The following is a 54742-nucleotide window of genomic DNA, read 5'->3' on the forward strand; positions in this document are numbered from 1 at the left end:
GACCCCCACCGAGACCGAGACTCCCGAGGAGACCCCCACCCGCAGGACGTCCACCGCGCTGCCGTGCGCGTCCTCGCGCTCGATCCTGCGGCAGGCCGCCGCGCTGAACGGCGGCAGCCTCCCGCAGGACGCCGTGGTCGCGCGCAAGCGGTGCGCCGGCTCCTGGGTCGCCGCCGAGCTCGCCTCCCCGAGCGTCGGCGGCATCGACCTGATCGCCCGGCGGAACGCGACGCGCTTCCTCGACGCCGAGATCGGCAGCAACTTCTGCTCCCAGCAGGACCGTCCCGCGCTGCTGGCGAGCGCCCCGGGCACGATCAAGTCCTTCCTGTGCCCCAACGGGTTCGGCTGACCCCCGGCCGCGCGGGCGAGCTCAGACGGCGCGCGTGCAGACGACGGCGGACGGGCCCCCGGTCCGGCGGCCCGGCGCCCGCTCGACGCACGCCCGGGCCGGCACGTCGGGCGCGTAGACCTGGTCGGAGTAGATGATCCCGGTGCCCTCGTCCCCGCCGGAGTACTGGGTGAGCCTCTTGTCCGCGCCGCTGCCGGCCCGGACGCCCTGCCTGCGTTCCACCCACACGTTGTAGGCCGAGCCCTGCCCCGCCTTGCTGAACCTGGCCCAGTTGACCTGGCAGGTCTGCCCGCGACCGGTCGCGCGGCCGGGGCCGTACCGCAGTTCGAGCCAGCCGTCGAAGGCCTGGATCCGGACGGGGACGTCCTCGTACGTGACGGTGTAGGAGCCGGCGGCGCAGCCGGTGAGCGCCGGGTCCTTGCCGTCGCAGGCCGTGCCGAAACAGCTCGGGGCCGCCTTGGCGTCCGGTGGTTCGGCGGCCGCGTTCGCCCCCGCGTACGGGAACAGGGCCAGAGCCACCACCGCCAGCACGGCCGCCGTCCGGTGCGATCGCATGACTGACACCTCCAGGGTGAGATCGGGTCGTCGGCACGATTGTGAACCCGGCGGCCCGGCCGGATCTGTCATGCGACCCGTGGTGCGTTGGAGGGACGTCATTCGCCGGACGGCAGCGGGATGCGCACCGACACCAGCGTCCCCTCGCCGGGGGCGGCCTCGACGTCGGCGCTGCCGCCCACCGCGCGGGCGCCGTCCCGGATGGAACGGGCGATGCCGAGCCCGGTCGTGGGCGCGTCCGGGTCGAAGCCGCTGCCGTGGTCGAGCACGCTCAGCGCCAGCGTGCCCGACCGGCACTCGGCCCGGACCACGGCGTGCCCCACGCCCGCGTGCTTGCGCACGTTCGTCAGCGCCTCGCGCAGGATGCCGCTCAGCGCCTCGACGACCTCGGCGGGCATGCCCTCGCGTTCCGGCGCCGAACGCAGCCGGCCCGCGTTGAACTCCACCCGCAGCCCGCTGCCGACGGCCTGCCGGACCACCTCCTCCAGGGCGGCGACGACGTCCTCGGCCGGGTCGCCGTCGTCGCCGCGCAGGAAGGCGCGCAGCCACTGCGACTCCTCCGCCACCCGCGCCCGTACCGAGGGGTCGGCGATCCAGCCGTCGCGGGTCAGCGCCTCCATGGTCTGCAGGATCCGGTCGTGCAGCACGCGGGCCGTCCTGCCGCGCTCGCGCTCCTGCGACAACTGCGCCGAGCGGCGCAGCTCCCCGGCCCTGGCCTGGTCCAGGTCACGGGCGGTCCTGAACAGGACACGCATGACGTACGCGGCCATCGTGGCGTTCGTCGTCAGCCCGGCGACGTGCGGCAGGGCGGCCCACCAGACCAGGTCCGACTGGACGTAGCCGAGGAGCAGCGCGCCGCCCAGCGCCGCCGTCCAGGCCAGCACGGCGGGGAAGGTGCGGAAGGAGATCCCGACCATGATGCCGACGAGCAGCACGTACGGCAGGATCGTGCCCGGCCAGCCGTCGGTGACGCGCGGGCCCGCGTACCGGCCGGCGGCGAGCACCACCACGACCACCAGGGCCAGGTCCGCCCAGAGCAGCGGGCGCGGCGGGAGCGCGGCGCGGGCGGCCGTGACCGCGCACACCAGCAGGCTCGCGCCGGCCATCGCCCCCAGCAGGTACGGCAGCGGCCCCAGCGCCAGCCACCGCCCGTCGCCCAGGACCTCCAGCGACCCGCACAACACCATCGCGCCGACCCGGACGACCACCATCGTGACGGCCCGGCTGCGCTCGATCCCGGCGACAGCCGTCCCAGCCGACGCCTGCGTCCCCGGTGGGCGCGGCGGGCGCTGGGGGCTCACGGGCGGTCGCGGCGTTCGAGCCGGTTGAGCGCCGCGCGCGTGAGCTCGGCCTTGTTGCCGACCTGGAGCTTGGCCCTGATCCGCTCGACGTAGGTGTCGACCGTGGCCTTGCTGACGCCCATCCGGCGGCCCACCTGGGCGTGGGTGAAGCCCTGGGCGATGTAGGAGAGGGTCTCCTCCTCCCGGGCCGACAGCTTGGGACGGACCTCGTCGTCGTCGTTCTCGCCGGCGGGCGGGCGGACGGTCTCGTCCAGTTCGCTCTGCAGGATGTCGGCCAGGCCCGCCGACAGGTAGAAGCCGCCCGAGGCCACCGTGCGCACGGCGGCGACGATGAGCTCGGACGGCGCGTCCTTGGTGACGTACCCGTTGGCGCCGCAGCGGATCGCCGCCAGCACGTCGGCGGGCCGTCCCGAGGCCGACACGATCAGGACCCGGGTGACGGCCGACAGCTCCTTGACCGCGGCCACGCACGGCCGGTCGTCGGCCAGGTAGAGGTCGAGGATGAGCACGTCGTACCCGGCGTCGAAGCCGCGCAGGTCCCCGACGGACGAGCCACGCAGCACCACCTTCAGGTCCTCGTGCCGATGAAGGAGGTACTCCAGCCCATGGCGGATCAGCTCGTGGTCGTCGATCACGGCGATCCGGATCACGTCGTGCTCCGCGGCAGGCTGCGAACGTGGTGACATGTCAACAACGGTGAGCAGAAGTGCACGAGACCATCAAGTCCCGAAAAAGCACTACAAGGCCGTATTGTAGATCATGAATCGTGTGGTGCACCGGCCTCCCGGCGGTACGCGTCCGTGGCCGTGACGAGCGCGTGCAGCGTGCCGGGCTCGGCGCCCCCGTGTCCGGCGTCCTCGACGATCCGCAGCTCGGCCTCCGGCCAGGCGCGGTGCAGCTCCCAGGCGGCGTCGGGCGGGGTCTTCATGTCGTAGCGGCCGTTCACGATGACGCAGGGGATGTGCCGGATCGCCGACACGTCGAGCAGCTCGCCCTCCTCCAGGAAGCAGCCCTGGGTGAAGTAGTGGGCCTCGATCCGGGCGAATCCCACCAGCTCCCGGTCCTCCAGGGACGGCGGATCGACGGGGAGCAGCGTGTTGGCCGACAACTCCCACGCCGCCCACGCCCGCGCCGCCGGCACGTGCACCGCCGGGTCCGGGTCGAACAGCCGGCGGTGGTAGGCGGCGAGCAGGTCGTCCCGTTCGGCCTCCGGGATCGCGTCGCGGAAGGCCGCCCACTCCGCCGGGAACAGCCGGGCCGCGCCGGACCCGGTAAACGCCCACGCCTCGTCGGCCGCGCTCGCCAGGTAGACGCCGCGCAGCACCAGCTCGGTCACCCGTCCGGGGTGCCGGCGCGCGTACGCCAGCGCCAGCGTCGTACCCCACGAGCCGCCGAACACCTGCCAGCGGTCGATCCCGAGCCGCCGCCTGAGCAGCTCCATGTCCTCGACCAGGTGCCAGGTCGTGTTGGCGGCCAGCGACACGCCGGGGTCGCCCGCGTGCGGGCGGCTGCGCCCGCAGTTGCGCTGGTCGAACAGGACGATCCGGTAGGCGTCGGGGTCGAAGAAGCGCCGTTGCACGGGCAGCAGGCCGCCGCCGGGACCGCCGTGCAGGAAGACGACCGGCTTCCCCTGAGGGTTGCCGCAGGTCTCCCAGTAGATCTCGGCGCCGTCGCCGACGTCGAGCAGGCCGCTCTCGTAGGGCTCGACGGGCGGGTAGAACGTCATCTGCGTCATGGCTACCAGACCTACTCGCCGGAGGCCGCGAGCGCGCACGATCTACGACGTCAAGGCGTCGGTGACGAGGCCGGTGAGTGTGCGGCGGATCAGGCGTCTGGCCAGCTCCGGTTTGAAGCCGTTGTCCCGCAGCGGGCGGGCCTGCGCGAGCGCCGCCCGCGCGGCCGACTCGAAGGCCGTCGCGCCGGGGGTCGCGCCCGTCAGCACGTCCTCCGCCTCGCGGGCGCGCCACGGCTTGTGCGCCACCCCGCCGAGCGCGAGGCGCGCGAGCACGATCCGCCCGTCCTCGACGTGCACCAGTACGGCCACGCTCACCAGCGCGAACGCGAACCCCGCCCGGTCCCGCATCTTGGCGTACGCCCCGCGGCCGGGCGGCGCGGGCGGCAGGTCCACGCTCGTGACCAGTTCCCCGTCCCGCAACACGGTCTCCACCTGCGGCGTGCGCCTGGGAAGCAGGTGGAAGCCGGTGAACGGCACGCTCCGCCCGCCCTCGGGACCGGTCACGTTGACGGTGGCGTCCAGGGCGGCCAGGGCCACGCACATGTCCGAGGGGTGGACGGCGACGCAGCTCGGGCTCGCGCCGAGGACGGCGTGCCCGCGGTTGACGCCCTCCAGCGCGTCGCATCCGGCGCCGGGCGTGCGCTTGTTGCAGGCGGCGGCGGTGTCGTAGAAGTAGTGGCAGCGCGTACGCTGCAGCAGGTTGCCGCCCACAGTCGCGCGGTTGCGCAACTGCGGCGAGGCCCCGGACAGGACGGCGCGGGCCAGCACCGGGTAACGCAGCCGCACCCGCGGGTCGGCCGCGACCTGCGTGTTCCCGGCCAGCGCGCCGAGCCGCAGCCCGCCGCCGGGCAGGTCCTCGACGGCCGACAGCGGCAGGCGCGAGATGTCCACGACCCGCTCGGGGCGTTCGACCTCCTCCCGCATGAGGTCGACGAGGTTCGTCCCGCCGGCGAGGTAGCGTGCCGGGGCGCCGCCGTCCGACGCCGTCGTGGAGGCCAGCGCGACGGCCTCCGCCACGGTCGCCGCCCGCAGGTAGACGAACTCCCTCACGTCCCGGCGACCTCCCTGATCGCGGCGGCGATGTGGTGGTACGCCCCGCACCTGCACAGATTGCCCGCCATGCGCTCGCCGAGCTCGGCGTCGGTGAGCCGGTCCAGGGGCGCGGTCAGGTCCGGCGTCGCGGCGCTCGGGACGCCGTCGCGCCACTCGGCCAGCAGGCCCACGACCGAGCAGATCTGTCCGGGCGTGCAGTATCCGCACTGCATGGCGTCGTACCGGACGAACGCATCCTGCACCCGCGCGCCCAGCTCGTCCTCGGCCAGGCCCTCGACGGTGACGATGTCCATCCCCTCGCACTGGACGGCGAGCAGAAGGCAGGCGTAGACCCGCTGCCCGTCGGCCAGGACCGTGCAGGTGCCGCAGGCGCCCTGGTCACAGGCGTTCTTGGTGCCGGTCAGGCGGAGATGGTCGCGCAGGAAGTCGAGCAGGGACACGCGGGGGTCGGCCGGCGGCTCGTACGCCCGGCCGTTGACGCGCAGCTGGCGGAGGACAGGGCCGTCCATGGCGATCACCGTAGCCCGCGCCCGGGCCGGAGGGCCGGGGGGACACGGTACGTGACCTCGCATTGGGACAAACGGTACCGAACATTGCCAGGATACAGATGGGGGGTATAGGTTGCGCGGGTTGAGATGTGCCTGATCGACCCAGAAGGTAGCAATGTCGGAATCAAGAAGCCACGGCCAGCACGACTCCGGTCACGATGACCACGCCGCCCACCCCGACCACCACGCCCACGGCGATCACGCACACCACCAGACCCCGGCCCACACCGGCCACGAGCACGCCGACCACGGTGAGCACGCCGCTCATGGCGAGCACGCCGGCCATCAGGACGGCGCCCACCACGGTCACGCGATGCAGGCGACCTGGAAGGTGGCCGCCTCGGCGACGCTGCACTGCCTGACCGGCTGCGCCATCGGCGAGGTGCTCGGCATGGTGATCGCCACCGCCCTGGGCTGGCACAACCTGCCCAGCGTGGTCCTGGCGATCGTCCTGGCGTTCTTCTTCGGATACGCGCTCACCCTGCGCGGACTGTTCAAGGCGGGGGTCGACTGGCGCAGCGCGCTGCGTCTCGCCCTGGCCGCCGACACGCTGTCCATCCTCGTCATGGAGATCGTCGACAACGGCGTCATGCTGATCATCCCGGGCGCGATGGACGCCGGCCTCGCCTCGATCCTGTTCTGGAGCGCGCTGGCGATCTCACTGGTGGTGGCGTTCCTCGTCACGACCCCGATCAACAAGTGGATCATCGGCCGCGGCAAGGGCCACGCCGTGGTCCACGCCTACCACCACTGACCGTACGCACGGCGCCGGGAAGCCGGAGCGCGACTCGGCGTCGCCGTCCATGACGTATGTCATGTCGTGGTCTCTGACGCCTGGCACTACTCCCGGCGCCACCCCTCCCAGCAGGCTGTTCCCATGATGAAAGTCGAGGACGGCAACTCCGCCCGGTCGCCGCGGCGGCCCCCGGGCGTTACCGTCGGGCCCTGTGACGGGTGAGGCGGCGGTGCGGGAGCTGGAGTTCGGCCGGGGCCGGGCGGCGGCGCGGGCCGGGGCGTGCGCCTGGCTTGTGCTGTCGGTGTGGCCGCTGTTGGCGTTCTTCTCCTCCCGGCCCGGCGCGCTCGCGGTGGTGTGGGTGGTCGCGGCGCTGGCGGTGTTCGCGGCGTGCTGGCTGCGGATCATGTGGCGGATGCTCGGCGCCCGGGGCGCGGCGGGGCTGAGGTGGCCGCTCGTGGGGCTGGTGGCCGCGGGGCTCGCGCTGCTGCCCGTGCTGCGGGACCCGTGGGCGTACGTCGGGTTCGTGTTCGTGGTCAGCGCCCTGACGGCCTGCCTCGGGCGCGTCGTGTACACAGCGGCGGGGGTAGCGGGGACGATCGTCGTGGTGGTGGCCGCGCTGACGGCGTACGGGCGGCCGTTCGAGCAGGTCTGGTGGGTGCCGCTGGTGATCGTGGTCGAGGCGGTGACGGTGGGGAGCATCAAGCACCTGGGCGAGCTGGTCGCCCGGCTCGACGCGGCCCGCGCCCACGTGGCCCGGCTCGCCGTGGACAACGAACGCCTGCGCTTCGCCCGCGACCTGCACGACACCCTCGGACACACGCTCACCTCGATCACCATCAGGAGCCAGCTGGCCGCCCGGCTGGCCCGTACCGACCCGGAACGGGCCGCCCGCGAGATGGCCGACGTCGAACGCGCCGCCCGCCAGGCGCTCGACGAGGTGCGCCACGCCGTCTCCGGTTACCGCGCGCCCTCCCTGTCGGGCGAGTTGCGCACGGCGGCCCACAGCCTCGGGCTGGCCGGGATCGGCCTGGAGGTCTCGCCCGCCGCCGGGCCCGTCCCGGCCGCCGCGGAGACGCTGCTGGCCTGGACCGTACGGGAGGCCGCCACGAACGTCGTGCGCCACAGCCGCGCCCGCCGCTGCCGCATCGACCTCGGCGTCGACGACACCGCCGCCACGGTCGAGATCCGCGACGACGGCCAGGGCCCCGGCACCCCCAGCGGCACCCCCACTGGCGGCCCCACCGGCGGTAACGGTCTGACCGGGCTGGCCGAGCGGATCGCCGCCGCCGGCGGCCGTCTGGAGGCGGGCCCGCTGCCCGGCGGCGGCTACCGGCTGCACGCCCGAGTGCCCTTGGAGAGCCCGTGATCCGCGTCCTCATCGCCGACGACCAGGACCTCGTACGCGGCGGACTGGCCGCGCTGCTCTCCCTGGAGGACGGCATCGAGGTGGTGGCCGAGGTCGGCCGGGGCGACCTGGTCGAGTCCGCCGTGGCCGAGCACCGCCCCGACGTGGTCCTGCTCGACATCGAGATGCCCGGCATGTCCGGCCTGGAGGTCGCCGAACGCCTGCGCGGCCACCGCGTGGTGATCGTCACCACGTTCGGCAGGCCCGGCTATCTCAGCCGCGCCCTCGACGCGGGCGTGTCCGGGTTCGTGGTCAAGGACGCGCCGGTGGCCGAGCTGACCGCGGCGGTACGCCGGGTGATGGCCGGTGAGACCGTGATCGATCCCAAGCTGGCGGTGTCCGCCCTGACCGTCGGGCCGAGCCCGCTCACCCAGCGCGAGGCCGAGGTGCTGCGGACCGCCGCCGGCGGCGTCACCGTGGCCGACATCGCCAGGACCCTGTTCCTGACCGAGGGTACGGTACGCAACTACCTGTCCTCCGCCATCGGCAAGACCGGCGCCCGCAACCGCGCCGAGGCCGTCCGCGTGGCCGAGTCGCTCGGCTGGCTCTGACCCTTTTCCTCCCCTCTCACCCCTCCGAGGAGCTTTGCCATGCCCTCTGATGATTTCCGCCCGCCCGGACCGGAGTTGTTCGACTACCCGCCGCTGTGGGACGGCGCGCCCTTCTGGCTCACCAAGCCGGTGTTGCTGGCCGTCGTCGGCGTGCTCGTCGTGTGCGCGCTGGCCTGGGGCGCCTTCTCCCGCCCCAAGCTGGTGCCGCGCGGCCTGCAGAACGCCGGGGAGTACGCCTACGTGTTCGTCCGCGACCAGATCGCCCGCCCCTGGCTGGGCAAGGACGCCGACCGCTGGATGCCGCTGCTGCTCACGTTCTTCCTGCTGATCCTGCTCTGGAACGTGATGGGGGTGATCCCGCTGCTCCAGTTCCCGGTCACCGCCCACGTCGCCTTCCCGTGGGTGCTGGCCGGCGTCGTCTACGTGCTCAAGCTCTACCTGGGCTTCCGGCACCAGGGCCTGGCCGGTTACCTCAGGAACGCGATGTTCCCCGAAGGCCTGCCCAAGGCCCTGGCGCTCACCGTGTACGCGCCGCTCGAACTGCTCTACATCTTCGTCACCGCGCCGTTCACCCATGCCGTGCGGCTGTTCGCGAACATGTTCGCCGGGCACACGCTGCTGGCCTTCTTCAGCGCCGTCGGCTACTGGTTCCTGGTGGAGCGGCCGACCGTGGGCGGGGTGGCGGTGGGCGTGCTGGGCGTGTTCATGACGTGCCTGCTGACCGCGTTCGAGATCTTCGTCATGTTCCTCCAGGCGTACCTGTTCACCATGCTCACCGCCATGTACCTCGGCCAGTCCCTGCACCCCGAGCACTGACCGGTCAGGACACCGCCGGGGCCAGGACGCGCCAGGCCGCCGGCCGCACGATCCAGGTACGGCCCTGCGCCACCTGCTCCAGCGTGCCGTCCACACTGGCCGGGACGGGACCGCCCGCGATCGTGATCCGCCTGCCTCTGAAGGTCCGTACGTCGGGGCGGGCGGGGTGCCGGCCGCGGCGCAACCCGGCGGCGTAGGCCAGCCGGGCCAGCGGGCCCGTGGCGTAGGACACGACCACCTCGGCGAGGCCGTCGTCGGGCCGGGCCGCCGGGGTCAGGGGCGTGCCGCCGCCGATCGTGGCGCCGTTCCCGACGCCGGCCATGAGCACGCGGCGGCCGGTGCACACCTGGGCGCCGACGCCGAGATGCACGGCGTTGACCACGACGCCGCCGTCGTCGTCGATCAGCAGGTCCATGGCCCGCTCGTGCCCCGCCAGCACGACACGGGCCGCCTCGGCCGGGTCGAGCGGGAGGCCCAGCGTACGGGCCAGGTCGTTGCCGGTGCCCATGGGGATCAGCCCGATCGGGGCGGCGTTCAGCCGTCCGCGTTCCAGCAGCGCGGCGACCAGCGCGTGCACGCTCCCGTCGCCGCCCAGCACGACCGGGACCCGGTCGTCGCCGGAGGTGCGCGCGGCCTCCGTACCGGTGTGGCAGACCCGGCGGATGGCCACTCTTCCCCGTGCGCCCGCGACAATGCCGCGCCGGCGCTTCTATGGCGTTTCTAAGGTTCCCCGACGGTGGGGTGAAGGTGGCCGCGGTTGAGTTGCCCGCAGCGCGCCGGGCCACTGGGGACCGGCCGTCAGAAAGGTGACCGACATGAACGCACGAAGGACGGCGCTGGTCGTCGGGACGGCGGTGGCGCTGACGCTGACCGGGTCCGGCGCGGTGTCGGCCGCGGCGCTGCGCGGCGCGGCGGCCGACCCCTGCGCCGACGTCCCGGCGACCTGCTCGCCCGCCGACGTCGCCAAGGCCCCGGCCCCCAAGGATCCCAAGGACCCCACCGGTAGGGACTACGGAGGCAAGGGCTTCGACGGCAAGAAGCCCGGCGACGGCAAGCCCGGCTGCGGTCCGGGTAAACCCGGCCCGGGCACACCGGGCCCGGACGACCCCGGAAAGCCCGGCAAGCACGACAAGAAGGACCACGGCATCTCGCAGGAGGCGTTCGCCAAGGCGCTGGCGGCCGAGCTGGGCGTCGGCTACGACCGCGCGCTCCGTGCCGCCAAGGCGCTGGACGCCCTCGCCCGGGACGGCCGCCTGGACCCGGACTCGGCCGGTTTCCGCGCCGTGGCCAGGCAACTCGGCGTGACACCCGAGCGGCTGCTCCAGGCGTTGCGCAACGTCAAGCGCGCCCTGTCGGAATCCGAGCCCGCTTAGACCCCGGGACCGATCTTCCTCACCCGGGGGTGCGGAGGGGAGAGTGGCACCATGCACGTCCTTGTTGCCGACGACGACGAGGCGGTCCGCCGCTCGCTGACCCACGCGCTCACCCGCGAGGGCTACGACGTCAGCGTCGCCGCCGACGGCCTGCGCGCGCTGGAGGCGGCGAGCGGCGGCCGTCAGGACGCGGTGGTGCTGGACATCATGATGCCCGGCCTGGACGGCCTGGAGGTGTGCCGCCGCCTGCGGGCCGGGGGCGACCGCACCCCGATCCTGATGCTCACCGCCCGCGACCTGGTCGGCGACCGGGTCGCGGGGCTGGACGCGGGCGCCGACGACTACCTGGTCAAGCCGTTCGCGCTGGAGGAGCTGCGGGCCAGGCTGCGCGCGCTGCTGCGCCGCAGCGCGCCCGCGCAGGGCCTGCTCCGCTACGCCGACCTGGAGCTCGACCCGGCCGCCTGCCGGGCCGCGCGCGGCGGCCGGTCGCTCGACCTGACCAGGACCGAGTACACGCTGCTGAAGGTGTTCCTGCGCAACCCGGGCCGGGTGCTCAGCCGCGAGGTGATCTTCAACTCGGTCTGGGGCTACGACTTCGGCCCCTCCTCGAACGCGCTGTGGGTCTACGTCAGCTACCTGCGCGCCAAGCTGGAGGCCGGGGGAGAGCCGCGGCTGATCCAGACCGTGCGCGGCCTGGGGTACGTGTTGCGGGAGGAGCCGTGAGGCTGCGCAGCAGGGTCGCGCTGACGGTCGCCGCCGTGGTCGCCGCCGCGCTGCTCACGGTCTCGCTGGTGGTCTACCCGGCGATCGCGGCGGGGCTGGCCGGGCAGCACGACGGCGAGCTGGTGCTGGCCGCCGGGCAGGCGCCGCGGCTGCTGGAGTCGCTCAAGGGCGCCGACTCGCCGCTGCCGACCACGCCGATCCCGGTGGGCAACACGGTGTTGCAGTTCTGCCCCGGCCCGTTCCGCGCGGGCCCGACCGACGGGTTCGTGCCGCTGGCCGAGCAGGACGAGGCGGTCGCGTTCGGCAAGCTGCCCCCCTACTACCGGGACGTGACGTACGGCGGCGTGCGCTACCGGCTCTACACCGCCCCGCTGAACCTGGGCAGGGGCACCCTGGTGCGCACGGCGTTCCCGCTGGACCGCGACGAGCAGACCCTGAACACGCTGAAACTGCTGCTGGCCGCGCTGACCGTGGGCGGCGCGCTGGTGGCCGCGGCGGGCGCGCGCTTCCTCGCCGGACGGGCACTGCGGCCCATCGCCCGCCTGACGGCGGTGGTCGAACGGATCACCGCCACCGGCACCCTGACCGCCGACGGCCTTGAGGGCATGGGCGCCGGACGGGACGAGGTGGCCCGCCTGGCGGGCTCGTTCACCGCGATGACGCGGGCGCTGCGCGAGTCGGTGCTGGCCCAGCGGCGCCTGGTCGCCGACGCCTCCCATGAGCTGCGTACGCCGCTGACCAGCCTCACCACGAACCTGGAGCTGCTGGAGGAGGGACGCGGCACGGCCGACCCGCAGGCCCCGGCCCTGGTGCACGAGGCCCGCGTGCAGGCCGGGGAGCTGCGGGTGCTGGTCAACGACCTGGTCGAGCTGGCCAGGCACGGCGACGTCCAGTTGCACCTGGAGGACGTGCGGCTCGACCTGGTGGCCGGTCGCGTGCTGGCCAGGGCGCAGGCCCGCGCCCCGCACGTACGGCTGCGCGGCGAGCTGGCCGAGTGTCTGGTGTGGGCCGACGCCGACGCGGTCGAGCGCGCGGTCTCCAACCTCGTGGACAACGCGATCAAGTGGAGCCCGCCCGGGGGCGAGGTGCTCGTACGGGTGGACGCGGCGGGCGCGCTGTCGGTCAGCGACCAGGGGCCGGGCATCGCGCCGCAGGACCTGCCGTTCGTGTTCGACCGCTTCTACCGCGCCGAGTCGGCCCGTTCGCTGCCGGGCTCCGGTCTCGGCCTGGCCATCGTGCGCCAGATCGCCGAGGCGCACGCCGGGTCGGTCCGGGCCGAGCCGCTGCGGCCCGGCGTACGGCTGGTGCTCGCGCTCACCCCGTCCGCCTGACCCGCAGGGCCACGCGGACGGTCCGGTGAGGGCGCGACCACGGAAGCGGACCCCCGCATCCGAGGCCGCGCCGGTCAGGGGGCCGGTCAGGGAGCCGGTCAGTGGGCGCCCGGTGCGGCCCCGGCGACGGGCACCGCAGCGGGGGCGGGCGCGGCGGGCCGGGGCATCGCCCGCGGCGGCAGCGCCATCAGCACCAGGCCGAGCGCCGCCCACAGGCCGAGCACCGTCAGCGGCGTGGCCAGGGCGGCGCCGTCGAAGTAGACCACGCTGCGCACCAGTTCGAGCGCCGACCGGGTGGGCAGCACGTAGCCGAGTGCCGCGTACCACGGCTCGATGAACGCCGCGCCGAACGGGCCGCCGCTGGCGGGCAGGCCGATGGGGATGAACAACACCGCCGCCGCGATCACGCCGCGCGGCCCGAAGCGGCGCATCAGCCCGTTCACCGCCACCGAGACCAGGAAGATCACCCCGCAGGAGACGCCCAGGAGCGCGAACGGGGCGCCGGTGAGCGCGCCGAGCAGGCCATCGACAACCCAGGTGAGCGCCAGGCCGCCGGTCACCGCGCCGAGCGCGAGCACGGCCAGCCGCAGCGCCCGGTTCATCATGGGCGCCATCCGCATGGTCAGCACGGTCGTCGCCAGCGCGGCCAGCAGCAGGCCCAGCACGTAGAACATGCCGGACACGCCGGAGGAGTCGCCCTCGGCCAGCGGCCGGACGTCCTCGACGGCGAGGTCGCGCCCGGTGGCGCGCCGCATCGTCGCGGCGAAGTGCGGGGCGGCCGTGTCGCCGCCGGCGCCGGCGACCAGCAGGCGGCCCTCGCCCGCCAGGTAGGCGGCCTCGACCTCGCGTCTGAGCACCGCCGTCCGCGCGCTCGCCGCGTCGCCGTACGGGCGCGCCTCCACGGCCCCGGCCGCGGCCCGCTCCAGCTCGCCGGCACCCTGGCCCACGACGGCGAGCGGCACCGCGTGCGGGACCGGGTGGTGCAGCGCGCCGACGAACGAACCGATGATCACAGCGCCGACGACCGCGGACACCAGATAGGCGACCGCGACTCGAACAGCGGGACTCTTCATGACGCTCCTCAGCTCTCCAGCCGGCTCATGTCCTGGCGCGGACGCCCTTCACGACGACGCCGCCGCCCATACCCTGCCTGTTAGAGCGCGCGCTAAGTCAAGGCGTCGCTCTCGGATCTGGCCCGCGAATGTTCCAGGAAGTTGAACGTCGTCACCACGAGCACCAGCGCGGCCACGGACAGCAGCGCCGGGGCCTGCAGCGAGATCGGGATGATCGCCAGGATGGCCACGGGCATCGCGAGCTGCGGCCCCGACCACCTGCCGAAGATGTGCCAGCGGGCGTAGCAGAACGTCGCGAAGTACAGGGCGCAGCCGCCGAACAGCAGCGCGGTCACGGGGGCGGAGAAGGTCTGACCCGGGTGCGAGACGACCTCGGCCATGCCGACCGCCATCGCCATGATCGAGCCGATGAAGGCCAGGTGGCCGTAGGAGAAGACCCGCCGGATCAGGTCGGTGCGGATCACGGCCTCGTCCAGGGCCTTGGGCAGCGACTCGGCGGCGAAGATGAAGTACACCCACCACAGCGCGCAGGCCAGCACGAACGTCGCGGCGACCGCGGTGATCGAGCCCACGGCCAGCGGGCGGGCCGCCGACGCCTGGGCGCCGATGGCCAGGATCGGCTCGCCCATCGCGATGATCAGCAGCAGGCCGAAGCGCTCGGGTAAGTGATGGGGGTGGAAGTTGACCCGTACGAGGTGGCTGCGGGTGAGCACCGGCGCGGCCAGGTCGATGGCGGCGGCCGCGGCCCACACCCACACCCGCGTGCCGCTGTCGAGCAGGCCCCCGGCCAGCAGCAGCGGCCCGGTCACGCACACCGACAGCGTGAAGGGGTTGACCAGCTCGAACGGCCTCCCGCGGAAGTACAGGGCGGCCAGCAGCGTGCGCTGGGCGAAGTACGCGGCGCCGAACATCAGCCCGCGCTCCTCGTAGGCCAGGGGGGTGGCCAGCGCCATGAACAGGCCGCACAGGCTGAGCGCCAGGATGCCCAGCCGGTCGGGGGTGTTGTTGACGTCGCGGGTGTTGGCGTGCACCGCCATGCCCACCCAGGCCCAGTACGTCGGCACCAGCACGACGACGGCCTGCCCCACGCTGCCCCATCCGTGGCCCCGGTGCAGCAGGTCGGACAGCTGGGTGACGGCGAACACGAAGACCAGGTCGAAGAAGAGCTCGACCCAGGTGACTTGCTTGTCTGCTTTCGGCTTCATCGAGCGGTGTGACTCCTCGTGCGTCGTACGGTTGCTCAGGCCGGCAGCAGCGCGGCCTCGTCGCCGGCGGCCAGCCGCCAGCGCACGTCGAAGGCGTAGGCGGCCGAGGCCAGGGTGACGTGGTGGTGCCAGCCGTGGAAGGAACGGCCCTCGTAGTCGAACAGCCCGAAGCCCCCGGCCAGCTCGCCGATGGCGTGGGCCGCCCGCCACCGCGTCTTGGCCAGCGCGACCAGCTCCTGCGCCGGCACGGACATGTTCGTCAGCCAGAACGCCCGCGGGCGGGGCCGGCCGAGTGGCCACTCCACGAGCAGGCGGCGCGAGCGCGCCTGCTCGTCGGCGACCGGCAGGGTGACGAACTGGGAGCGCAGCGACCGCCCCCGCGGCCCCTCCCACCAGGCCACCGTGCGCCGCTCCAGCCCGGCCGCGGCCTGCGCCGCCTCGGCCAGGGGCACCCGGCCCCGCGGCCCGCCGCCGCGCACCACGCTCATCGAGGCCCTGACCCGGTGGCGGGGGTCCACCTCGACCACGTAGTCGAGGCCGCGGTCCTCCAGGCCGCGCAGCAGGTCGGCGACACCCCGGACGTGGGTGAGGTCGGCCACCAGCGGCGCGACGGGGGTGCCCCAGTCGAGCGTCAGGTCGTCCACCAGGTCGATCACGTGCTCGCCGAAGGACCGGTGGCGCTCCTGGTCGGGCACGTGCGCCTTGGTGCGCCGGTCGTGGTCGGCCTCCCACGACTTCGGCAGGCACAGCCGCCAGTTGACCGGCACGGCCGCCTCGCCGGTCGTCATCAGCACCGCCGCCCCCATCTGGCAGTTCACCGTACGGCCGAGCCCGCGTACGTACTGCCGCTCGACGCCCGCCGACCAGCGGCCGTGCTTGGCGAAGGCCACTTCCTCCACCAGCCACGCGGCCGGCGGCGCGCAGGCCGACAACACGTCGGCGACGGTACGGCGGACCGGCCGCGGGTCCCAGCGGCTCTGGTTGACGAACTGCTGCAGCGACTGGCCGTTGTGCGGTCCGCCCACCTCGTCGGCGATACGCTGGATGGACTTGCGGCCGCCCGCGTGCAGCAGCCCGAGGACGTATGATTCAGCCGCGCTACGTTGGTCGGAGCGCGGCAGCGAGCCGAATATTGTTCCGAAGAATTCCGCGAACTCTTCGCGTTCGTTCACCGCGAGTTCTCTCATGACCGCCCCTCACCTGCATTAGAGAAGATCCGTAATGGCGAACGCGGTCAGGATCGCAGTTAAGTTTTGGTTCGCACAAGAGAGTAACACCAAGGTGGTAGCGGAGCTGCCCGGGAGTATTAAAGGGGAGTACTCCGGGAGGCATCCTCGGCGTACTCATCGATATCCCGGTATTGCATCACACCGGGCGCGAGTCAGGTGTGCGGTTAATGGCTCGAGGCCATGCCGGTCCTCGAGTGCACTCTTGCGTCCGCCGGAATCATGTGATCATATGATGCGGGGATCTGCGCCGGTGACAGAGTAAGGCGACACACACTACGGGGGATGACCAGTGCAGTGCAACATCCAGCCCACGGTTGTGATAGCCGAGCGGATCGAGGCTCATAAGGCGGCGATCTTGGCACAGCTGTGCGGCGAAATTGAAGAATCAACTTCCGGGGCCGTTCCGGAAGGATGCGCGGAGTTGGCGGAAGAGATACTCGACCTGATCGTCGCCCGCCTCAGGGCCGGTACGGCGCAGGCCCCGGCGGCATTGTTCGCGCCTCCGGCGGCCGACGGCGACGAACGGGAATGGCGGCGTATCGCGCGTGATCTGCATGACCGGGTGGGGCATGAGATCAGTGTGGCGAGCCGGCAGCTGGAGCTCGCCGAAATTGGTCACGCACGCGGCGGAGCCGGTTTCCCTGTGCACATCAAGGAGGCGAAGGCGGCCCTCCTCAGAGCACACCAGGAAATCCGTGACGTCATATCCGACCTGCGTGTTCACGCCCATTGGCCGGGAATGGAACGAGCTCTCCAGCGGCTCATGACAACCATTGTGGACCCGCGGCTCGCATATCGGATAACCCTTATCGGCGATGTCGACGACTTACCCGGCCGTATTCGGGACGAGTTATTCCTGATATTGCGCGAAGCCATTACCAACAGTATCTCCCATGCCGGTGCCGATCTGCTCGAAGTATGCGTCAAGGTGGCCCACGACCGGATCACGGCGATAGTGCGGGACAATGGCCGGGGTTTCTCGGGCTGGCGTGCGAAACATGGGAACGGCCTGACCTCAATGCGCGAGCGAGCGGTCGCTCTGGGCGGCCTGGTGACCATCGAGAGCACCCCCGGGAAGGGCACCGAGGTCGTCTTCCGTGCCTCCGTCCGGGCGGTCCGGGAAGAGCGGCCGAAGGAAACAGCGGATGCGAAGAGAAGGCAGCATTGACGTCCTGATCGCCGACGACCACACGATCCTGCGGGAGACGCTCAAGCAGACGCTGGAGCTGGAGCCCGACCTCTGTGTCGTCGCCACCGCGGGGGACGCGCGCGCGACGGTGACGTCGGCCGAGGCGCTGCGGCCGGACGTCGTGGTGCTCGACGTCGAGATGCCCGGCGACGGCGTCGTACGCACCACCAAGCACATCCACCGGGTCTCGCCCCGCTCCCGCGTCATCGTGCTGAGCATGTACGACGATCCGGTGCTCGTGCAGGAGCTCATCGCCCACGGTGTGCGCGGCTACCTCCTCAAGAGCGTCGGGCGGGAGGAACTGGTGCAGGCCATCCGCGGCGTGTGCGCCGACGCCGAGCGGGTGGTCCTGTCGGTCTCGCGCGAGAGCCTGATGATGTCCCGGCGGCCGCGCGCCGGCAAACTGTCCGAGCGGGAGCTGAGCGTGTTGTCCCTGGCCGCCCAGGGCCTCAGCAACGCCCAGATCGGCACCCGGCTGATGATCGCCGAGGGCACCGTCAAGCGTCACCTGCGCAACATCTTCACCAAGCTCGACGCCACCTCCCGCCTCGACGCGGTGAACAAGGCCATGGCCGCCTCACTGCTGACGCTCTGACACCTCCTCCGCGGGGGCCAGCCAGAGCGTCGCCAGCGGCGGCAGCAGCACCTCGGCGACGCCGTACCCGCCGGTGACCGTGCCCAGGTTGCCCAGGTTCCCTCCGCCGTAGCAGGCGGCGTCGGTGTTGAGCACCTCCTGCCAGCGCCCGCCGGAGGGGAGCGCGAGCCGGTGCCCGTGGCGCGGCACCGGCGACAGGTTGCTCACGCACACCAGCGGCGCCCCCCACCGGTCCCGGCGCACGAAGGAGTAGACGTTGGAGTCGGCGTCGTCGGCGTCGATCCAGGTGAAGCCGTCCGGGGAGCAGTCCAGCCGCCACAGGGCGGGAGTGGCGGCGTAGTGCCGGTTCAGGTCCCTGACCAGGTCGCGCACACCCTTGTGCCGGGGGTCGCGCAGCAGCGCCCAGTCCAGCTCGCGATCGTGGGACCACTCGCTCTCCTGCGCGAACTCCTGGCCCATGAACAGCAGCTTCTTGCCCGGATGCGCCCACATGAAGGCCAGGTACGCGCGCAGGTTCGCCAGCCGCTGCCAGTCGTCGCCCGGCATCTTGCCGGCCAGCGAGCCCTTGCCGTGCACCAGCTCGTCATGGCTGAGAGGCAGCAGGAAGTCCTCCGCGTACGCGTACGTCAGCCCGAACGTCAGCGCGTGGTGGTGGTGCCGCCGGTGCACCGGGTCCTGCCGCATGTAGCCGAGCGTGTCGTGCATCCAGCCCATGTTCCACTTGAAGTCGAACCCCAGCCCCCCGGCGGCCGGCGGCCGGGTCACCCCCTCCCACGCGGTGGACTCCTCGGCGATCGTCAGCACGCCGGGGCAGCGCCGGTGCACGGTGTCGTTCAGCTCCCGCAGGAACGAGATCGCCTCCAGGTGCTCCCTGCCGCCGTGGGCGTTGGGCCGCCAGGAGCCCTCCGGGCGCGAGTAGTCCAGGTAGAGCATCGAGGCGACGGCGTCCACGCGCAGGGCGTCGACGTGGAACTCCTCGCACCAGTACAGCGCGTTGGCGATGAGGAAGTTGCGCACCTCGGCGCGGCCCAGGTCGAAGGTGAGGGTGCCCCAGTCGGGATGCTCGCCGCGCAGCGGGTCGGGGTGCTCGTACAGCGGGCCGCCGTCGAAGCGGGCCAGCGCCCAGTCGTCCCGGGGGAAGTGCGCCGGCACCCAGTCCAGAATCACCCCGATCCCGGCCAGGTGCAGCGCCTCGACCAGGGCGCGGAAGTCGTCCGGGGTGCCGTAGCGGGAACTCGGCGCGTAGTAGGAGGAGATCTGGTAGCCCCACGAGCCGCCGAAGGGGTGCTCGGCCACCGGCATCAGCTCCACGTGGGTGAAGCCCATGCCGCGCACGTACCCGGGAAGCTGTTCGGCCAGGTCGCGGTAGGTCAGGCCGCGCCGCCAGGAGCCGAGGTGCAGCTCGTACACGCTCATCGGCGCCTCGCGGGCCGGGCCCTCGCCGCGCGCCGCCAGCCACGCGCCGTCGCGCCAGCGGTGCCGGGAGGTGAACACCACCGACGCCGTACGCGGCGGGTGCTCGGCCGCCAGCGCCAGCGGGTCGGCCTTGCGCAGGGTACGGCCGTCCGACCCGGTGATCTCGTACATGTACCGGCAGCCGTCGCCGGCCCCCGGCACGAACAGCTCCCACAGCCCGCCGCCGGGCACCCGGCGCAGAGCATGCCCCGCGCCGTCCCAGCCGTTGAGGTCGCCCACCAGGCGCACCTCCCGCGCCCCCGGCGCCCACACCGCGAACGAGACGCCCGCCACGCCCCCCACGGTACGGGTCCGCCCGCCCAGCGCCCGCCACAGCTGCTCGTGCCTGCCCTCGCCGATGAGGTGCAGGTCCAGCTCGCCCAGCGCGGACGGGACGTCCCCGGCCAGAACGCCCATCACCCCTCCACCGTCAGGATGTGGGCGGGCTGCCACGACGGGTCCAGCCGCACGTAGTTGCGCGCCCCCCACTGGTAGACCTCGCCGGTCAGCTCGTCGCGCACCCGGAAGGAGGGGCCGAGGTCGGGCAGGTCGAGCGTCACCGTGGCCTGCCGCGGGCGGTGCGGGTCGAGGTTGACCACCACGATCACGGTGTCCTCGCCGGCCTGCTTGGAGAAGCAGAGCACGGCCTCGTCGTCGGCGTGGTGGAAACGCAGGTTGCGCAGCAGGCGCAGCGCCGGATGGCGGCGCCTGATCCGGTTCAGTGTGGTCAGGAAGGGCGCCAGCGTGCCGCCCGCCGACCAGTCACGCGGCCGGTACTGGTACTTCTCCGAGTCCTTGTACTCCTCGCTGCCGGGCGCGGCCGGCTCGCCTTCGCACAGCTCGAACCCGGCGTACACGCCCCACGTGGGCGAGGCCGTCGCGGCCAGCGCGGCCCGCACCCGGAAGGCGGCCGGCCCGCCCTCCTGAAGGTAGGCGTGCAGGATGTCGGGCGTGTTGACGAACAGGTTCGGCCGCATGTACGCCGCCGCCTCCCCGGCCAGCTCGCCCAGGTAGCTCTCCAGCTCCGGCTTGGCGTTGCGCCAGGTGAAGTAGGTGTAGGACTGCTGGAAGCCGACGGCGGCCAGCGTGTGCATGATGGCCGGGCGGGTGAACGCCTCGGCCAGGAACACCACGTCCGGGTCGGTGCGGTTGATCTCGGCGATCAGGCGTTCCCAGAAGAAGACCGGCTTGGTGTGCGGGTTGTCCACACGGAAGATCCGCACCCCGTGGCTCATCCAGTGCCGCAACACCCGCAGCGACTCGGCCAGCACGCCGCCGGGGTCGGCGTCGAAGCAGATGGGGTAGATGTCCTGGTACTTCTTGGGCGGGTTCTCGGCGTAGGCGATGCTGCCGTCGGGGCGGTGCTCGAACCACCGCGGGTGCTCCCGTACCCACGGGTGGTCGGGCGAGCACTGCAGGGCGAAGTCCAGCGCCACCTCCAGGCCCAGCTCGCCGGCCCTGGCCACGAAGGCGTCGAAGTCCTCGATCGTCCCGAGGTCGGGGTGGACGGCGTCGTGCCCGCCGGCGGCCGAGCCGATCGCCCACGGCGAGCCGGGGTCGTGCGGCCCGGCGATCGGCGAGTTGCCCGGCCCTTTGCGGTTGGTCCGGCCGATGGGGTGGATCGGCGGCAGGTAGACCACGTCGAAGCCCATCGCGGCGACGGCGGGCAGGCGTTCGGCCGCGGTGCGGAAGGTGCCCGAGCGCGGCGGGTGACAGCCGGTGGGGTCGATCACCGCGCCCTCGGAACGGGGGAAGAACTCGTACCAGGCGCCGTGCAGCGCCCGCTCGCGCTCCACCAGCAGCGGCAGCTCCTCCCCGGCCGTCACGTGGTCGCGCAGCGGCCGGCGGGCCAGCGTCCGCAACACCGGCTCGGCCAGCGCGATCGCCAGCCGCGCCTCGGGCTCCAGTTCGCCGTCGCGCAGCGTCGCGGCGGCCACGCGCAGCAGCCGGGCGTCGGCGGGCGGCACCTCGGGCTGGGCGGCGGCCCTGGTCAGCAGGCGGGCGCCGGCCTCCATCGTCACGGCCACGTCCATCGCGGCCGGGATCTTCACCTCCGCCACGTGCAGCCAGGTCGCGACCGGGTCGCTCCACGCCTCCACCCGGAAGGTCCACTCGCCCTCCCGGTGCGCCGACACCTCGGCCGCGTACCGGTCGGAGCCGGCCGACAGGGCCGCCATCGGGATCCACGCGGCCTGCTTGCCGTCGGGGTCGGTGAGCACGACGTTCGCGCCCACCACGCCGTGCCCCTCCCGGAACAGCGTCGCCGACACCTCGAACGGCTCACCCGGCACCGCGTGCGCGGGCCGGCGGCCGCCCGCGACGACGGGCCGTACGCCCACGATGGGCACGCGGCCCGCGGCGATCTCGGAGATCTCGGTCAACACCAGCGTCTCAGTCATGTCTCACGCGTCCTGAAGGTCGGCGATGGTCTTGAGCGAGGTGCCGGCGGCGGCCTCGCAGTGCGCCGGCACGGTCAGCCCCGGGTACACCGTCACCCCGGACAACCGCACCCCGGCCTGCACCGTCACTTCGTTGCCCAGCGCGCTGTAGCCGCTCAGCACGGTCACGCAGTCCACGAACGACTCCACCGTGGCCATCGTCCCGACGTGGGTGTCGGTGAGCCGCGCCCACGGCCCGATGATCGCCCCGTCCAGGCAGGCCACCCGCTGCAGGCGGCACCCGGTGTGCAGGTCCACGCCGTCGCCGATCGCGGAGTCGGAGACGACCACGCCCGGGCCGATCTCGACGTCCCGGCCGATGTGCACGTTCGGCCCGATCCTGACCAGCCCCGCGCTGATCTTCTCGGCCAGCGTCATCCCCGACGTCGCGTCCCGCTGCCGCAACGACGACTCGTGGATGCGCACGTTGCCCGGGTACGCCGGCCGCATGCCCTTGAGCACGTGCGGGTAGCCGCCGCTCAGCGCGTCGGTGAGCGTGTCGAGGTAGTCGCGCGGGTTGCCCAGGTCGCCCAGCTTGGCGATGGGCGCGATGCCGACCCGGTGTCCCGCCTCCACCAGCCACGGGAGCAGGTCGTGCCCCCAGTCGAGCCGGTGGCGGGCCAGCGCCGCCAGCGCCGGCTCCCCGGCCAGCTTCCGCAGCCGCCCGCAGTCGATCAGGTAGAGCCCGGCGTTGACCGGCACCCGGGCCGGGTCGGCGGCCAGGGCGTGCACCTCGGCCAGTGGCGGCTTCTCCACGAAACGCCGGATCCGGCCGGAGGCGTCGGTGAGCATGGTGCCGTACTTGCCCGCGACGTCCTCGGCCGGTCGCTCGACCACGGCCACGGTGACGACCGCGTCGCTGTCCCGGTGGCGGCGTACCAGCTCGGCCAGGTCGAACTCGAACAGCGAGTCGGTCGGGAAGACCAGCGCCAGCCCGTCCAGCTCCCAGTAGTCCAGGCTGCTCAGCGTCGCCTCGCCGGAGCCGGTGTTGGTCCAGTCCATCCGGGGCCGCGAGTAGCGCACCCGCACGTCCAGCCCCTCGCCGTGCCCCAGGACGTCCTTGGCCTGGTAGCGGTTCTCCCGGCCGTTGGCGATCAGATAGAAGTCGCTGACCCCCTGGTCGCGCAGGGCCATGATCTGCCATTCGATGACCGGCCGTCCGGCGAAGCAGACCGTGGCCTTGCTCCGCAGGTGGCCGGGGGCCTCCAGGGTGAGCGGCCGGGCCCGCAGGCCCTGTCCGCCCGCCAGTGCGATTCCAGCGATCTCGTTCATTGTCCGTACTTCCCCGTGGGTGTCCTACGTAGGGCGATCATGGTGATGTCGTCGAACTGCTCGGCGGACCCGATGTGCGCGCTGATCTCCCGTTCGAGCCTGTCCAGCAGGTCGTCCGCCCCGCTGGCGGGCTGCGAGACGAGGGTCAGCATGAGCTCCTCGCTGAAGAAGCGGCCGGACTCGTCCCTGGCCTCGGGCACGCCGTCGGTGTAGGCGAACAGCAGGTCCCCCTGGTCCAGGTGGGCCCTGCCGACCTCGAAGACGGAGTCGGGCACCAGCCCCAGCGCCGGTCCGGTGGGAGGCAGCAGGGTGTGGCCGCCGCCCGCGTGGCGGATGATGGGCGGGTTGTGCCCGCAGTTGATGTAGATGAGCGCGCCGGTGACCGGGTCGAGCACGCCGAAGAACAGCGTGGCGAAGTAGCCCTGGCGCAGGTGGTTGGCGGTCAGGTAGTCGTTGGTCGCGATCACCGCGCGCAGCAGCGGCGCGGTGTCGTCGGAGTCGGCGACGGCGTCGCCGGTCTCCACGTGGGCGGCGGTGTGCCGCAGCAGGGTCCTGATCAAGGCCATGAACAGGGCGGCGCCGACGCCCTTGTCGCACACGTCGGCCACGACCAGCCCGATCCGCGCCCCGCCGAGCAGCTCCAGGGCGTCGTAGAAGTCCCCCGCGACCTCCCTGGCCGGCTGGAACCGGACGGTGAGCTGCCACCCGGCGCGGGCGGGCAGCGCGTCGGGCAGGAAGCCCGCCTGGATCTCCCGCCCGATCTGCAGCTCCCGCTCGTACTTCAGCAGCGCCTCCTCCTCGGCGCCGGGAAAACGGCCGAACACCTGTCCCGCCCGCAGCCTGCGGTGCAGCAGCTCCGGGACGAAGGGCGGGACGATGTAGTCCAGGCCGGCCAGCACATGCGGTTCGAGCTGGCGCAGGTCGCCGTCGGTGAACGCGACCACCACCGGAGGCCGCGCGCCGGCCTGGACGACCCGCGTCACCTCGCGCACGACCTCCACGTCGAGGCTCGCGTTCACCAGCAGCAGACCGGTGGGCGGAGGCGCCTCGGCCAGCAGTTGTTCGGGGGTGCGCCTGGCCACGGGAGCGCCGTCGGCGGCCAGCAGCAGGCACAGCTCTTCCGCTGCTGGTGATGGGCCACTGACGACGAGGGTCACCTCCGCATCCATCCGTACCTCCTAGACGCGGTTCATGATGATGGTCGTCTGGTTACGACCCGAGACGTACTCGTAGCGGATCTGGTCGGCGACCGTACGGGCCAGGTAGACACCCAGCCCGCCCGGCTCGCGCTCGCCCAGCGGCCGTTCCAGGTCGGGAACGGCCTCGTAGGCGGTCGGGTCGAACGGCGGGGCCGAGTCGACCAGGCGCAGCCACACCCGCCCCGGCTCCACCCCGCCGGTCAGCTCCACCTCGCCCGGCCGGTCACGATGGCCGTGGGTGATGATGTTGACGATGAGCTCCTCGGCGGCCAGCCGCAGCCAGTGGGCGCGGGTACGGGTCAGGCCGCCCATCGCGCTCAGCGTCTGCACGTAGTCCACCAGTTCGTCCAGCGCCTCGGGTTCGGCGGGCAGACTGATCCGGTCCATCGCCTGCCTATTCGGGGATCGCATCGCTGAAGTCCACGCTGTGGTGGAAGCCGACCAGCCGGATGGTCTGCTCGATGGCGTCGTTGGCGCCCACCAGGACGATGCGCACGTCGTCGGCCAGCTTCTGCCGGGCGAACACCAGGCCGCGCAGCCCCGCCGAGGACATGTAGCTGAGCTCGGACATCTCCAGCACCAGCAGCTCGGCGGCGGCCTCGGCCGCGCGCTCCACCTCCCTCCTGAAGGTCTCGGCGGTCAGGGCGTCCAGCTCGCCCTCCAGCTTGATCAGGGCGGTGCTGCCGTCGTGGGTCAGGATCGCGTTGAACGACATGGGTTCTCCTCCATGGATTTCAGGGATGGGCGCGGCCGACCAGCGCGACCGCGGCCCGCGGGCCGACGACGATCCGCCGCTGGTCGGCCAGCGGCGGCTCCTGGCCCGGTGTGTGGACGTCATCGGGGGCGGCGGCGCCGGTGTCGGCGAACAGGTGCCACACCGCGCCGTCCGGCAGGTCGGGCAGCTCCAGCTCCCGCGCCTCCCAGTGGGCGTTGGCGGCCAGGTAGAGGTGCTCGGGGCCGCCGCCGGCCGCCGTGCCGCTGCGCAGCATCGCCACCAGCGCGCTGCCCTCCGACCAGTCGGGCTCGCCGGCCCGCTCGCCGTGCCAGGACACCTGCGGCAGCCCGCCGGCGCCCTCGTCGCCGCACGGGTGGCGGCGGTCGCGCACCAACGGGTGCGCCGCGCGGAAGGCCACGCACTCGCGGACGAAGCGCAGCAGGTCGCCGTTCTGCCCGGCCAGGCTCCAGTCGAACCACGACAGCGGCCCGTCGTGGCAGTAGGCGTTGTTGTTGCCCTGCTGGCCGCGGCCGACCTCGTCGCCGGCCAGGATCATCGGGATGCCCTGGCTGAGCAGGAGCAGCAGCAGCGCGTTCCTGGCCTGCCGCCCGCGCAGCGCCAGCACCTCCGGGTCGTCGGTCGGGCCCTCCGCGCCGCAGTTCCAGCTCAGGTTGTCGTCGTTGCCGTCGCGGTTGTCCTCGCCGTTGGCCTCGTTGTGCTTGCCGTCGTACGCGAACAGGTCCGCCAGCGTGAACCCGTCGTGGCAGGTGACGAAGTTGACCGAGGCGAGCGTGCCGCGGGAGGCGTACAGGTCGGGGGAGCCGACCAGCCGGGTGGCCAGCTCGCCGGCCGAGCCCGGGTCGCCCTTCAGGAAGCGGCGCAGCGCGTCGCGGTAGCGGCCGTTCCACTCCGACCAGCGCTGGTATCCCGGGAAGGAGCCCACCTGGTAGAGGCCGCCGGCGTCCCACGCCTCGGCGATCAGCAGGCAGTCGCGCAGCAGCGGGTCGTGCGCCAGCGTCTCGATCAGCGGCGGGTTGGCCAGCGGCGCGCCGTCCTGGCCGCGGTCGAGGATCGCCGCCAGGTCGAAGCGGAAGCCGTCGATGTGGTACTCGCCGGCCCAGTAACGCAGGCAGTCGAGCACGTAGTCGCGCACCACCGGGTGGTTGCAGTTGAAGGTGTTCCCGGTGCCGCTGAAGTTGTAGTAGTAGCCCTCCGGCGTGAGCATGTAGTACGTGCCGTTGTCCAGGCCGCGGAAGTGGATCGTGGGGCCGTTCTCGTTGCCCTCGGCCGTGTGGTTGAAGACCACGTCCAGCACCACCGCGATCCCGGCCCGGTGCAGCTCCTTGACCAGGTTCTTGAACTCGTCGGCCTGCATCCCGTACCTGCCGGTGGCCGCGTAGCCGGCCTTGGGCGCGAAGAAGCCCAGCGTCGAGTAGCCCCAGAAGTTGTACAGGCGCTCGCCGGTGACCGGGTTGACGCGGCTCATGTCGAACTCGTCGAACTCGAAGACCGGCATCAGCTCCACGCAGTTGACGCCGAGCTCCTTCAGGTACGGGATCTTCTCGATCAGCCCCGCGTACGTGCCCGGCGCCGCCACCCCCGAGGACGGGTCGGCGGTGAAGCCGCGTACGTGCAGCTCGTAGACGACCAGGTCCTCCGGCGCGATCCGCAGCGGCCGGTCGTCCTCCCAGTCGAAGTCGCCGGCCGCCAGCACCGACCGGTACGGGTAGGGATCGTCCCAGTCCACCTCGGCGCCCCACACGTCCCGGCCCGACATGGCCGTGGCGTACGGGTCGGCCAGGATCTTGGCCGGGTCGAACCGGTCGCCGGGGGCCGGGTTCTCCGGGCCGGTGACGCGGTAGCCGTACTCGACGCCCTCGTGGTCGAGGCCGAACACGGTCATGGCCCACACGCCGCCGATCCGGTACTCACCGGGGAAGGGCAGCTCGGCGAACGGCTCCCGCTCGCCGTGCCGGAACAGCACGAGCGAGACCGCGCTCGCGCCGCTGGAGTAGACCGAGAAGTTCACCCCGCCGGGCACCAGCGTGGCGCCGAACGGCATCGGATGGCCCGCCCGCACCCCGAACCCGGCCAGCTCGGCCGTCGGGAAGGAGTCGATCCTGCCGGGCACGCCCTGCGTCTCGACGCTCACGTGGCCTCCTCCCTGGGTTCGGCGGCGCGGACGATCTCCAGCCCGTCCGCCACGCAGTCGGCGACGATGAAGAAACGCAGGAACCCGGTCGCCGCCATCACCCCGCGCAGCTCGGCCGACAGGCCGACCAGGGCGATGAAGCTGTCCACGGTCCGCGCCCGCCGGTAGACCAGCAACATCGTGCGCAGGCCCGCGCTGGACAGGTAGCTGACGCCGGTCAGGTCGAGCAGCACCGGCCGGCTGTCCGGCAGCAGCGACAGGATGCGCTCCTGCGCGGCCGGCGCCGACCTGCTGTCGAGCTGGCCGGTGAGCCCGATCACGGTGACCGGGCCGATCGTGTCCGTCGTGATCTCCATGGTCGGCACGCTCACTCCTGCACCGGCGTCAGCGTCACCTTGACGCGCAGGGCCTCCGACGAGACCGGCAGCTCCACGGTCATCGCCACCGGGTCCAGCACCTCGTACGGCTTGCCGTCCACCTCGGCCTCGGTGAGCAGCACCCGCCCGGGCGGCAGCAGGTCGGGCGCGACGCGCAGGATGCGCTCGGCGTCGGGGCCCGGCTTGAAGTGCAGCGTGAGCGGCTGCCGCGTGACCAGCAGCCGCGTGTAGACGGTCGCCAGGAAGCACAGCTCGGAGGAGTGGTACATGCTCATCGAGTGGCTGCCCTTGAACCGCTCGGTCCCGAGCAGGTACGGCAGGCCGTTGGCCAGCACGTTGAAGTAGACCGCGCCCTCGTCGTGGTCGAGGAAGAAGGCGTTGTAGAACCCGGCCGCCTGGCGCGCCTGCTCCAGATGGTCGGCGCCGCCCAGCTCCCCGGCGATGATCAGGTACGCCAGGATCGCCTGCTCCTGCTGCCACCACGCCTTGCGGTCGTGCCAGGCGAAGCGGTACCACTCCTGGCCCTCGGCCAGGTGCCGCTCGACGACGTCGTACCAGCCGCCGCGCTGCTGGTCGCTGCCGATCGCGGGCATCGTGCGGGCCAGGTGCTCGGCCAGCTCCTGGTAGGCGTCCTTGGGGCGGACGCCGTGCATGCGCATGAGGTTCCAGGCGATCTTCAGGTTGTGCCCGACGACCGCGCGGTCCTGCTGCCAGCTGTGGGCCAGGTCGTGGCTCCAGTCGTCGTGGAAACGCTCGTTGACGAACGGGCTCGACGGCTCGGGGAAGTGCTCGACGATGGTGTCGAACGTGCGCTCCAGCATCTCCAGGTGGCGCTCGTCGCCGGTGGCCAGGTAGTAGTTGATCAGGTAGGCCGGGGCGTGGTCGCCGACGGAGTTCCAGTTCTTGCGCGACTGGTTCGGCCCGAGCGAGTCGTGGTGCGGGTTGAGCAGGATCGGGTCGACGTGCGAGTAGTAGCCGCCGCGCCGGTGGTCGCGGAAGAACTTCTCGAACAGCCGCAGCGTGGCGTCCACGTCGGAGGCGATGCGCTTGTCGCCGGTCACCCGGTAGGTCTGGGTCGGGCCGGCCAGGGCGTAGATCTGCTCGTACATCGGGATGGCGTCGTAGTCGTCGCCGAACTCCGAGGTGAACAACTTCTTCTCGTGCTCGCCCTCGACCTTGATGCCGTGGTACCAGTACACGACGTCGTTCTCGGGGTCCACGAAGCGCATGTGCTCGCGCAGGTAGCGGGTGCCCCGCTCGGCCACCTCCAGGTAGGCGTCGTCGCCGGTCAGCATGTACGCCGAGGCCATGCCGTAGACCAGGCGCGAGATCGTGTCGGTCTCCTGTACGTGGCTGGCGGTCTTGTCGCCGCCCAGGCGCAGGATCGTCCGGTAGTCGCGGAAGTCCACCGGCCCCTGCCCGAACTGGGCGCGCCGGTAGAACGCGGCGATCTCGTCGAGCTGGTTGATCCACCAGTCGGGCTGCTCGAAGCGGTACTCGCCGGAGCCGCGGCCCAGGAAGATCAGGCGCTTGGCGGAGAAGACCGGCTCGGCGCCCTCGGGGTAGAAGATGCCGTAGGCGAACAGGTGGCGGCCCGGGGTGAGCATGTCGCGCAGGTGGTCGCCCGCGTCCACGTACGGCTCGCCCAGGTTGCGCAGCAGCTCGGCCGAGACCTCGCCGTCCAGGCGCACCTCGAACGTGCGGCCGTCGATGGTCGCCAGCCGGAAGGAGCCGGAGCCGGCGTCGAACCGTTCGACCCGCCCGGCCACGGTGTCCATGAAGGTGAAGTTCATTGGGGCTCCTACAACGTCTCGGCGAGCTGGCCGATGATGGTGTGGGCGAACAGATGGCAGTGGTACACGCTGCGCCCGGTGATGAGGTTGCCGTCGATGACCACGTCCTGGTCCACGTACTCGGCGCCCATGTTGCGGACGTCGCCCACGAGGTTGTTGTGCGCCACGACCTTGCGCCCGCGCATCGTCTCGGGAGCGGCCGCCATCAGCCACAGGCCGTGGCAGATCACGCCCGTGATGATCGACGGCTCCTCCAGCGCGCGCCGCACGAACGCCGTCGCCGGCGCCAGCCGGTTGACGTCGTCGGTGTAGCGCAGCCGGTCCGAGACGATGCCCGAGGGCACGATCACCGCCGCGTAGGAGCGCAGCTCGCGGTCGCTGATCCCCTCGAACCCGCGGTCCACGGTGAACGGCACCCGCCACTCGTGGCCGGTGAAGGTGATCGACTGCTGCCCCCACAGGCGCGTCATGAAGTGCACCTCGGCGCCGGCCTCGGCGAAGCGCCGCTCGTAGTAGAAGATCTCCGGCTCGACGTAGTCGCTCTCCATCAGGACGGCGATCTTGCGGCCGCTCAGCGCCGCGCCGGCCCGTGGCTCGATGCCGCTCACAATGGTCTCCCGGGTTCGGTGACGAGGTCGATGAGGAAGGGGCCGTCGTGGCCGAGCAGCCGCTCGACGGCCTCCTCGATCTGGTCGGCCTTCTCCACCCGCAGCCCGTCCACGCCGCAGCCCCTGGCCAGGTCGGTGAACTGGAGGTCGGGGTAGGAGAGGTCGAACGACCGAGGGAAACGGTGACCGGGGATGCCCCGGCCGCGCCAGTACTCCTCGATGTTGTTGTCCAGCAGCCGGTAGCTGTGGTTGTTGCAGATCACGAACTTGGCGGCGATGTCGTACCGGACGGCGGTGGCCAGGGCCTGGAAGGTGTACATGCTGCCGCCGTCGCCGGTGAAGCCGATCACCGTACGGTCCGGGTGGGCGAGCTTGGCGCCGATCGCCCCCGGGATGCCCACGCCGAGCGAGCCGCCGCGGGTCAGGAACCAGCTGCCCGGCCCGCGCGGCGGGAAGTACGCGCCGATCACGCCGGAGGCGGTCAGCCCCTCGTCGAAGACGATCACATCGTCGGGGGCCCGCGCGGCCAGCTCGCGCATGAACGTGTTGAGGATGGAGTCCTCGGCCGGCGCCGGGCGCGGCGGCTCGGCCGTCCGCCGGGCCAGCCGCGCCGCGGCCGCCTGCTTGCCGGCCCGGCCCATCGTGCCCTCCAGCTCGGCCGACAGCGCGGCCAGCGTGAGCCGGGGGTCGGCCACCAGGCCCAGCGTGACCGGATGGTTCTTGGCGATCTCGTACGAGTCCAGATCGATGTGCACGATCCGGGCGTCCTTGCCGAACGGGCTGGTCAGCGACGGGAACACCTCGGGGAACAGGTACGTGCCCACCACCAGCACGGCGTCGGCGTCCTTGACCGCGTCCGCGCTGACCTGGCCGAACATGTGGCCGAGCTGGCCCCGGAAGAGCGGGTGGCGGCCGTCCATGTTCGCCTCGGAGAACTCCACGCCCCACACGTCGGCGCCGAGCTGCTCGGCCACCCGGGTCAGCTCCGCCTGCGCGCCGGAGACCGACACGCCGTCGCCGGCCAGGATGATCGGGGAGCGGGCGCCGGACAGCAGCCCGGCGGCCTGGCGTACCAGCTCGGGGGCGGGCAGCACGGCGGTGTGCGGCACCAGCGACGGCTGGACCGGCTCGTGGTTGGGCTGGTCCAGCACGTCGAGCGGGAGCGCCACGAACACCGGGCCGCGCGGCGGCGTCATCGCCATCTTCACCGCCCGCCGCAGCACCCGCAGCACCGAGCCCGGGTCGATCACGCGCATGGCGTGCTTGGTGACGGGCCGGGCCATGGCCACGAGATCGGCGGCCATCTGGGCGTCCATCGCGTCGTAGCCGACGCCGGCCTCACCGGCGACGACGACCAGCGGGGAGTGCCCCCGCTTGGCCTGGTACAGCATGCCGATCGCGTTGCCCAGCCCCACGCCGCTGTGGAGCTGCAGGAGCGCCGGGCCGCCCGTGGCGCGGGCGTAGCCGTCGGCGATGCCGGCCGCCACCGTCTCCTGGAGGGTGAGGATGTAGTGGAAGTCCTCGAACCCCTCAAGCGCGTCGAGGAAGCCCTGCTCGACCGTCCCCGGGTTGCCGAACATGTACGTGATGCCGTCGCTGAGGAACTGCTCGATGATCGCGGTGTTGCCGTCCCTGGCCATGGCCCGCCATCACCAGCCGAAGCGGCGCAGGCCGCCCTCGAGCACTTCGACGATCTTCTGCCCGGTCAGGAACGAGTCGGGCGTGGAACGGCCGGTGACGAACGGGAAGTCCACGATGACCGAGGTCTCCCTGCCGAAGTTGCCGATGTAGCGCCCCTCGGGCCCGGTGGCGTCCCGCAGGATGTACTCCAGCGGGTACGGCGGCGGCCCCATGTTGAAGTCGGGCACGCCGAGGAACCCGGTGCCGTCCTTGTAGTCGTACTCCTTGCAGTGACCGGTGACGCGCTTGCCCCAGATGATGCTCTTGCGGTCCTCCCAGTCACGGGCGAAGGCCAGGCAGGCCACGCCGTAGCACTCGGCCGCCACCGGCTTGCCCGCCCGGGCGAACGCGAGCACGATCTCGTGCACCCGCTCGTTGTTGGCCAGGTCCACGATCGGCCCGCTGCCGCCGACGATCAGCACGGCGTCGTAGGGCACCAGCTCGGCCTCCAGCTTGGCGACCGCCCGGTGGTAGGACTCCAGCCGGCGCAGGTAGTCGGGGCTGCTGGTGTACGGGCGCTCGGGCGCCCACGCCGACAGGTTCAGCGGGTTGGCCAGGCGGCCGGACTCGTCCAGGTCGCGGGTCAGCTTGGCCACCTCGGGCGTGGTGACCGAGCGGCCGAGCGGCGGGTCGACGTAGTCGGGGTCCATGCTGGGCGGCAGGGCGTGCGGCTGCTTGCCGGTCGGCGTGGCGAACACGACGTCGTAGCCGCGCTCGTCGAAGGCCGACAGCGGGCCGACGAGCTCCTCCCCCCAGTAGCCGAACTCCGAGAGGATCACGAGAACGCGCTTGGTCATACCAACTCCCCAGGGATGATCCAGTTTTCCTTGCAGGTCATCGAGAACACGTGGGCCGGGTCGGCGATCGCCTCCAGCTCCGGCTTGACCCGGCGGGCGTGGTGGGCCGAGGACAGCGCGGCGCGCAGCGCGTCCACGTCGTCGAACCAGAGCTGGTCCACGCCGTCGAAGCCGGCCTCGCCGAAGGTGTACGCGCCGTCCACGGTGTGGCAGTGCAGGTGCCTGCGCAGGCCCGGCAGCCCGGCCACCGCGGCGGCGTAGGACTCCAGGGACTGCTTGCGGTAGGTGTCCAGCGGCAGGCCGGGGCGCCGCTTGATCAGCGTGGTGACCTTCACCCAGCTCTCGGGCCGGGGCTTGGGGCCGGGCACCAGCTCGTGGGCGACGGTGTCGACCACGATCGTCGACCAGAACGCCGCCCAGTTCGGCTCGTCCAGCCGGGCGCCCTGGAGGAACTCCTCGCTCTGCAGCGAGGCGAGCTGCTCCTCGGCGTTGCGCAGCCAGATCTCGGCGATGCCCTGGTGCGGCAGCGCCGGCCGGCCCACGTCGCCGTCGAACGGGATACGGGTGTCGACCAGGTACTGCCTGATCTGCTTGATCTTGCTGGCGAACTTCACCGCGTGCACGTTGACCCAGTAGTCCTGGAACTGCTGGGCGGTGAAGCCGGGCTTGGGAGCGCCGAAGATGAACTGGTGGATCATCGCGTAGCCTCCTGTCGGGCCGGGACGAAGTCCGCCGCGACGAACTCGGCCGCGCGCTCGCCGATCATCACGGTCGTGGTGTGGGGGTTGGCCGAGACGATCGTCGGCATGATCGAGGCGTCGGCGACGCGGAGCCCCTCGACGCCGCGGACCCGCAGCCGGGTGTCCACCACCGCGAGGCTGTCGGAGCCCATCTTGCAGGAGCCGGCGAAGTGGTAGTACGAGCCGACGTTCTCCGTCACCCAGGCGCTGAGCTGCTCGCGGGTGCGTACGTCGGGGCCGGGCGCGACCTCGGTCAGCCCCCAGTCGCGCCGGAAGGCCGAGCTGGCGTAGATGTCGCGGGCGATCTCGACCATCGTCACCGTTCGCTCCAGGTCCGAGCGCTCGCCGAAGTAGTTCGCGCTGACCCGCGGGTAGGCCGTCGGGTCGGTGCCGGCCAGCCGTACGCTGCCGCGTGACAGCGGGCGGACCAGCCCCGGCAGGGTGAGCACGATCTTCGGGTCGACCAGCTCGCGCACCGGAGTGAGCGGCTGCCCGGTCTCCACCCGCTTGATGACGTTGGCGAAGAACTGGTCGCCGAACGGCGCCCGGTGCACCAGGCAGATCTCCATGTCGGGCACCGGCAGCCCCGGCTCCGACCCCCAGAACAGCCCGACCTCGGTCACCTGGCCGCGCGGGTCGGGCGCCGCCTTGTCCATGTACCCGATCGGGCCGATGACCAGCGGGTGGTCGTGGAAGTTGGCGCCCACGCCGGGCAGGTCGGCGACCACCGGGATGCCGAGCGCGGCCAGCGACCCGGCCTTGCCGATCCCGGACAGCTGCAGCAGTTTGGGCGACTGGATCGCGCCCGCGCAGACGATCACCTCGTGCTCGGCCCTGACCGTGCGCAGCTCGCCGTCCTTCAGGTACTCCACGCCCACGCAGCGCTCGCCCTCGAACAGCAGCCGGGTGGCCAGCGCGCCCACCTCGACGCCGATGCGCTCCAGCGCCGGCTCCAGGTAGGCGGCACGCACGCCGCAGCGGGTGCCCTTGTCCACGTCGATGTCCACGTGGTGCCAGCTCACGCCGAAGCTGTCGGCGTTGAAGTCCTCGACCTGCGGGTAACCCAGCTCCACGCAGGCCTCGACGAACGTCTGCGAGACCGGGTTGCCCATGTCCCTGGCGTTGACGATCTTGATCGGGCCCTCGTGGCCGGCCGTGGGGTTGGTGGCGTCCCGCTGCCCCTCCATACGCCGGAAGTAGGGCAGGACGTCGGCGAAGGACCAGCCGGGGCAGCCGTCGTAGGCCCAGGCGTCGAAGTCCGCCGGACGGCCGCGCGTGTGGATCATGTGGTAGACGTTCGAGGTGCCGCCCAGGCCGCGGCCCGCCGCCGAGTAGACCTGGCGCCCGCCGAGCCCCGGCTGGGGCTCGCTCATGTACGCCCAGTCCAGCTCGGTCAGCAGCACCTCGTTCCACCGGCTGGGGTCCACGACCGCGTCGGTGATCTTCGTGTCGCCCGCCTCCAGGACCAGGACGCGGGCCCCCGGCAGCTCGCTCAGCCGGGCGGCCACGACCGATCCGGCCGTGCCGCCGCCCACGACGACGAAGTCGACGGTCTGTGTCATCTCAGCTCACCTCCGTGCCGATGCGGTGATCAGGTCGGCGGCCCGTTCGGCGATCATGATCGTGGCCGCGTTGGTGTTGCCCCGGGTGATGACCGGCATGACGGAGGCGTCGGCGACGCGCAGCCCGTCCACGCCGCGGACCCGCAGGTCCGGCTCGACGACCGCCTCGCCGTCGCGGCCCATCCGGCAGGTGCCGGCCGGGTGCCACACGGTCGAGGCGCTGGCCCGCACGTAGTCGGCCAGGCCGGCCGGGCTCGTGACATCAGGCCCGGGGGCCAGCTCCCGGCCGCGCAGGGAGTCGAAGGCCGCGTCCGAGACCAGCTCCCTGGCCAGGACGATGGCCTCGGTCAGCAGCCGCAGGTCGGCGGCGGCCTCCAGGTAGTGCGGGTCGATGAGCGGGCGCAGCGGGTCGCCGGGGCGCAGCCGTACCTCGCCTCTGCTCCGGGGTTGCAGCAGGATCGGCGCGAAGGTGAACCCCGGGCCGTCCGTCTTGTACCGGTCGTCGATGAACTGCACCGGGCCGAAGAAGAACTGCAGGTCCGGGGCGTCGCCGCCCAGGACGTTGGTGAACAGCCCCGCCTCGGACAGCAGCTCGGGGAAGGGCAGCTCGCGCAGGCTCTCGTACCCCACGCCGAACAGCACGTGGTCCTGGAGGTTGCCGCCCACGCCCGGCAGGTCGGCGACCACCTCGACGCCGTGCTCGCGCAGGTGCGCGGCCGGGCCGAGCCCCGAGCGCAGCAGCAGCGCCGGCGAGGCCAGCGCGCCGCAGGCCACGATGACCTCCTGCTCGGCCACGGCCCGGTGCGTACGCCCGTCCTTGACGTACTCCACGCCGCCGGCCCGGCCGCCCTCGACGGTCAGGCGGGTGACCACGGCGCCGGTCTCCAGCGTGAGGCCGGGCTCGCCCAGCACCGGGGCCAGGAACGCCTCGGACGCGCTGGACCGGCGGCCGTCCTTGTCCCGCGTGGACTGGTAGAAGAAGGCCAGCCCCTCCTGCCGCGGCCCGTTGTAGTCGCCGGTGCCGTCGGCGCGCCCGCGGGCGATCGCCGCCCGGACGAAGGCGCGCGAGGCGTCCGACGGCGAGCCGTAGTCGACCACCTTCAGCGGGCCGCCGCTGCCCCGGTACTCCTGCGAGCCGCCCGGGTAGTCCTCCGAGCGCCTGAAGTAGGGCAGCACCTCGTCGTAGGACCAGCCGTCGTTGCCGAGCGCGGCCCAGCCGTCGAAGTCGCGGCGGTTGCCCCGCACGTACATCATGGCGTTGACCGAGCTGCCGCCGCCCAGGAGGCGGCCCTGTGGGATGGGCACGACCCGGCCGCCGAGCTCCGGCTGCGGCGTGGTCGCGTAGTCCCACACGAACTCCGGCGAGCCCCACATCGAGGTCATGGACGGGATGTCGGTCCGGTGCACGCACTCGGCCGCGTCCGGCCCGCCGGCCTCCAGCAGCAGCACCCGGCAGCCCAGCGCGTCCAGCAGCCGCCTGGCCACGACGCACCCGGCGCTGCCCGCGCCCACCACGATGTAGTCGTAGGCGCTCACGACGGCTCCAGCAGCCGGGCCCGCTCCAGGGCGGGCAGCAGGTCGCCGACCAGGAACTCCAGATAGTGCTGGCCCCACATCGTCCGCCAGAGCGGGAAGGTGGAGTCGAAGGTGTCGCCGCGCAGGTCGGCCAGGCGCTCCTCCAGCTCCCACACCACGCCGTTGAAGTCGGCCTCGGTGAACGGCAGCCCGTGCTCGGCCGCGGCGGCGACGACCTCCGCCTTGCTCTTGGCCCGCAGCGACTCCAGCACGTCGGGACGCGAGCCCGCCAGGCGCAGGAACGCGATCAGGTTCGTCCCGCTCATGACACCGGCCGCCTCTCGTCGGCCGCGAACCCGCGCAGCTCCTCCTCGCCGAACCTGGACACCACGTGGTCGAGCAGGTAGTCCAGGTAACGCACGCCCCACATGTGCCGCCAGAGCGCGCTGTCGCCGTCGACGGTCTGGCCGTCCTTGGCGACGATGACCTCGATCTCCAGGGCCCCGACCACCGACACCAGCTCCTCCGCCGTGAAGCGGAAGCCCTCGTCGGATGCGTGGAACAACAATTGACTGAGATTTCTCGCGCTATACTCAGCGCGTCTTTGCGGATTCTCGCGCAGGTCGCCGAGGAATCTCACGAATTCGCTCTTCGCCATTGGCACCACCATTTCGTCCGGCGCTACGGGTGAATCATGTTCGGCGCTCGGAAAACGCGTCAACGCGCGACCGGGCGCGGACCGGGCCGTATGGAGGTAGCCGGTCCCATTCCGTCAAGTCCGGGGCCGCATTCACCGGGATTCATCCGTACGCACTTGACTTTGATCGCGCTCAAAGGGCGACAATGATCGTATGGATCAGAGCCTGACGATCGCGGAAGTCGCAGCCGAGACCGGCCTCAGCGCCCACGCGCTGCGCTATTACGAGAAGGCCGGCCTGATGCGGGAGACGCCCCCGCGCGGTGGCAACGGGCACCGCCGCTACACCGAGCGTGATCTGGCCTGGATCAGGTTCCTGACCAGGCTGCGCGGCACCGGGATGTCCATCGCCGACGTCCGCCGCTACGCCGAGCTCGTCCGCGCGGGCGAGAGCACGACGGCCGAGCGCAAGCAGATCCTGCTCACCCACCGCGAGGAGGTGGCCAAGCGCATCGCCCAGCTCAAGGACGACCTGGCCGCCATCGACTACAAGATCGACATCTACGAGAAGCTTGAGGAGAAGTACCAGCTGTGACCGCGCCGGCGCGGCGGGACAGCGAGCCCGGCCAGGCGTCCTTCGGCCCCCGCTTCGTCACGGCGGTCTCGGTCGGCTCGCTGCTGAACCCGATCAACTCCTCGATCATCGCCATCGCGCTCGTGCCCATCGCCCACCATTTCGGCGTGGGCGCCGACGCCACCTCCTGGCTGGTGTCGGCCCTGTACCTGGCCACGGCGATCGGCCAGCCGGTGCTGGGCCGGCTGGCCGACCGGCTCGGCCCGCGCCGGATCTACCTGGCCGGGCTGGTCACGGTCGCCGCCGGCGGGCTGCTCGGCTACTGGGCGCCGACCCTCGGCCTGCTCGTGGTCGCCCGCGTGGTGATCGGCCTCGGCACCTCGGCCGCCTACCCGGCCGCCATGAGCATGGTCCGCCGCAGGTCGCAGCGGTCCGGCGGGTCCGCCCCCGCCTCGGTCATGGGCGCGCTGGCCATGGCCGGGCAGGTCAGCATGGTGCTCGGGCCGCCGCTCGGCGGGCTGCTCGACGCGCTCGGCGGCTGGCGCTGGATCTTCCTGGTCAACCTGCCGATGGCCGTGGCCGGGGTGGTCTCGGCGTTGTTGTGGCTGCCGCGCGACGAACCGTACGAGCAGGACGGCGCGGGCGGCGGCGGCAGCCTGCGCGACCTGGCCCGCAACCGGCCGCTCCTGGTGACGTACCTGCGCAACGCGGTGACGTTCATGGCCACCTACGGCTTCCTCTACGGCTGGACGCAGTGGCTGGAGCAGGGCAGGGGGCTGACGGCGGCGGTCGCCGGGCTGCTGCTGATGCCCACCTCGGCCGTGGGGGCGGTGGTCTCGGGGCTGGCGGCGCGGGCCGACCAGGCACGCTGGATGTTGCCGGCCGGCGCCGCGGCCCTGCTGGCGGGCTGCGCGTGGTTGCCCGCGCTCGACGGCGGGGCGTCCATCCTGTCGTTGTGCCTGCTCAGCGCGCTCTTCGGGGTGCAGAACGGGCTCAACATCGTAGGCAACCAGGCCGCGATGTACCGCCAGGCGCCGCCGGACCGGATCGGCATGGCCGCGGGCCTGCTGCGTACCTCCCAGTACGCCGGGGCGATCTGCTCGGCGCTGCTCATCAGCCTGACCTACGGCGAACGCGCCACCGACGAGGGGCTGCACCGGCTGGGCGTGGTCCTGACGGCGGCCTCGGCGCTGCTGCTGGCCGGCACCCTCGTGGCGGCGGTCCGTACGGGCGGGCGGCGGACACGCGTGAGCGGGCGGAGGTAGACGCGCGTGGGCGGGGAGGGGCCTGCCGCCTCTCCCCGCCCGGGTCCGCGCCGGCCCGCTCAGCGGGGGCCGATCAGCTCACTGATCGCGAACCCCGTCAGGTTGGTCACGTTGGCGCCGCCCACCGACAGGATCGTGGACGTGCCGGGGACGCGGTCCACGGCGTACGAGCCCACGTACCCGGCCGACGGGCGGGACGGGCCGCTGACCTTGCTCCACGAGGTGCCGTCGAAGTACAGGTAGGCGGGCGCGGTGGTGCCGCCGCCGCTCGGGATCACCAGGTGGCCCTCGCCGTCGCCGCTGATGCTCGCGTAGCCGTTGCCCGGGTCGCCGGGCAACGCCGAGACGGTCCACCGGGTGCCGTCGTAGCGGGAGATCGCCGGGGTGGCGGGCCGGTTGGGGCGCGGCTGGTAGCCGCTGACCCAGATCCGGCCGGGGCCCTCGACGTAGACGCCCCGGGGGCTGAGGCCCGGCCTGCCGAGGGAGCGCAGGGCCGTGCCGTCCCACAGGACGACGCCGTTCTCGGCGGCGAAGACGATCTGGTCGCCGCCGTCCACGGCGCGCAGCAGGCCCAGGTTCTCGGTACGCGGGTAGACGGTCCAGACGCCCTGGCGCAGGCGCAGGATGTCGGTGCCGCCGGAGCTCTTGAACCTGATCGACCAGAGCGAGCCGTCCTTGGTGGCGGCGATCGGGCCGTTCCACTCGTCGCCGGGCAGCGGGGGCGTCCAGCCGGGCGGCGGCGGGATCTCCGACCAGACCGAGCCGTTCCAGTACGCCGAGCGCGGCCAGGAGACGTCGGCGATGCTCCGGCTGCCGGTCACGTACACCTTGTCCGGCGCCACGGCGGCCACGCAGCACGGGCTGGGCACGTCGTACCCGGCGGTGAGCGGCAGCCTGGTCCAGGTGGAGCCGTCCCAGCGCAGCACGGAGGTGTCCGGCGAGCCGTCGTAGCCGCGCCAGCCGACGGCGAAGGCGTTGTTCGCGTCGAGCACGTCGACGTTCCAGAGGGTGGTCGGGTCGCCGGGTGGGTCCACGGCCCGGAAGGAGGGGGCGAGGAGGGCCTGGGCGGGCGCGGCCGCCGCCAGCGCGGCGGTGACGGCCAGGGCGGCGGCGGAGGCGCGGAGGATGCCACGGAAACGGGTCATGTCTTCTCCTGTCGGCTCGGTTCCTGCGGGTCGGGGCTCCGGGGCACGAAAGCGGGCGGGTACAGGGAGGTGGACGGGGGACCGCGGGCATGAGAAAGCGGGCCGGTCCGCACCGGCCCGCCGGGATGCCCGCTCAGTCGTCGGATCTGAGCCCGTTGGGGCCGATCGGGCCGAAGAACGAGCTGAAGTTGGCGGTCCCGTCACCGAAGATGCCGCCGCGGCCCTCGACGACGCGGCCGTTCTCCCACCGCATCAGGTCCACGCCCTCCATCTGGAGGTGCTCGTAGAAGGAGGTGCCGTCCGAGCCGGTGCGCTTGCGTACGGCGGTGCAGCGGTTGACGTCGATCGTGTAGCCGTCCACCGGGTTGACCAGGCAGGCGATCTGCTCCATGCGCAGCGTGCCGCCGGCCAGCCGCTGCCAGGTCCTGATGAAGCCCATGAAGGCGTCGAGGCCGTCGTGCCATCCGGCGTACGGGTGGTTGCCGGGGGACTGGAACCGCACGTCGGGGTGCCAGTACTCCAGCGCGCGCTCGCGGTCGCCGGACCGCAGCGCCTGGTGGGCCGCCGCCAGTCGCTCAGCCGTCAGATCCGACATGGCTCTCCTCTCACTGCGTCGGGTGCTACTGCATCGGGTGCTTGGCGAGGAAGGCCGAGACGCCTTCGCCGACCGCTCTCGGGTTCATGATCTGCAGGCCGTGGGTGGCGCCGACGATGCCGCAGCGCTCGGCCTGGGGCAGCCAGTTCATGAGGAAGTGCTGCGCCTCGCGGAAGCCGGGCATGGCCGCCTCGCTGTCCAGGCCCATCACGGCCAGCACCGGCATCTGCGGCTTGTTCGGCACGAGCTGGTCGGCCTTCGACATGCGGAAGCCCCAGCCGCCCAGGGCCGGGAAGTCCACCGTGAACGTGACGTCCGCGCACTCCTCGACCCGCTCCCACACGTCGAGGGGGCAGGTCATGTCGACGGAGCCGAGGTAGCTCGGCCCGCAGACGGCGGCCATGAAGTCGCAGGCGGCGGTGAGCTTGTCGCCCTTCTGCACGAGCTGGATGGCCGTCATCACGGCGTCGTTGTTGGCCTTCTCGGCCTCGGCGCCCTCCCGCGGCAGGTACGGCTCCAGCAGCACCGCGGAGTGCGTGCGCTCGGGGTAGGAGAGCATGAACTGGAAGCCGATCACGCCGCCGAAGGAGTACGACATGACGTGCGCCTTGTCGATGCCGAGGTGGTCGAGGAGCTGCTTGGCGTGCTCGGCGCCCTCCTCGATGCTCAGGCTGTCCTTCTCCAGCGTGCTGCCGTTGTACCCGGCGCGGTAATAGCTGATGAACTGGTACTTGTCGAGCAGCTCCGGGTTGTACTTCAGGAGCGGCGTGATGAGGCCGTCCGAAATAGAGGTGCAGTGGATGCACAGGACCGGCTCGCCGCGCCCCACGACCGTGTAGCGCAGTTCCGCGTTGTTGACCTTTACTCGCTTGTCGTGGTCGAGTTTCCAGTCTCGACCGGCGTACAAAGCATTCGCGCTCATGCCATTCCTCTCACGCGATCACTCGACCGTTCTCGTGCCCGCTTGGCGATACTCAAGAATGGTTGCCAGTGGCCGTGGAGAAGGTCAACGAGAGGGCCGCTTCCGGAGTATTCACCGCGAAATACGCAGGGGAACTCTGTCAAGTCGGCGCGCGTGGGAGGGGGCGCGGGAGGGGCGCGGGTCAGGGGAAGGTCAGCTCGTACTCGACCTGTTCGATCGGGTTGCCGTCGCCGTGGTCGTGCGCGCGGGCGACGCCCGACTCGGTGAAGCCGCTCTTGGCGTAGAAACGGCGTGACTGCGGCATGTCACGCAGCGTCCACAGGTGCACGCGGGTGAAGCCGTCGTCGCGGATCCGGCGCAGCGTGTCGGTCATCAGGGCGCCGGCCACGCCGGAGCCCCAGCCCTCGGGGTGGCCGTAGAAGCTGAAGATCTCCGCCGCGCCCGGCCGGGACGGCGAGGGACCGAAGTAGGAGAAGGCCAGGCGCCGCCCGTCGAGCGCGGCGAGCACCAGGCGGCCCTTCGGCTCGGCGAGCACGTCGTGCCACCTGCCGCGCCGATGGCGGACGGCCTCCTCGACGAACTCCTCGGCGAAGAAGCCGGCGTGGGCGGCTTTCCATGATTCGGCGTGGATCTCTCCCAGCGCCTCACCGTCGCCCGGAGAGGCTGGGAACACTGTGAAAATTCCGGTCACAAGATCACACTAGTGGAGAGCCCCGCCGGGGTGTTCGGCGGCGGAGCGCGGGCACGTACCCGTGAAGTATCACGCGGGGCGGCGCGTCCGCCGCCGCGGCAGGCGTTCGAGGAGGTGCCGGCGAGAAGCTGCGCGAGACGGCCGTCCGGGCGTGGCGGCCGGGTCGGTCGATCACGCGATCCCGGCCGCCGTGCCGCGGCCGGAGGTCATCCGAAGCGCTGGTGCGCGGAATGGAGGCTCGATGAGGTGGCTGGCTCGCGGGGAGGGACATCTCCCGGCGGGAGAGGACCGGTCGGCAGGAGCGGACGACGGCCCGCCCGCCGAGCACCCGCTGGCCCGCTGGACCGTCAGGCAGGCGCTGCACCTGGTCTGCCCCGGCCCCGCGGGGGACCCGGACGTACGGCGGCGGCCCGACGGCGCGGCGCAGGCGTGGCGGGACGGCCGCCCGCTGCCGGTGGGCATCTCGCTCACCAGCCGCGCCGGATGGGCGGTCTGCCTGCTCGGACTGGAGCCCGGAGCCGTCGGCTGCGACCTCGAACTGGTCGAGCCGCGCGGCCCGGAATTCGTCGCCGACCGGTTCACCCGGCAGGAGCAGCAGATCATCGGCGGCGACCCGCTGCTGGGCAGCCTGCTCTGGTCGGCCAAACAGAGCGCGTCGAAGGTGTTGCGCCGCGCCGAGAGCCGTTCGCTGGAGGTCTCGCTCGGCTGCGGCCGGTCCTGCGACGGGTGGAGCGGGCTGACCGTACGCGCGGGCGGGGGCGGGGTGGCGCACGGGTGGTGGCGCAGGTTCGGCGGTCTGGTGCTGACCGTGGCGGCCGACCGTCCCACGCCGCCGCCGCGCGGGCTGGAGGAGCCCTCGGCGCTGGCGTCGGCCCGTCCCTCGTACGCGGGTTGCGCCTCGACGGCCGGCTGACCCGCCGCCGGGGTCAGGCCGGACGCGGGGTCTGCGTACGGTAGGAGTGGCCGAGCTCCGGACCGAGGCCGAAGTAGTGGCGGAAGTTGTAGACGAGCGGGCTCCAGGCGGCCGGGTCGACATGCTGGGTGCCGGGGACGACGATGCGCGGGTCGGCGTGCACCTTGCGCACGACGGCCTCGACGATGACGAAGTCGTCGGACTCGTTCGTCCGGATCTGCGCGGCGACGGCCTCGAGCTGGAGGGGGCACTCGGCCACGCGCGGCGGCCGTACGGTCTCGGAGGGCTCGGGGCGCAGGCCCGCCGCGCCGAACTTGTCGGCCTCGAACCGGCAGCCGGCCGCCTTGGTGTCCGGCACCGGGTCGCGGCCGGTGAGCGGCGCCAGCCGTTCCACCTGCGGCCACAGGTGCGGCGCCGGCAGGTTGATCACCAGCTCGGGCCGGGCCGCCAGGTTCCGCGCGGTCTGCCCGTCGGCGCCGAGGCCGAGCACGACCGTCCGGCCGAGTGCCCAGGCCGACGACATGGGGGCCAGGTTGGTCGAGCCGTCCGGGTTCTGCGTGGTCAGCAGCACGACCGGGGTGCCGAAGTAGAGGATGCTGGGCTCGATGGCGATGTGGCCGATGGTTGCCGTGTTCATGGGGGGAGCCTAGGAAGGCGACGTTCAACCGGCGGCCGAAATGTCGCCGTCCTGCGGATCTACACTGTAAAGGCGCCTGGTCCGGCCAGGTACGCCACACCCTTCCCCGACAACACCGTCCCGGCGACGGCCGCGACGAACGCCGACTCGCCCGGCCGCAGGGCCAGCTCGCCGACCCGGGTCTCGCCTTCGAGGCAGAACACGATCCGGGGCAGCCCGCCGGGCAGCTCGACGGGGTCGGCCGCGGTCAGGTCGTAGCGCGTGAGGGCGAACTCGGGAGCCGGCGGCACGTAGCGCAGCTCGCCGGCGCCGGGCCGTTCGGGCTCGACCAGGTGGGGTTCGGCGGGCGTGAAGTCGACCACCCGCATCAGCTCGGGCGCGTCCACGTGCTTGGTGGTCAGGCCGCAGCGCAGGACGTTGTCGGAGCTGGCCATGATCTCCACGCCGACGCCGCCCAGGTAGGCGTGCGGCACGCCGGCGCCGAGGTAGAGGGCCTGGCCGGGGAGCAGGTCGACGTGGTTGAGCAGGAGGGCGGCCACGACTCCGGGGTCGCCGGGGCAGGCGGCGGCGATCCCGGCGTACGGGGCCAGGCCGGGGTCGGCGGAGTCGGCGAGGGCACGTTCGACCTCGGCGCGCAGCGGGGCGCAGGAGTCGTCGAGCATCTGGGCGAAGACGGCGCGCAGCGCCTGGCCGGCGGGCCGGGTGGCGAGCGCGTCGATCCACGGCTGGAGGCCGGGCACACCGAGGCGGGCGAGCAGTCCGGCGGTGACGACGGGGGAGCGGAAGCCGCACAGCCCGTGGAACGGGGTGATCGCGCAGATCATCTCGGGTTTGTGCGAGCGGTCCTTGTAGGTGCGGGCCGGGTCGCCGATCGGGACGCCGCGCGCCTCCTCGGCGGCGAACCCGGCCTCGGCCTGCGCGATCGTGGGATGGACCTGGAGTGACAGCGGCCGGGCGACGGCGAGCACCTTCAGCAGGTACGGCAGCGCCGGCCCGAACCTGGCGACCGCGGGCCCGCCGAGGGCGGAGACGGGGTCGGCCGCGATGAGCCGGTCGAGGGGCACCCCGCCGGCGACCGAGGCGTCGGCCGGATGGGCGCCCATCCAGAGCTCGGCCTGCGGGCGGCCGGTCGGCTCGGTGCCGAACAGCTCGGGCATGGCGGTGACGGAGCCCCAGTCGTAGGGGCGGATGGTGGTGTCCAGGCGCATGGGCAGATCGAACGTCGGCACAGGGCAGGAGCGTAGCCGCCCGCGGCCCGTCCCGCGCGGCCCGGGGTCCGGTCGGGCTGCACGCCGGTACAGTATGCTTTCCGCGCGAACAGTCCGCTGTACGAATCGGTGGTGCGATGACGACCGTCCAGGACCCGGAGGACCTCACGGCGCGGGCGCGTATCCGCGACGCCGCGATCCGGCACATCGGCGAGCACGGGTTCGAGCGGGCCACGATCCGCGGCATCGCCGAGTCGGCGGGGGTCTCGCTCGGCCTGGTCCGCCACCACTTCGGCTCCAAGCAGGCGCTGCGCGAGGCGTGCGACGAGCATCTGATGAAGATGGTGCGCCGGCTCCACGACGAGGCCGCCACCGGGTTGTCGGCCGGGTTCAGCCCGGTGGCCGTCATGGGCCCCTACCGCGCCTACCTGGCGCGGGCCCTGACCGAGGGCGGGGCCTCACCGCTGTTCGACGAGATGACCGGGATCGGGGAGCGCTGGTTGTCCGCGGCCGACCGGGAGCGGGGTGAGGCGCCGGACGTCCCGGCGCGGGCGCGGGCGGCCGTGATGGCCGCGATGGCGCTGTCGGTCCCGGTCCTGTATCCGCACGTCGCCCGTGCCATGGGCGCCGACCTGTCCACGCCGGAGGGCGAGCGCCTGCTGATGCGTACGCTGATCGAGATCTACTCGCGGCCGGTGCTGAGCCCGGAGGCCGCCGCCGAGGCGCGTGCCGCGCTCGGCTGACCCGCGATCAGCGCGGCCCCGCTGCGCTCGTCCGGCCAGATCGAGGAGGTGTCCACGTACGGGCGCAGCAGGCCGGTCAGCTCGGGGTCGCCGCGGCCGTTGAGCTCCTTGGAGGAGATCTTGCGTGCCACGCCCGCCACGATGTCGGCCACCTGGACGCGCGTGTCGAGGTGCGAGGCGACCAGCGTCAGGCTCGTCAGCACCAGTGGTCCGGAACGGCCGCCCGGCCGGGCGAGCAGCGACCGCAGCCGCTCGACCCGTTCCTCGGTGAGCGTCGTCTGCCGGTCGTGCACGACGGAGACGGGCCGGCCGCCCGCGCCCCAGTACGCCACCGCGTGCGCGATGGCCGGGATCAGCGGGTCGAGGGCGGGGAAGACGTGCGGGTCGTCGAGCAGGCGCTCGGTGAAGGCGTCCACGCGCGGCCGGGCCGCCCACAGCAGGTCCATGATCTCCCCGGCCGGGCCGGGCGTCGTGCGCAGGTCGGCGACCAGCTCGAAGGCCGACTCGACGGAGGTCTCGGGGGCGCGGCCGTTCCTGGCTCTGAGCAGGTGGTTGAAGGCGTCGAGGAAGGCCGTCCAGCGTCCGGGACCGAAGGCCGGGCGGCCCTCCTGGTAGAGGGTGCGGGCCAGGGCGGTGGAGCGTTCGTCCTGGTCGAGGCCGAGGCTGGAGTGGTGGCCTGCGAGCAGGTCGGTCAGCTTGCTCACGGCGAAGTACGCCTTGTCGGTCAGGTGCACCCGGGCATGGCCCAGGATCGGTCCCGACGGGCCGAGCAGCCAGACCAGGGTGGCCCGGTTCTTCTCGCGCAGCACGTGCTCGGCCTTGTACTCGGTGACCGGGGACGGCGCCCTGACGCGCAGCTCCCGTACGATCTCGGCGGCGGCGGCCGCGTCGAGGGAGACGCCGGCGTGGGCGAACACGTCGGTGTTGCCGCCGACGAGCTTCTCGCCCTCCGCGCCCGACTCGTCGCAGGCGATCTCGACGCCGCCGGGCTCGACGGCTGTCCGCGCGGTGCTGTGCATGACGTCCATGGTCACCGGCGAATCTACCCAAACCGCCCTTCCTTCCGCGAGACATTTTCCGTCGTGTCCGGATCGGCCGTGCGCCGGGTAGGGACCGGACGACAGGTGCGGCGGGCCGGGAGGGAGAACATCGCGCGTGAGCATCAACGTGACCGTGTGGGGCGAGAACGTACACGAGCAGCGGGAGGAGAAGGTGCGCCGCCGCTACCCGGACGGCATGCACGGCGCCGTCGCCGACGGCCTGCGCGAGCACCTGGGCGAACGCGTGCGCGTACGCACCGCGACGTTGCGGGAGCCCGAGCACGGCCTCGACGCCGCGACGCTGGCCGCCACCGACGTGCTCACCTGGTGGGGGCACGCGGCGCACGAGGAGGTCGGCGACGAGGTCGTGGCGCGGGTGTGCGAGCGCGTACTGGCCGGGATGGGCCTGCTGGTGCTGCACTCGGGTCACTACTCCAAGGTCTTCCGCGCCCTCATGGGCACCACCTGCACGGTCAACTGGCGTGACAGCGCCGACCGCGAGCTGGTCTGGACGGTCGAGCCCGCCCACCCGATCGCCGCGGGCGTGCCCCAGCCGCTGGTCATCCCCGAGCAGGAGACCTACGGCGAGCCGTTCGGCATCCCCGCGCCCGACGAGCTGGTGTTCGTCAGCTCCTTCTCCGGCGGCGAGGTGTTCCGCAGCGGCTGCTGCTACCGGCGCGGCAAGGGGCGCGTCTTCTACTTCAGTCCGGGCGACCAGAACTATCCCGTCTTCCATCAGGACGGCGTGCGGCGGGTGCTGGCCAACGCGGTGTTGTGGGCCGCGCCGGACGGGAGGCCGGGCGAGCCGCTGCGCAACACCCGCGTGCCCGCCGGGGACTGGTGAGCTACGCCGTGCCGGGCATGATCATGATGATCTTGCCCGCCACGTGGCCCGACCGCAGGTACGTCATCGCGTCGGGGAAGTCGGCCAGCGGGAAGGTCCGGCCGACCACGGGGGTGAGCTCGCCGGTCGCGGCGAGGCCGGCCAGGTGGCGCAGGTCCGCCGGGTCGGCGGCGCTGATGGGGGCCCGCAGGGTGTGCCGGACGAACGGCGACAGCGCCGTGGCCCGGAGCTGGCGGCCGGTGCCGTACAGCCAGCGGCCGGAGGCGTTCTCGCCGCCGACGATCGCGAGGGTGCCCCTGGGCGTGAGGACGCGCCGCAGGTCCGGCAGGGGGCGGTTGCCCGCGGTGTCGAGGACGACGTCGTAGCGGCGGGGCCCGGCGGTCGGGTCCTCGCGGGTGTGGTCGACGACCTCGTCCGCGCCGAGCGAGCGGACGAGGTCGTCCTTGCCGGGGCCGCAGACGCCGGTGACGTGCGCCCCGTACGCCTTGGCGAGCTGCACGGCGAACGTGCCCACCCCGCCGCCCGCGCCGATGACCAGGACGCGCTGTCCCGGGCGGAGGCGGGCGTGGTCGCGCAGGGTCTGTAACGCGGTGAAACCGCTGGTGGGGATGGCGGCGGCGGCCTCGAAGGACAGCCCGGCGGGTTTGCGCACGAGGTGGCCGGGGCGGGCGACGGCGTGTTCGGCGAGCGCGCCGTCGCAGGTGCCGAAGACCTCGTCGCCGACGTCGAGGCCGGTGACGCCGGGGCCGAGGGCCTCGACGGTGCCGGCGACGTCGCGGCCGAGGAGAGGGGAGCGGGGGCGGCGGAGGCCGGTGGCCAGGCGGACGGGGTAGGGCAGACCGGCGCCGAGGTGCCATACGCCGTGGTCGAGGGCGGTGGCGTGCACGCGCAGGAGCACGTCGCCGGGGCCGGGGGTGGGGAGCTCGTGGTCGGTGAGGTCCGGGGTGCCGTAGACGTGCCGGGTGATGGCCTTCATGGCAGGGTCTCCATGTCAAAGAAAGTAGACATGGTGAAGGTAAAACAGAGCGGACACGGTGTCAAGGATTATTGACATCGCCGAGGTTGTGGGGGTGCGGGGCTGGAACGTTTCCTGAGATTTCGCCCGTCGGGCGAAATATCGGTATCGCTACCGATAACGGTACGGATGTATCCGGGAGTTACCCTCTGCCCACCCCCCACCATGGCGGGCCGCCCGTTCGCCGGAGTCGCCGGCCTCCAACCGGCGCAGCGTACGCGCCGGACCGCGTCCGGCTCCCCGGCGATCGGCGGCCTGCTTCGGTCACCCCTCACGTGGAGGTGTCCCTCGCATGATTCCGTCCCGATGGAGAGCCGCGGCCACGGCGTTGATCGCAGCGCTGGCCGTCATCACGCCGGCGACCCCGGCCCCCGCTCTCGCACACGCGACCGCCGTACCCCTGCGGGCGCAGGCCGACAGCCGGGTCTCCCCGGCCGGTGAAGAGGTCCTCGCGGACCTGTCCCTGTCCTACGGCGGATCCGGACGGAGCTGGAGCACTCGCGTCAGCCGGCCCGGCTCCCGCTACGTCAAGGTGCACTTCGCCGCGCTCACCCTCGTCCCGGGCGACTACGTCACCGTCGCCGCGCCCGACGGGCGTGAGGTCCACACCTACTACGGCGACCCCACCCGCGGCCGCTACGCCGCCAACTCCGGATACACCCTGCACGGCGTCCCCGGGTTCGCCGCGCTGTCGGTCGACGGTGACACCGCGGTGGTCACCCTGCACGCGTCCGGCGCGCGGAACGCCGTCCGGCTGGCCCGGCAGGGCTTCGGCGTACGCATCGACCGGTACTTCCGCGGCTACACCACCGACGAGGCCGCGGCCCTCACGCCGAGGACATTCAGCGTGTGCGGCACCGACGCGCGCCGGGACGTCGTCTGCTACAAGGACAGCAACCCCACCGAGTACGCCCGCAGCCGCGCCGTGGCCCGCCAGCTCCTCAACGGCCTCGGCTACTGCACGGCCTGGCGGGTCGGCAACACCAACCGCATGCTGACCAACCACCACTGCATGGAGAGCGCCGCCGACCTGAGCGCCAGCGAGTTCCAGTTCGACTACGACTGCGCGACCTGCGGCGGGAACAACCCCGGCGCCGGGACGAAGGTCGGCGGAGGGCAGCTCCTGAAGACCAGCGCCCTCGAAGCGCTCGACTACACGCTCTTCAGCGTCGCCGACTTCGCCGCGATCCAGGGGTTCGGCACCCTGTACCTCGATCCGCGACCCCCCGTGGCGGGCGAACGCATCTACATCCCCGGCCACGGCGACACCCTGCCCAAACGCCTGTCCCTGTACGAGGACACGCAGGGCGGCGCGGCCTGCAAGATCGACGTGGTGTCGTCCGGGGTCAACACCGGCTACCGCTGCGACACCTCGGGCGGGAGCTCCGGCTCCCCGGTCATCGCCGCCTCCAGCCACAAGGTGATCGCCCTTCACCACCTCGGCGGCTGCCCCAACTGGGGGACGCGCATCACCGAGGTCTACAACGAGATCTCCGGCCTGATCGACAACACCCCGCCGACCGGCGGCGGCGACGACTTCGCGATGACCCTCTCGCCCGCGAGCGGCGGCGTCACGCCGGGCGGGACGACCACGAGCACCCTGTCCACCGTCGTCACGGGCGGCGGGCCCCAGCCGGTGCAACTCGCGGCCACCGGGGTGCCCGCGGGGGCCACCGTGACGTTCGCGCCGGCCACCGTCCAGTCCGGCGGCACGTCCGTCATGACGGTGTCCACCTCCGCGCAGACGATCGCGGGCACGTACCAGATCACGGTGAGCGCGACGGGGCCGGCCGCCACCCACACGGCCGTCTACAGCCTGTCCGTGGCCGCCGCGGGCGGCTGCTCGGGCTACGAGACCACCAAGTCCGGCACGTTGACCTCCGGCGCGGAGCAGTACCAGCCGGACGGCGGATACCTGACGACCACCGTCACCGGCCCGCACCAGGCCTGCCTGGACGGCCCGTCCGGCGCCGACTACGACCTGTACCTGCAACGCTGGAACGGGTCGTCATGGGCGACGGTCGCCCAGAGCGCCGGGTCGGGAGCCGACGAGTCGCTCACCTACACCGGCGCGGCCGGTTACTACCGCTACCGCGTGCACGCCTACTCCGGGTCCGGTTCGTACACCTTGGGCTACAACGCTCCCTGACCCATGGACAGGCGGCCGGGCGACGCCGAGATTGGGCGGCAGGCACGGTTCGCACGGACGGCGGGGAGCGCGGATGAGGATCATGGAACTCGTCTCGGTCGACGGTTATGTCGCCTTCGATCTGGAATGCCCGGTGAGTGCGGGTGGCACCCGGCTGGCGCCGGACGTCACCCGCGAGGAGGCCGGGCTGCTGGCGCGGGCGATGACGTACAAGCTGGCCGTGCTCGGGGAGCGGATCGGCGGGGCCAAGGCGGTGCTGCGGGCCGCGCCCGACGACCGGGGCGCCGTCCTGGCGCGTTACTGCACGGAGATCGCGCCGCTGGTGGCGGCGGGCGAGTTCCTCACCTCCTCCGACCTGGGCACCCGCACCCAGGACTTCGCCCCGCTCCCCGGGTACCGCCCCGACTCGGTGATGCACCGGGAGGCGGGCGGCGGGGAGCCTGCGGATACCGTCCACCGGTCGGCGGGCAGCGGGTCGGCGGCCGCCGTTCACCGGCCGGTGGGCGGGGAACTGGTGGACACCGTCGTGACCGGGCTGGGGGTGGTCGCCGCCGCCGACACCGCGCTCGGCGGGCTCGACGGCCGGACGGTGGCGGTGGAGGGCTTCGGCAAGGTGGGCGGTGCCGTGGCACGCGAGGCGGCGCGACGTGGGGCGCGCCTCGTCGCCCTGTCCACCTTGCAGGGGTGCGTGACCGACCCCTCCGGCCTGGACGTGGCCGCCCTGGAAGAGCTGCGCGCCGCGTACGGCGACGCCTGCGTGACGCGGCTCGGCCTGCCCGTGCTCCCGTCCGGGGCGCTGTACGAGGTGGCCGCCGACGTCCTGGTCCCCGGCGCGCGTACCGGGACGTTGTCGGCACGGCGGGCGGCGACGGTACGGGCCGGCCTGGTCGCACCCGCGGCGAACGTGCCCTACACGGCGGAGGGGCTACGCACGCTGCGGGCGCGGGGCGTGGTGACGCTGGCGGACTTCGTCTGCGGAGCGGGGGCCACGATCGGGTACCTCGCCGAGAGCGCCGGGGAGATCTCCGGCGTCGAGGACGCCCGTGCCCTGGTGGACCGCCGCGTCAGCACCCTCACGGCCGCCGCCCTGTCCCATCCGGAGGGTCCGTACGAGGGTTCGTGCGCGCTGGCCGAACACTTCCTCTCAACCTGGCAACCCCCGTCCGCCCTCCCCATCACCCCACCCCTGGCCCCCGACCCGCCCACCGCTCTCTGACCTCGTTCACCCGCCCGCGCCCGCGAGCCTTGGCCGTCCCGGGCTTCGGCGGGGGCGGGTTCGAGTGGGCCCGCCCCCGCCTGAACCCGTGCGGTCGGGTCAGCCGGCCTGCCCGGAGCGGGTGTCGAGGAACTCCTGTACGAGCGCCGCGAACTCCTCGGCCTGATGTTCCAGCGGGATCACGCCGCCCTTGACCACGGCCTGGGTGCTGTGGGGAAGGGCGGCGGTCAGGCGTTCGAGCTCGGGGAAGGCGAAGGGGTCGTCGGTGGCGCCGACGCACAGCACCGGGCAGCGGACCAGCCCGACACGTTCCTCCATCCGGTACGCGGCCACCGCCTCATGACCGCGTTCCACCTCCGGCAGGACGGTCAGCGCGTCGCGCACGAAACGGGTCAGCAGCGGCCAGGGATAGTAGGGCGCCCGGCGGCTCCACAGGTCGCCCAGGTGGGAGCCGTCGGCGTGTTCGCGTACGGCGTCGATGGAGGGACGGCCCGCGCGGCGCCGCCGCCCCTCGGGGTCGATCAGCGGCGTGGACGACAACACCAGCGCGGTGACGCGCTCCGGCGCCCGCGCGGCCGTCTCGACCGCGACGACGCCGCCCGTGTGATGCCCGGCCACGGCGGCTCGCGGCAGGTCCAGGGCGTCCATCAGGGCCAGCACCCCGGCGGCGTAGGTCTCGATCGAGTGGTCCGGCGGGCGGGCGGAGTTGCCGAAGCCCAGGGTGTCCATGGCGACGGCCCGCCGCGTACGGCCGAGCAGGGGGAGCACTTCGCGGTACTCGTCCCAGGACCGGGGGGTCTGGTGCAGCAGGAGCACCGGCTCGCCCGTGCCGCACGAGGCGTAGTGGATCTGGCCGAACGGGGTGTCGGCGTAGCCGAATCTGATCATGGCCCTCCTCGTGCTCGGGACGGGTCAGGACTCGTGGGCGACGCCCGGCACGGCGGTCGCGGCCACCAGTGAGCACGCCCGGCTGATCCCACGTCCTCACCATCGCAGACGGGACCGCCGCGCGCATCAGCCCCTGGTACGACGTTACGCGGCGAAGGCGCCCCCCAGTGCGGTGCGGTCAGCCGGTCCCGACGAGCGCCTGGCTGCGTTCCCACAGGCGGCGCGCGAGGTCGGCGTCGTCGGCCAGGCGGTGGGTGGCCGACGGGCGGCGCTTCTCGTAGTGGCCGCCGGGTGTCCAGTCGGCGCCCGGCTCGGAGGTGGCCAGCCAGACCAGTGTGTCGGCGCCCTGCTCGGGCGTGAGCAGCAGCCGCTTCAGCGGCGTGTGGTAGAGCAGCCGGGCAGCGCTGTCGCCGCCGCCGGAGAAGTTCGTGGCGACCACGCCGGGATGGAAGGAGGCCGCGGCCAGGCCGTCCGCGCCGTGGCGGCGCTGCAGCTCGCGGGTGAACAGGATGTTGGCCAGCTTGGAGTTGGCGTACGCCCGGCTGCCCGAGTAGCGGCGCACCCCGTCGAGATCGTCGAGGTCGAGGCGGGCGCGGGTGTTGAACAGGCTGGAGGTCGTGACGACCGTGCCGCCCGCGGCCGTGAGGCGGGGCAGCAGCAGCGTGGTCAGCAGGAACGGCGCCAGATGGTTGACCTGGAACGTCGCCTCGTGGCCGTCGGGCGTCGTGGTGCGCGAGCCCATGATCCCGCCGGCGTTGTTGACCAGCACGTCGATGACGGGGTGGCGGTCGAGCAGCGTGGCCGCCAGGGCGCGTACCTGCGACAGGTGCGCGAAGTCGGCCACCTGGTGGTCGGCCGCCAGCTCCTCGGCCAGCGCCTCGGTCTTGCCGGCCGAACGGCCGACGATCACGACGTGGTCGCCGCCGCGCCGCAGGGCGCGAGCGGCGGCGCGGCCGATGCCGTCGCTGGCGCCGGTCAGCACGATGGTCTTTCCCGCCATGGGCCCGATCCTTCCGCACTCGCCCCCACCATAGATCGTCCGGCGGCACGCCCGCCACGCGAGCCCCGGCGGGCCGGTCTCAGACGGGCCGGTCTCAGACGGGCCGGTCTCAGGTGGGCCGGTCAGGCGCCGGTCGTACGGAAACGCGCGGCGGGGTCGTCGGCGAGCGCGGCGTCGAGGCGGCCGCGCATGTCGGGCGTCAGGTCCGGCAGGGCCCGCAGCGGGAACCAGCGGGCCTCGGTGTTCTCCCCGTCGGCCGGGTACGGGTCGCCCGACCGCCAGCGGCAGCGGAACACCAGGTCGAGATAGCGGGCCCGGTCGCCGTTGGGGTAGGTGACCTCGCGCGTGACGTGCACCATGGCCAGCCGCTCTGCGGCGGCGTGGACACCCGTCTCCTCGGCGACCTCGCGCAGCGCGGCGTCGGCCGGCTGCTCGCCGGGGTCGATGATGCCGGTGACCGGTGTCCAGGCCCCGGTGTCGGCACGGCGGACCAGCAGCACCTCGTGCTCGCGCAGCACGACCGCGGTCACCCCGGACAACCACAGCGGCTCGGTGCCGATCTTCTCCCGCAGCGCGACGACGAACTCAGGCGTGGGCATCGCCCCAGCATATTCACACCCGCTCCGACGGCGTCCGCGGATCATCAGGAACGGCTCTGACGTGCGGTCATCCGCGTGACCCGGCCGAACTGCCGGGTGCGCCGAGCAGGGCGCCTTCGTGGAGGTCGCCGGCCGCAAGGTACGCGAGGCGCCCGCGACGTTCTCCGACCACTTCAGCCAGCCGCGGCTGTTCTGGCTGAGCCTGTCGCCCGTCGAACGCGAGCACGTGATCGCCGCCTGCACGTTCGAGCTGGGCGAGTGCCACGAGCAGGCGATCAGGGAGCGCCGGCTCAAGGTGCGGCTCGTCGGCGACCAGCCCCTTCGCGGCGGGTTTTTCGTTCACGCCATCGTTCTGCGCGCCCACGGTGAGAGAAAGGTGTGAACCACGACCCGGCGGTGACCCTAACCCATAAAGTCTATAGGTAATAAGGATAATCCCAAGGAGAGGTAAGCAGCCATGTCCGGCTCCACGTCCTGGCCTAGCCTCGGTTCCATGCCGATCGACGAGAACGCCCTGCTCCCCGATCCCGGCCGCGCCGTCGTGGCGGTCGAGCCGCCGGTCCCGGCGGCCGGTCATTGGGCGGGGGCGCC

At 72.5% G+C, this 54742-nt stretch carries 58 protein-coding genes (1 of these 58 only partly in view); 19 read left to right on the forward strand and 39 right to left on the reverse strand.

Going from position 1 to position 54742, the window contains the following annotated elements; genetic code table 11:
- Positions 1-349 (forward strand): hypothetical protein (locus IEZ27_RS30360; RefSeq protein ID WP_189650378.1); only part of this gene is annotated, 349 nt, incomplete at its 5' end.
- Positions 350-370: 21 nt separating this feature from the next.
- Here IEZ27_RS30360 and IEZ27_RS30365 read toward each other — a convergent pair.
- From IEZ27_RS30365 to IEZ27_RS55070, 7 genes are all read right to left on the reverse strand, one after another.
- Positions 371-904, reverse strand: a complete 534-nt coding sequence (locus tag IEZ27_RS30365) for a DUF2690 domain-containing protein (RefSeq protein WP_189650379.1) — start codon at positions 902-904, stop codon at positions 371-373.
- A gap of 98 nt (positions 905-1002) precedes the next feature.
- Entirely contained in the window at positions 1003-2205 is a 1203-nt protein-coding gene (locus IEZ27_RS30370) for a sensor histidine kinase (RefSeq protein ID WP_189650380.1), read from the reverse strand.
- Complete coding sequence (locus IEZ27_RS30375) at positions 2202-2891, reverse strand: LuxR C-terminal-related transcriptional regulator (RefSeq protein ID WP_125638040.1); 690 nt, start codon at positions 2889-2891, stop codon at positions 2202-2204. Before IEZ27_RS30375 ends, IEZ27_RS30370 begins: the two co-directional genes overlap by 4 nt.
- Positions 2892-2962: 71 nt before the next feature.
- A complete protein-coding gene (pip, locus tag IEZ27_RS30380) occupies positions 2963-3940 on the reverse strand; it encodes a prolyl aminopeptidase (RefSeq protein WP_189650381.1) in 978 nt (325 codons plus the stop codon).
- A 42-nt stretch (positions 3941-3982) separates the two neighbouring features.
- On the reverse strand, positions 3983-4990 hold the full coding sequence (locus tag IEZ27_RS30385; protein ID WP_189650382.1) for an FAD binding domain-containing protein: 1008 nt from the start codon (positions 4988-4990) through the stop codon (positions 3983-3985).
- Positions 4987-5502, reverse strand: a complete 516-nt coding sequence (locus IEZ27_RS30390) for a (2Fe-2S)-binding protein (RefSeq protein WP_189650383.1) — start codon at positions 5500-5502, stop codon at positions 4987-4989. Before IEZ27_RS30390 ends, IEZ27_RS30385 begins: the two co-directional genes overlap by 4 nt.
- A gap of 163 nt (positions 5503-5665) precedes the next feature.
- Positions 5666-5851 (reverse strand): hypothetical protein, encoded by a 186-nt coding sequence (locus tag IEZ27_RS55070; RefSeq protein WP_268246096.1) that lies wholly within the window; start codon positions 5849-5851, stop codon positions 5666-5668.
- 3 nt (positions 5852-5854) lie between these two features.
- On the opposite strand from IEZ27_RS55070, the gene IEZ27_RS30395 reads away from it, so the two are divergent.
- The 4 genes from IEZ27_RS30395 to atpB all read left to right on the forward strand — a co-directional run bounded on the left by IEZ27_RS30395 (position 5855) and on the right by atpB (position 9049).
- Positions 5855-6295, forward strand: coding sequence for a DUF4396 domain-containing protein (locus tag IEZ27_RS30395; protein ID WP_229824498.1), 441 nt, complete (start codon positions 5855-5857; stop codon positions 6293-6295).
- Between the two features lie 193 nt (positions 6296-6488).
- Positions 6489-7643: a sensor histidine kinase gene (locus tag IEZ27_RS30400; RefSeq protein WP_189650385.1), complete on the forward strand. Its 1155-nt coding sequence runs from the start codon at positions 6489-6491 to the stop codon at positions 7641-7643.
- A complete protein-coding gene (locus IEZ27_RS30405; protein WP_189650386.1) occupies positions 7640-8233 on the forward strand; it encodes a response regulator transcription factor in 594 nt (197 codons plus the stop codon). The genes IEZ27_RS30400 and IEZ27_RS30405 overlap by 4 nt, the downstream gene beginning before the upstream one ends.
- Before the next feature lie 39 nt (positions 8234-8272).
- Positions 8273-9049, forward strand: a complete 777-nt coding sequence (gene atpB, locus IEZ27_RS30410) for a F0F1 ATP synthase subunit A (protein ID WP_189650387.1) — start codon at positions 8273-8275, stop codon at positions 9047-9049.
- 4 nt (positions 9050-9053) lie between these two features.
- Here the strand turns inward: atpB and IEZ27_RS30415 are convergent, their stop codons facing one another.
- Positions 9054-9719 carry a diacylglycerol/lipid kinase family protein gene (locus IEZ27_RS30415; protein ID WP_229824488.1) on the reverse strand — a complete coding sequence of 222 codons (666 nt, stop codon included), beginning with the start codon at positions 9717-9719 and terminating at the stop codon, positions 9054-9056.
- Positions 9720-9864: 145 nt separating this feature from the next.
- On the opposite strand from IEZ27_RS30415, the gene IEZ27_RS30420 reads away from it, so the two are divergent.
- The 3 genes from IEZ27_RS30420 to IEZ27_RS30430 are packed head-to-tail and all read left to right on the forward strand — an operon-like array spanning position 9865 to position 12476.
- On the forward strand, positions 9865-10422 hold the full coding sequence (locus tag IEZ27_RS30420) for a hypothetical protein (RefSeq protein ID WP_189650388.1): 558 nt from the start codon (positions 9865-9867) through the stop codon (positions 10420-10422).
- 51 nt (positions 10423-10473) lie between these two features.
- Positions 10474-11145, forward strand: coding sequence for a response regulator transcription factor (locus IEZ27_RS30425; protein ID WP_189650389.1), 672 nt, complete (start codon positions 10474-10476; stop codon positions 11143-11145).
- A complete protein-coding gene (locus tag IEZ27_RS30430; protein ID WP_189650390.1) occupies positions 11142-12476 on the forward strand; it encodes a sensor histidine kinase in 1335 nt (444 codons plus the stop codon). The genes IEZ27_RS30425 and IEZ27_RS30430 overlap by 4 nt, the downstream gene beginning before the upstream one ends.
- A 98-nt stretch (positions 12477-12574) precedes the next feature.
- Here the strand turns inward: IEZ27_RS30430 and IEZ27_RS30435 are convergent, their stop codons facing one another.
- From IEZ27_RS30435 to IEZ27_RS30445, 3 genes are all read right to left on the reverse strand, one after another.
- Positions 12575-13549, reverse strand: a complete 975-nt coding sequence (locus IEZ27_RS30435; protein ID WP_189650391.1) for a hypothetical protein — start codon at positions 13547-13549, stop codon at positions 12575-12577.
- 92 nt (positions 13550-13641) lie between these two features.
- A complete protein-coding gene (locus tag IEZ27_RS30440) occupies positions 13642-14754 on the reverse strand; it encodes a low temperature requirement protein A (protein WP_125638054.1) in 1113 nt (370 codons plus the stop codon).
- Positions 14755-14789: 35 nt separating this feature from the next.
- A complete protein-coding gene (locus IEZ27_RS30445) occupies positions 14790-15941 on the reverse strand; it encodes an IS701 family transposase (RefSeq protein WP_189650392.1) in 1152 nt (383 codons plus the stop codon).
- Between the two features lie 331 nt (positions 15942-16272).
- Between IEZ27_RS30445 and IEZ27_RS30450 the strand changes: the two genes are divergently transcribed.
- Both IEZ27_RS30450 and IEZ27_RS30455 read left to right on the forward strand, forming a co-directional pair.
- Positions 16273-17151: a sensor histidine kinase gene (locus IEZ27_RS30450; protein ID WP_189650393.1), complete on the forward strand. Its 879-nt coding sequence runs from the start codon at positions 16273-16275 to the stop codon at positions 17149-17151.
- A complete protein-coding gene (locus IEZ27_RS30455; protein ID WP_189650394.1) occupies positions 17129-17767 on the forward strand; it encodes a response regulator in 639 nt (212 codons plus the stop codon). The genes IEZ27_RS30450 and IEZ27_RS30455 overlap by 23 nt, the downstream gene beginning before the upstream one ends.
- Here IEZ27_RS30455 and glgB read toward each other — a convergent pair.
- The 17 genes from glgB to IEZ27_RS30540 are packed head-to-tail and all read right to left on the reverse strand — an operon-like array spanning position 17750 to position 36638.
- Positions 17750-19639, reverse strand: a complete 1890-nt coding sequence (gene glgB / locus IEZ27_RS30460) for a 1,4-alpha-glucan branching protein GlgB (protein ID WP_189650395.1) — start codon at positions 19637-19639, stop codon at positions 17750-17752. The genes IEZ27_RS30455 and glgB overlap by 18 nt on opposite strands.
- The gene (locus IEZ27_RS30465) at positions 19639-21621 is read right to left on the reverse strand and encodes an alpha-1,4-glucan--maltose-1-phosphate maltosyltransferase (RefSeq protein WP_189650396.1); all 1983 of its coding nucleotides are present in this window, start codon (positions 21619-21621) and stop codon (positions 19639-19641) included. Before IEZ27_RS30465 ends, glgB begins: the two co-directional genes overlap by 1 nt.
- Positions 21622-21624: 3 nt before the next feature.
- Complete coding sequence (locus tag IEZ27_RS30470; RefSeq protein WP_189650397.1) at positions 21625-22932, reverse strand: nucleotidyltransferase family protein; 1308 nt, start codon at positions 22930-22932, stop codon at positions 21625-21627.
- A complete protein-coding gene (locus IEZ27_RS30475) occupies positions 22929-24101 on the reverse strand; it encodes a PP2C family protein-serine/threonine phosphatase (RefSeq protein WP_189650398.1) in 1173 nt (390 codons plus the stop codon). The genes IEZ27_RS30470 and IEZ27_RS30475 overlap by 4 nt, the downstream gene beginning before the upstream one ends.
- Positions 24102-24110: 9 nt before the next feature.
- Positions 24111-24542 carry an ATP-binding protein gene (locus IEZ27_RS30480; RefSeq protein ID WP_189650399.1) on the reverse strand — a complete coding sequence of 144 codons (432 nt, stop codon included), beginning with the start codon at positions 24540-24542 and terminating at the stop codon, positions 24111-24113.
- The gene (locus tag IEZ27_RS30485; RefSeq protein WP_189650400.1) at positions 24526-24846 is read right to left on the reverse strand and encodes an STAS domain-containing protein; all 321 of its coding nucleotides are present in this window, start codon (positions 24844-24846) and stop codon (positions 24526-24528) included. The genes IEZ27_RS30480 and IEZ27_RS30485 overlap by 17 nt, the downstream gene beginning before the upstream one ends.
- Positions 24847-24865: 19 nt before the next feature.
- A complete protein-coding gene (gene glgX, locus IEZ27_RS30490; protein WP_229824489.1) occupies positions 24866-26998 on the reverse strand; it encodes a glycogen debranching protein GlgX in 2133 nt (710 codons plus the stop codon).
- Positions 26995-27354 (reverse strand): STAS domain-containing protein, encoded by a 360-nt coding sequence (locus IEZ27_RS30495; protein ID WP_189650401.1) that lies wholly within the window; start codon positions 27352-27354, stop codon positions 26995-26997. Before IEZ27_RS30495 ends, glgX begins: the two co-directional genes overlap by 4 nt.
- An 11-nt stretch (positions 27355-27365) precedes the next feature.
- The gene (locus tag IEZ27_RS30500) at positions 27366-29168 is read right to left on the reverse strand and encodes an AGE family epimerase/isomerase (protein ID WP_189650402.1); all 1803 of its coding nucleotides are present in this window, start codon (positions 29166-29168) and stop codon (positions 27366-27368) included.
- Positions 29169-29176: 8 nt separating this feature from the next.
- Positions 29177-29776 (reverse strand): DJ-1/PfpI family protein, encoded by a 600-nt coding sequence (locus tag IEZ27_RS30505; protein ID WP_189650403.1) that lies wholly within the window; start codon positions 29774-29776, stop codon positions 29177-29179.
- Positions 29773-31416, reverse strand: a complete 1644-nt coding sequence (locus IEZ27_RS30510) for a thiamine pyrophosphate-binding protein (RefSeq protein WP_189650404.1) — start codon at positions 31414-31416, stop codon at positions 29773-29775. The genes IEZ27_RS30505 and IEZ27_RS30510 overlap by 4 nt, the downstream gene beginning before the upstream one ends.
- Before the next feature lie 9 nt (positions 31417-31425).
- Positions 31426-32253 (reverse strand): type 1 glutamine amidotransferase domain-containing protein, encoded by an 828-nt coding sequence (locus IEZ27_RS30515; protein WP_125638068.1) that lies wholly within the window; start codon positions 32251-32253, stop codon positions 31426-31428.
- A complete protein-coding gene (locus IEZ27_RS30520) occupies positions 32250-32951 on the reverse strand; it encodes an EthD domain-containing protein (RefSeq protein WP_125638069.1) in 702 nt (233 codons plus the stop codon). The genes IEZ27_RS30515 and IEZ27_RS30520 overlap by 4 nt, the downstream gene beginning before the upstream one ends.
- Entirely contained in the window at positions 32948-34555 is a 1608-nt protein-coding gene (locus tag IEZ27_RS30525) for a GMC family oxidoreductase (RefSeq protein ID WP_189650405.1), read from the reverse strand. Before IEZ27_RS30525 ends, IEZ27_RS30520 begins: the two co-directional genes overlap by 4 nt.
- Positions 34556-34561: 6 nt before the next feature.
- Entirely contained in the window at positions 34562-36091 is a 1530-nt protein-coding gene (locus IEZ27_RS30530) for a GMC family oxidoreductase (RefSeq protein ID WP_189650406.1), read from the reverse strand.
- Entirely contained in the window at positions 36088-36396 is a 309-nt protein-coding gene (locus IEZ27_RS30535) for a Nif11 family protein (RefSeq protein WP_125638072.1), read from the reverse strand. Before IEZ27_RS30535 ends, IEZ27_RS30530 begins: the two co-directional genes overlap by 4 nt.
- Complete coding sequence (locus IEZ27_RS30540; protein ID WP_221762374.1) at positions 36393-36638, reverse strand: hypothetical protein; 246 nt, start codon at positions 36636-36638, stop codon at positions 36393-36395. The genes IEZ27_RS30535 and IEZ27_RS30540 overlap by 4 nt, the downstream gene beginning before the upstream one ends.
- A 283-nt stretch (positions 36639-36921) precedes the next feature.
- Between IEZ27_RS30540 and IEZ27_RS30545 the strand changes: the two genes are divergently transcribed.
- Positions 36922-37302, forward strand: coding sequence for a MerR family transcriptional regulator (locus IEZ27_RS30545; RefSeq protein ID WP_125638074.1), 381 nt, complete (start codon positions 36922-36924; stop codon positions 37300-37302).
- Positions 37299-38546: an MFS transporter gene (locus tag IEZ27_RS30550; RefSeq protein ID WP_189650407.1), complete on the forward strand. Its 1248-nt coding sequence runs from the start codon at positions 37299-37301 to the stop codon at positions 38544-38546. Before IEZ27_RS30545 ends, IEZ27_RS30550 begins: the two co-directional genes overlap by 4 nt.
- A gap of 59 nt (positions 38547-38605) precedes the next feature.
- On the opposite strand, the gene IEZ27_RS30555 is transcribed toward IEZ27_RS30550, so the two are convergent.
- The 4 genes from IEZ27_RS30555 to IEZ27_RS30570 all read right to left on the reverse strand — a co-directional run bounded on the left by IEZ27_RS30555 (position 38606) and on the right by IEZ27_RS30570 (position 41881).
- Positions 38606-39691, reverse strand: a complete 1086-nt coding sequence (locus IEZ27_RS30555; RefSeq protein ID WP_189650408.1) for a ligand-binding sensor domain-containing protein — start codon at positions 39689-39691, stop codon at positions 38606-38608.
- A gap of 133 nt (positions 39692-39824) precedes the next feature.
- Positions 39825-40286, reverse strand: coding sequence for a nuclear transport factor 2 family protein (locus IEZ27_RS30560; RefSeq protein ID WP_125638077.1), 462 nt, complete (start codon positions 40284-40286; stop codon positions 39825-39827).
- A 25-nt stretch (positions 40287-40311) separates the two neighbouring features.
- On the reverse strand, positions 40312-41208 hold the full coding sequence (locus IEZ27_RS30565) for an alpha/beta fold hydrolase (protein WP_221762375.1): 897 nt from the start codon (positions 41206-41208) through the stop codon (positions 40312-40314).
- 181 nt (positions 41209-41389) lie between these two features.
- Positions 41390-41881 carry a GNAT family N-acetyltransferase gene (locus tag IEZ27_RS30570; protein ID WP_229824490.1) on the reverse strand — a complete coding sequence of 164 codons (492 nt, stop codon included), beginning with the start codon at positions 41879-41881 and terminating at the stop codon, positions 41390-41392.
- Between the two features lie 259 nt (positions 41882-42140).
- On the opposite strand from IEZ27_RS30570, the gene IEZ27_RS30575 reads away from it, so the two are divergent.
- Positions 42141-42812: a 4'-phosphopantetheinyl transferase family protein gene (locus IEZ27_RS30575; protein ID WP_189650409.1), complete on the forward strand. Its 672-nt coding sequence runs from the start codon at positions 42141-42143 to the stop codon at positions 42810-42812.
- A 13-nt stretch (positions 42813-42825) separates the two neighbouring features.
- Here the strand turns inward: IEZ27_RS30575 and IEZ27_RS30580 are convergent, their stop codons facing one another.
- Both IEZ27_RS30580 and manA read right to left on the reverse strand, forming a co-directional pair.
- Positions 42826-43449 carry a flavin reductase family protein gene (locus IEZ27_RS30580; RefSeq protein WP_189650410.1) on the reverse strand — a complete coding sequence of 208 codons (624 nt, stop codon included), beginning with the start codon at positions 43447-43449 and terminating at the stop codon, positions 42826-42828.
- A 59-nt stretch (positions 43450-43508) separates the two neighbouring features.
- Positions 43509-44678, reverse strand: coding sequence for a mannose-6-phosphate isomerase, class I (manA, locus tag IEZ27_RS30585; protein ID WP_229824491.1), 1170 nt, complete (start codon positions 44676-44678; stop codon positions 43509-43511).
- 116 nt (positions 44679-44794) lie between these two features.
- Between manA and IEZ27_RS55075 the strand changes: the two genes are divergently transcribed.
- Positions 44795-45400 (forward strand): TetR/AcrR family transcriptional regulator, encoded by a 606-nt coding sequence (locus IEZ27_RS55075; protein WP_189650411.1) that lies wholly within the window; start codon positions 44795-44797, stop codon positions 45398-45400.
- On the opposite strand, the gene IEZ27_RS30595 is transcribed toward IEZ27_RS55075, so the two are convergent.
- Positions 45340-46419 (reverse strand): hypothetical protein, encoded by a 1080-nt coding sequence (locus IEZ27_RS30595; RefSeq protein WP_229824492.1) that lies wholly within the window; start codon positions 46417-46419, stop codon positions 45340-45342. The genes IEZ27_RS55075 and IEZ27_RS30595 overlap by 61 nt on opposite strands.
- 136 nt (positions 46420-46555) lie before the next feature.
- Here IEZ27_RS30595 and IEZ27_RS30600 point away from each other — a divergent pair, with 136 nt between their 5' ends.
- On the forward strand, positions 46556-47284 hold the full coding sequence (locus IEZ27_RS30600; RefSeq protein ID WP_189650412.1) for a ThuA domain-containing protein: 729 nt from the start codon (positions 46556-46558) through the stop codon (positions 47282-47284).
- 1 nt (position 47285) lies between these two features.
- On the opposite strand, the gene IEZ27_RS30605 is transcribed toward IEZ27_RS30600, so the two are convergent.
- Positions 47286-48260: an NAD(P)-dependent alcohol dehydrogenase gene (locus IEZ27_RS30605; protein ID WP_189650413.1), complete on the reverse strand. Its 975-nt coding sequence runs from the start codon at positions 48258-48260 to the stop codon at positions 47286-47288.
- 331 nt (positions 48261-48591) lie between these two features.
- Here IEZ27_RS30605 and IEZ27_RS30610 point away from each other — a divergent pair, with 331 nt between their 5' ends.
- Together IEZ27_RS30610 and IEZ27_RS30615 are read left to right on the forward strand one after the other, a co-directional pair.
- The gene (locus tag IEZ27_RS30610; protein ID WP_189650414.1) at positions 48592-50448 is read left to right on the forward strand and encodes a trypsin-like serine peptidase; all 1857 of its coding nucleotides are present in this window, start codon (positions 48592-48594) and stop codon (positions 50446-50448) included.
- Between the two features lie 73 nt (positions 50449-50521).
- Positions 50522-51664 carry a Glu/Leu/Phe/Val dehydrogenase gene (locus IEZ27_RS30615; RefSeq protein ID WP_189650415.1) on the forward strand — a complete coding sequence of 381 codons (1143 nt, stop codon included), beginning with the start codon at positions 50522-50524 and terminating at the stop codon, positions 51662-51664.
- A gap of 99 nt (positions 51665-51763) precedes the next feature.
- On the opposite strand, the gene IEZ27_RS30620 is transcribed toward IEZ27_RS30615, so the two are convergent.
- The 3 genes from IEZ27_RS30620 to IEZ27_RS30630 form a co-directional block, all read right to left on the reverse strand.
- Positions 51764-52552, reverse strand: coding sequence for an alpha/beta fold hydrolase (locus IEZ27_RS30620; RefSeq protein ID WP_189650416.1), 789 nt, complete (start codon positions 52550-52552; stop codon positions 51764-51766).
- Between the two features lie 178 nt (positions 52553-52730).
- Entirely contained in the window at positions 52731-53552 is an 822-nt protein-coding gene (locus tag IEZ27_RS30625) for an SDR family NAD(P)-dependent oxidoreductase (RefSeq protein WP_189650417.1), read from the reverse strand.
- Between the two features lie 122 nt (positions 53553-53674).
- Positions 53675-54151: an NUDIX hydrolase gene (locus tag IEZ27_RS30630; RefSeq protein WP_189650418.1), complete on the reverse strand. Its 477-nt coding sequence runs from the start codon at positions 54149-54151 to the stop codon at positions 53675-53677.
- A 118-nt stretch (positions 54152-54269) separates the two neighbouring features.
- Here IEZ27_RS30630 and IEZ27_RS55330 point away from each other — a divergent pair, with 118 nt between their 5' ends.
- Both IEZ27_RS55330 and IEZ27_RS30640 read left to right on the forward strand, forming a co-directional pair.
- Positions 54270-54533 (forward strand): catalase-related domain-containing protein, encoded by a 264-nt coding sequence (locus IEZ27_RS55330; RefSeq protein ID WP_189650419.1) that lies wholly within the window; start codon positions 54270-54272, stop codon positions 54531-54533.
- Between the two features lie 111 nt (positions 54534-54644).
- Positions 54645-54742: the 5' end (the start) of a glycoside hydrolase family protein gene (locus tag IEZ27_RS30640; RefSeq protein ID WP_189650420.1), read on the forward strand. It continues 808 nt past the right edge of the window; 98 of the gene's 906 nt are visible here — the first part of the coding sequence; the start codon lies at positions 54645-54647; its stop codon lies beyond the right edge, outside the window.

Source organism: Nonomuraea spiralis, assembly GCF_014648435.1.
Lineage (GTDB): Bacteria > Actinomycetota > Actinomycetes > Streptosporangiales > Streptosporangiaceae > Nonomuraea > Nonomuraea spiralis.

What these genes read in the sequence shown, in the direction of transcription:
- IEZ27_RS30365 (WP_189650379.1), bottom strand. Translation starts at nt 904, where the DNA reads ATGCGATCGCACCGGACGGCGGCCGTGCTGGCGGTGGTGGCTCTGGCC.
- IEZ27_RS30375 (WP_125638040.1), bottom strand. Translation starts at nt 2,891, where the DNA reads ATGTCACCACGTTCGCAGCCTGCCGCGGAGCACGACGTGATCCGGATC.
- pip (WP_189650381.1), bottom strand. Translation starts at nt 3,940, where the DNA reads ATGACGCAGATGACGTTCTACCCGCCCGTCGAGCCCTACGAGAGCGGC.
- IEZ27_RS30390 (WP_189650383.1), bottom strand. Translation starts at nt 5,502, where the DNA reads ATGGACGGCCCTGTCCTCCGCCAGCTGCGCGTCAACGGCCGGGCGTAC.
- IEZ27_RS30395 (WP_229824498.1), top strand. Translation starts at nt 5,855, where the DNA reads ATGCAGGCGACCTGGAAGGTGGCCGCCTCGGCGACGCTGCACTGCCTG.
- atpB (WP_189650387.1), top strand. Translation starts at nt 8,273, where the DNA reads ATGCCCTCTGATGATTTCCGCCCGCCCGGACCGGAGTTGTTCGACTAC.
- IEZ27_RS30420 (WP_189650388.1), top strand. Translation starts at nt 9,865, where the DNA reads ATGAACGCACGAAGGACGGCGCTGGTCGTCGGGACGGCGGTGGCGCTG.
- IEZ27_RS30425 (WP_189650389.1), top strand. Translation starts at nt 10,474, where the DNA reads ATGCACGTCCTTGTTGCCGACGACGACGAGGCGGTCCGCCGCTCGCTG.
- IEZ27_RS30435 (WP_189650391.1), bottom strand. Translation starts at nt 13,549, where the DNA reads ATGAAGAGTCCCGCTGTTCGAGTCGCGGTCGCCTATCTGGTGTCCGCG.
- IEZ27_RS30440 (WP_125638054.1), bottom strand. Translation starts at nt 14,754, where the DNA reads ATGAAGCCGAAAGCAGACAAGCAAGTCACCTGGGTCGAGCTCTTCTTC.
- IEZ27_RS30445 (WP_189650392.1), bottom strand. Translation starts at nt 15,941, where the DNA reads ATGAGAGAACTCGCGGTGAACGAACGCGAAGAGTTCGCGGAATTCTTC.
- IEZ27_RS30455 (WP_189650394.1), top strand. Translation starts at nt 17,129, where the DNA reads ATGCGAAGAGAAGGCAGCATTGACGTCCTGATCGCCGACGACCACACG.
- glgB (WP_189650395.1), bottom strand. Translation starts at nt 19,639, where the DNA reads ATGGGCGTTCTGGCCGGGGACGTCCCGTCCGCGCTGGGCGAGCTGGAC.
- IEZ27_RS30465 (WP_189650396.1), bottom strand. Translation starts at nt 21,621, where the DNA reads ATGACTGAGACGCTGGTGTTGACCGAGATCTCCGAGATCGCCGCGGGC.
- IEZ27_RS30470 (WP_189650397.1), bottom strand. Translation starts at nt 22,932, where the DNA reads ATGAACGAGATCGCTGGAATCGCACTGGCGGGCGGACAGGGCCTGCGG.
- IEZ27_RS30475 (WP_189650398.1), bottom strand. Translation starts at nt 24,101, where the DNA reads ATGGATGCGGAGGTGACCCTCGTCGTCAGTGGCCCATCACCAGCAGCG.
- IEZ27_RS30480 (WP_189650399.1), bottom strand. Translation starts at nt 24,542, where the DNA reads ATGCGATCCCCGAATAGGCAGGCGATGGACCGGATCAGTCTGCCCGCC.
- IEZ27_RS30485 (WP_189650400.1), bottom strand. Translation starts at nt 24,846, where the DNA reads ATGTCGTTCAACGCGATCCTGACCCACGACGGCAGCACCGCCCTGATC.
- IEZ27_RS30495 (WP_189650401.1), bottom strand. Translation starts at nt 27,354, where the DNA reads ATGGAGATCACGACGGACACGATCGGCCCGGTCACCGTGATCGGGCTC.
- IEZ27_RS30500 (WP_189650402.1), bottom strand. Translation starts at nt 29,168, where the DNA reads ATGAACTTCACCTTCATGGACACCGTGGCCGGGCGGGTCGAACGGTTC.
- IEZ27_RS30510 (WP_189650404.1), bottom strand. Translation starts at nt 31,416, where the DNA reads ATGGCCAGGGACGGCAACACCGCGATCATCGAGCAGTTCCTCAGCGAC.
- IEZ27_RS30515 (WP_125638068.1), bottom strand. Translation starts at nt 32,253, where the DNA reads ATGACCAAGCGCGTTCTCGTGATCCTCTCGGAGTTCGGCTACTGGGGG.
- IEZ27_RS30520 (WP_125638069.1), bottom strand. Translation starts at nt 32,951, where the DNA reads ATGATCCACCAGTTCATCTTCGGCGCTCCCAAGCCCGGCTTCACCGCC.
- IEZ27_RS30525 (WP_189650405.1), bottom strand. Translation starts at nt 34,555, where the DNA reads ATGACACAGACCGTCGACTTCGTCGTCGTGGGCGGCGGCACGGCCGGA.
- IEZ27_RS30535 (WP_125638072.1), bottom strand. Translation starts at nt 36,396, where the DNA reads ATGAGCGGGACGAACCTGATCGCGTTCCTGCGCCTGGCGGGCTCGCGT.
- IEZ27_RS30545 (WP_125638074.1), top strand. Translation starts at nt 36,922, where the DNA reads ATGGATCAGAGCCTGACGATCGCGGAAGTCGCAGCCGAGACCGGCCTC.
- IEZ27_RS30555 (WP_189650408.1), bottom strand. Translation starts at nt 39,691, where the DNA reads ATGACCCGTTTCCGTGGCATCCTCCGCGCCTCCGCCGCCGCCCTGGCC.
- IEZ27_RS30560 (WP_125638077.1), bottom strand. Translation starts at nt 40,286, where the DNA reads ATGTCGGATCTGACGGCTGAGCGACTGGCGGCGGCCCACCAGGCGCTG.
- IEZ27_RS30565 (WP_221762375.1), bottom strand. Translation starts at nt 41,208, where the DNA reads ATGAGCGCGAATGCTTTGTACGCCGGTCGAGACTGGAAACTCGACCAC.
- IEZ27_RS30575 (WP_189650409.1), top strand. Translation starts at nt 42,141, where the DNA reads ATGAGGTGGCTGGCTCGCGGGGAGGGACATCTCCCGGCGGGAGAGGAC.
- IEZ27_RS30580 (WP_189650410.1), bottom strand. Translation starts at nt 43,449, where the DNA reads ATGAACACGGCAACCATCGGCCACATCGCCATCGAGCCCAGCATCCTC.
- IEZ27_RS55075 (WP_189650411.1), top strand. Translation starts at nt 44,795, where the DNA reads ATGACGACCGTCCAGGACCCGGAGGACCTCACGGCGCGGGCGCGTATC.
- IEZ27_RS30595 (WP_229824492.1), bottom strand. Translation starts at nt 46,419, where the DNA reads ATGCACAGCACCGCGCGGACAGCCGTCGAGCCCGGCGGCGTCGAGATC.
- IEZ27_RS30605 (WP_189650413.1), bottom strand. Translation starts at nt 48,260, where the DNA reads ATGAAGGCCATCACCCGGCACGTCTACGGCACCCCGGACCTCACCGAC.
- IEZ27_RS30610 (WP_189650414.1), top strand. Translation starts at nt 48,592, where the DNA reads ATGATTCCGTCCCGATGGAGAGCCGCGGCCACGGCGTTGATCGCAGCG.
- IEZ27_RS30615 (WP_189650415.1), top strand. Translation starts at nt 50,522, where the DNA reads ATGAGGATCATGGAACTCGTCTCGGTCGACGGTTATGTCGCCTTCGAT.
- IEZ27_RS30620 (WP_189650416.1), bottom strand. Translation starts at nt 52,552, where the DNA reads ATGATCAGATTCGGCTACGCCGACACCCCGTTCGGCCAGATCCACTAC.
- IEZ27_RS30625 (WP_189650417.1), bottom strand. Translation starts at nt 53,552, where the DNA reads ATGGCGGGAAAGACCATCGTGCTGACCGGCGCCAGCGACGGCATCGGC.
- IEZ27_RS30630 (WP_189650418.1), bottom strand. Translation starts at nt 54,151, where the DNA reads ATGCCCACGCCTGAGTTCGTCGTCGCGCTGCGGGAGAAGATCGGCACC.